Annotated in this window: 51 protein-coding genes and 3 tRNA genes (2 of these 54 running past the window's edge); 20 read left to right on the top strand and 34 right to left on the bottom strand. The window is 68.0% G+C overall.

Annotated elements, in window-relative coordinates; translation table 11 throughout:
* Nucleotides 1-186, bottom strand: the 5' end (the start) of a protein-coding gene (gene rnr, locus C8261_RS13415; protein ID WP_219905208.1) for a ribonuclease R. The gene continues 2,325 nt to the left of window position 1, outside the view; the window shows 186 of its 2,511 coding nt (coding positions 1-186); it begins with the start codon at nt 184-186; its stop codon lies off the left edge, out of view.
* Between the two features lie 44 nt (nt 187-230).
* Between rnr and C8261_RS13410 the strand changes: the two genes are divergently transcribed.
* Nucleotides 231-315, top strand: a tRNA-Leu gene (locus tag C8261_RS13410).
* A 132-nt stretch (nt 316-447) separates the two neighbouring features.
* A tRNA-Leu gene (locus C8261_RS13405) sits at nt 448-532 on the top strand.
* Between the two features lie 107 nt (nt 533-639).
* On the opposite strand, the gene C8261_RS13400 is transcribed toward C8261_RS13405, so the two are convergent.
* The 17 genes from C8261_RS13400 to C8261_RS13320 form a co-directional block, all read right to left on the bottom strand.
* On the bottom strand, nt 640-1,950 hold the full coding sequence (locus C8261_RS13400; RefSeq protein ID WP_107494225.1) for an adenylosuccinate synthase: 1,311 nt from the start codon (nt 1,948-1,950) through the stop codon (nt 640-642).
* Between the two features lie 6 nt (nt 1,951-1,956).
* Nucleotides 1,957-3,111, bottom strand: coding sequence for an ATP phosphoribosyltransferase regulatory subunit (locus C8261_RS13395; RefSeq protein ID WP_107494224.1), 1,155 nt, complete (start codon nt 3,109-3,111; stop codon nt 1,957-1,959).
* Nucleotides 3,112-3,119: 8 nt separating this feature from the next.
* Complete coding sequence (locus C8261_RS13390) at nt 3,120-3,305, bottom strand: DUF2065 domain-containing protein (protein ID WP_107494223.1); 186 nt, start codon at nt 3,303-3,305, stop codon at nt 3,120-3,122.
* A gap of 4 nt (nt 3,306-3,309) precedes the next feature.
* Nucleotides 3,310-4,191: a protease modulator HflC gene (hflC, locus tag C8261_RS13385; RefSeq protein ID WP_107494222.1), complete on the bottom strand. Its 882-nt coding sequence runs from the start codon at nt 4,189-4,191 to the stop codon at nt 3,310-3,312.
* Nucleotides 4,191-5,468 (bottom strand): FtsH protease activity modulator HflK, encoded by a 1,278-nt coding sequence (hflK, locus tag C8261_RS13380; protein WP_107494221.1) that lies wholly within the window; start codon nt 5,466-5,468, stop codon nt 4,191-4,193. Before hflK ends, hflC begins: the two co-directional genes overlap by 1 nt.
* A 31-nt stretch (nt 5,469-5,499) precedes the next feature.
* Nucleotides 5,500-6,636, bottom strand: coding sequence for a ribosome rescue GTPase HflX (gene hflX, locus C8261_RS13375; RefSeq protein WP_107494220.1), 1,137 nt, complete (start codon nt 6,634-6,636; stop codon nt 5,500-5,502).
* 47 nt (nt 6,637-6,683) lie between these two features.
* Nucleotides 6,684-6,929 carry an RNA chaperone Hfq gene (hfq, locus tag C8261_RS13370; protein ID WP_107494219.1) on the bottom strand — a complete coding sequence of 82 codons (246 nt, stop codon included), beginning with the start codon at nt 6,927-6,929 and terminating at the stop codon, nt 6,684-6,686.
* Nucleotides 6,930-7,024: 95 nt separating this feature from the next.
* Nucleotides 7,025-8,350, bottom strand: a complete 1,326-nt coding sequence (gene der / locus C8261_RS13365) for a ribosome biogenesis GTPase Der (RefSeq protein ID WP_107494218.1) — start codon at nt 8,348-8,350, stop codon at nt 7,025-7,027.
* Nucleotides 8,351-8,365: 15 nt separating this feature from the next.
* Nucleotides 8,366-9,508 carry an outer membrane protein assembly factor BamB gene (gene bamB / locus C8261_RS13360; protein WP_107494217.1) on the bottom strand — a complete coding sequence of 381 codons (1,143 nt, stop codon included), beginning with the start codon at nt 9,506-9,508 and terminating at the stop codon, nt 8,366-8,368.
* A 5-nt stretch (nt 9,509-9,513) separates the two neighbouring features.
* Nucleotides 9,514-10,158 carry a tetratricopeptide repeat protein gene (locus C8261_RS13355; protein WP_107494216.1) on the bottom strand — a complete coding sequence of 215 codons (645 nt, stop codon included), beginning with the start codon at nt 10,156-10,158 and terminating at the stop codon, nt 9,514-9,516.
* Entirely contained in the window at nt 10,145-11,443 is a 1,299-nt protein-coding gene (gene hisS / locus C8261_RS13350; RefSeq protein WP_107494215.1) for a histidine--tRNA ligase, read from the bottom strand. The genes C8261_RS13355 and hisS overlap by 14 nt, the downstream gene beginning before the upstream one ends.
* 19 nt (nt 11,444-11,462) lie before the next feature.
* Nucleotides 11,463-12,713: a flavodoxin-dependent (E)-4-hydroxy-3-methylbut-2-enyl-diphosphate synthase gene (gene ispG, locus C8261_RS13345; RefSeq protein ID WP_107494214.1), complete on the bottom strand. Its 1,251-nt coding sequence runs from the start codon at nt 12,711-12,713 to the stop codon at nt 11,463-11,465.
* An 11-nt stretch (nt 12,714-12,724) separates the two neighbouring features.
* Nucleotides 12,725-13,606: a RodZ domain-containing protein gene (locus C8261_RS13340; protein WP_235864923.1), complete on the bottom strand. Its 882-nt coding sequence runs from the start codon at nt 13,604-13,606 to the stop codon at nt 12,725-12,727.
* Nucleotides 13,603-14,421: a type IV pilus biogenesis/stability protein PilW gene (gene pilW / locus C8261_RS13335; protein ID WP_107494213.1), complete on the bottom strand. Its 819-nt coding sequence runs from the start codon at nt 14,419-14,421 to the stop codon at nt 13,603-13,605. The genes C8261_RS13340 and pilW overlap by 4 nt, the downstream gene beginning before the upstream one ends.
* Nucleotides 14,421-15,539 carry a 23S rRNA (adenine(2503)-C(2))-methyltransferase RlmN gene (gene rlmN / locus C8261_RS13330; RefSeq protein ID WP_107494263.1) on the bottom strand — a complete coding sequence of 373 codons (1,119 nt, stop codon included), beginning with the start codon at nt 15,537-15,539 and terminating at the stop codon, nt 14,421-14,423. Before rlmN ends, pilW begins: the two co-directional genes overlap by 1 nt.
* Nucleotides 15,540-15,605: 66 nt before the next feature.
* A complete protein-coding gene (ndk, locus tag C8261_RS13325) occupies nt 15,606-16,034 on the bottom strand; it encodes a nucleoside-diphosphate kinase (protein ID WP_107494212.1) in 429 nt (142 codons plus the stop codon).
* Nucleotides 16,035-16,087: 53 nt separating this feature from the next.
* Nucleotides 16,088-17,083, bottom strand: a complete 996-nt coding sequence (locus tag C8261_RS13320) for a TRAP transporter substrate-binding protein (protein WP_408003221.1) — start codon at nt 17,081-17,083, stop codon at nt 16,088-16,090.
* Nucleotides 17,084-17,199: 116 nt separating this feature from the next.
* Between C8261_RS13320 and C8261_RS13315 the strand changes: the two genes are divergently transcribed.
* Together C8261_RS13315 and C8261_RS13310 are read left to right on the top strand one after the other, a co-directional pair.
* Nucleotides 17,200-19,152, top strand: coding sequence for an ATP-binding protein (locus C8261_RS13315; RefSeq protein ID WP_107494210.1), 1,953 nt, complete (start codon nt 17,200-17,202; stop codon nt 19,150-19,152).
* Entirely contained in the window at nt 19,149-19,754 is a 606-nt protein-coding gene (locus C8261_RS13310) for a response regulator transcription factor (protein ID WP_107494209.1), read from the top strand. The genes C8261_RS13315 and C8261_RS13310 overlap by 4 nt, the downstream gene beginning before the upstream one ends.
* A 56-nt stretch (nt 19,755-19,810) precedes the next feature.
* On the opposite strand, the gene tilS is transcribed toward C8261_RS13310, so the two are convergent.
* From tilS to C8261_RS13290, 4 genes are all read right to left on the bottom strand, one after another.
* Nucleotides 19,811-21,142 (bottom strand): tRNA lysidine(34) synthetase TilS, encoded by a 1,332-nt coding sequence (gene tilS, locus C8261_RS13305; RefSeq protein ID WP_235864922.1) that lies wholly within the window; start codon nt 21,140-21,142, stop codon nt 19,811-19,813.
* 7 nt (nt 21,143-21,149) lie between these two features.
* A complete protein-coding gene (locus C8261_RS13300; protein ID WP_107494208.1) occupies nt 21,150-22,118 on the bottom strand; it encodes an acetyl-CoA carboxylase carboxyltransferase subunit alpha in 969 nt (322 codons plus the stop codon).
* A gap of 131 nt (nt 22,119-22,249) precedes the next feature.
* Nucleotides 22,250-22,915 carry a Bax inhibitor-1/YccA family protein gene (locus tag C8261_RS13295; RefSeq protein ID WP_107494207.1) on the bottom strand — a complete coding sequence of 222 codons (666 nt, stop codon included), beginning with the start codon at nt 22,913-22,915 and terminating at the stop codon, nt 22,250-22,252.
* Nucleotides 22,916-22,961: 46 nt separating this feature from the next.
* Nucleotides 22,962-23,294 carry an HPF/RaiA family ribosome-associated protein gene (locus C8261_RS13290; RefSeq protein ID WP_107494206.1) on the bottom strand — a complete coding sequence of 111 codons (333 nt, stop codon included), beginning with the start codon at nt 23,292-23,294 and terminating at the stop codon, nt 22,962-22,964.
* Between the two features lie 135 nt (nt 23,295-23,429).
* Here C8261_RS13290 and nhaR point away from each other — a divergent pair, with 135 nt between their 5' ends.
* Nucleotides 23,430-24,323, top strand: a complete 894-nt coding sequence (gene nhaR, locus C8261_RS13285) for a transcriptional activator NhaR (RefSeq protein ID WP_107494205.1) — start codon at nt 23,430-23,432, stop codon at nt 24,321-24,323.
* A 3-nt stretch (nt 24,324-24,326) separates the two neighbouring features.
* Here the strand turns inward: nhaR and C8261_RS13280 are convergent, their stop codons facing one another.
* From C8261_RS13280 to C8261_RS13270, 3 genes are all read right to left on the bottom strand, one after another.
* Nucleotides 24,327-24,959 (bottom strand): response regulator, encoded by a 633-nt coding sequence (locus tag C8261_RS13280; protein WP_107494204.1) that lies wholly within the window; start codon nt 24,957-24,959, stop codon nt 24,327-24,329.
* Nucleotides 24,956-27,562 (bottom strand): sensor histidine kinase, encoded by a 2,607-nt coding sequence (locus C8261_RS13275; RefSeq protein ID WP_107494203.1) that lies wholly within the window; start codon nt 27,560-27,562, stop codon nt 24,956-24,958. The genes C8261_RS13280 and C8261_RS13275 overlap by 4 nt, the downstream gene beginning before the upstream one ends.
* A gap of 240 nt (nt 27,563-27,802) precedes the next feature.
* A tRNA-Leu gene (locus C8261_RS13270) sits at nt 27,803-27,887 on the bottom strand.
* 48 nt (nt 27,888-27,935) lie between these two features.
* On the opposite strand from C8261_RS13270, the gene queA reads away from it, so the two are divergent.
* Both queA and tgt read left to right on the top strand, forming a co-directional pair.
* Nucleotides 27,936-28,985, top strand: coding sequence for a tRNA preQ1(34) S-adenosylmethionine ribosyltransferase-isomerase QueA (queA, locus tag C8261_RS13265; protein WP_107494261.1), 1,050 nt, complete (start codon nt 27,936-27,938; stop codon nt 28,983-28,985).
* On the top strand, nt 28,975-30,087 hold the full coding sequence (gene tgt, locus C8261_RS13260; protein WP_107494202.1) for a tRNA guanosine(34) transglycosylase Tgt: 1,113 nt from the start codon (nt 28,975-28,977) through the stop codon (nt 30,085-30,087). Before queA ends, tgt begins: the two co-directional genes overlap by 11 nt.
* Before the next feature lie 6 nt (nt 30,088-30,093).
* Here tgt and C8261_RS13255 read toward each other — a convergent pair whose 3' ends face one another.
* Together C8261_RS13255 and C8261_RS13250 are read right to left on the bottom strand one after the other, a co-directional pair.
* Nucleotides 30,094-33,006 carry a transporter substrate-binding domain-containing diguanylate cyclase gene (locus tag C8261_RS13255; protein ID WP_219905207.1) on the bottom strand — a complete coding sequence of 971 codons (2,913 nt, stop codon included), beginning with the start codon at nt 33,004-33,006 and terminating at the stop codon, nt 30,094-30,096.
* 109 nt (nt 33,007-33,115) lie between these two features.
* The gene (locus C8261_RS13250; RefSeq protein ID WP_107494201.1) at nt 33,116-33,589 is read right to left on the bottom strand and encodes an Lrp/AsnC ligand binding domain-containing protein; all 474 of its coding nucleotides are present in this window, start codon (nt 33,587-33,589) and stop codon (nt 33,116-33,118) included.
* 167 nt (nt 33,590-33,756) lie between these two features.
* On the opposite strand from C8261_RS13250, the gene putA reads away from it, so the two are divergent.
* The 10 genes from putA (at nt 33,757) to secF (ending at nt 46,863) form a co-directional block, all read left to right on the top strand.
* Nucleotides 33,757-37,419, top strand: a complete 3,663-nt coding sequence (gene putA / locus C8261_RS13245) for a trifunctional transcriptional regulator/proline dehydrogenase/L-glutamate gamma-semialdehyde dehydrogenase (protein ID WP_107494200.1) — start codon at nt 33,757-33,759, stop codon at nt 37,417-37,419.
* Between the two features lie 140 nt (nt 37,420-37,559).
* Complete coding sequence (locus C8261_RS13240; protein ID WP_107494259.1) at nt 37,560-38,654, top strand: branched-chain amino acid ABC transporter substrate-binding protein; 1,095 nt, start codon at nt 37,560-37,562, stop codon at nt 38,652-38,654.
* A 114-nt stretch (nt 38,655-38,768) separates the two neighbouring features.
* Nucleotides 38,769-39,683 (top strand): ABC transporter permease subunit, encoded by a 915-nt coding sequence (locus tag C8261_RS13235; protein ID WP_107494199.1) that lies wholly within the window; start codon nt 38,769-38,771, stop codon nt 39,681-39,683.
* The gene (gene livM, locus C8261_RS13230) at nt 39,683-40,996 is read left to right on the top strand and encodes a high-affinity branched-chain amino acid ABC transporter permease LivM (protein ID WP_107494198.1); all 1,314 of its coding nucleotides are present in this window, start codon (nt 39,683-39,685) and stop codon (nt 40,994-40,996) included. Before C8261_RS13235 ends, livM begins: the two co-directional genes overlap by 1 nt.
* A complete protein-coding gene (locus C8261_RS13225; protein ID WP_107494197.1) occupies nt 40,996-41,832 on the top strand; it encodes an ABC transporter ATP-binding protein in 837 nt (278 codons plus the stop codon). Before livM ends, C8261_RS13225 begins: the two co-directional genes overlap by 1 nt.
* Nucleotides 41,832-42,545 (top strand): ABC transporter ATP-binding protein, encoded by a 714-nt coding sequence (locus tag C8261_RS13220; protein WP_107494258.1) that lies wholly within the window; start codon nt 41,832-41,834, stop codon nt 42,543-42,545. The genes C8261_RS13225 and C8261_RS13220 overlap by 1 nt, the downstream gene beginning before the upstream one ends.
* A gap of 81 nt (nt 42,546-42,626) precedes the next feature.
* Nucleotides 42,627-43,529 (top strand): DMT family transporter, encoded by a 903-nt coding sequence (locus C8261_RS13215; RefSeq protein WP_107494196.1) that lies wholly within the window; start codon nt 42,627-42,629, stop codon nt 43,527-43,529.
* Nucleotides 43,530-43,632: 103 nt separating this feature from the next.
* The gene (gene yajC / locus C8261_RS13210) at nt 43,633-43,959 is read left to right on the top strand and encodes a preprotein translocase subunit YajC (RefSeq protein WP_107494195.1); all 327 of its coding nucleotides are present in this window, start codon (nt 43,633-43,635) and stop codon (nt 43,957-43,959) included.
* A 96-nt stretch (nt 43,960-44,055) separates the two neighbouring features.
* Nucleotides 44,056-45,909: a protein translocase subunit SecD gene (secD, locus tag C8261_RS13205; protein ID WP_107494194.1), complete on the top strand. Its 1,854-nt coding sequence runs from the start codon at nt 44,056-44,058 to the stop codon at nt 45,907-45,909.
* Nucleotides 45,910-45,930: 21 nt separating this feature from the next.
* Complete coding sequence (gene secF, locus C8261_RS13200; protein ID WP_107494193.1) at nt 45,931-46,863, top strand: protein translocase subunit SecF; 933 nt, start codon at nt 45,931-45,933, stop codon at nt 46,861-46,863.
* A gap of 72 nt (nt 46,864-46,935) precedes the next feature.
* Here the strand turns inward: secF and C8261_RS13195 are convergent, their stop codons facing one another.
* Both C8261_RS13195 and purB read right to left on the bottom strand, forming a co-directional pair.
* On the bottom strand, nt 46,936-47,253 hold the full coding sequence (locus C8261_RS13195) for a DUF2322 family protein (RefSeq protein ID WP_107494192.1): 318 nt from the start codon (nt 47,251-47,253) through the stop codon (nt 46,936-46,938).
* A gap of 66 nt (nt 47,254-47,319) precedes the next feature.
* Nucleotides 47,320-48,687, bottom strand: coding sequence for an adenylosuccinate lyase (gene purB / locus C8261_RS13190; protein ID WP_107494191.1), 1,368 nt, complete (start codon nt 48,685-48,687; stop codon nt 47,320-47,322).
* Between the two features lie 104 nt (nt 48,688-48,791).
* On the opposite strand from purB, the gene apaG reads away from it, so the two are divergent.
* The 3 genes from apaG to C8261_RS13175 all read left to right on the top strand — a co-directional run bounded on the left by apaG (nt 48,792) and on the right by C8261_RS13175 (nt 51,491).
* Entirely contained in the window at nt 48,792-49,178 is a 387-nt protein-coding gene (apaG, locus tag C8261_RS13185; protein ID WP_107494190.1) for a Co2+/Mg2+ efflux protein ApaG, read from the top strand.
* An 83-nt stretch (nt 49,179-49,261) separates the two neighbouring features.
* Complete coding sequence (locus C8261_RS13180) at nt 49,262-49,777, top strand: FHA domain-containing protein (RefSeq protein ID WP_107494189.1); 516 nt, start codon at nt 49,262-49,264, stop codon at nt 49,775-49,777.
* A gap of 10 nt (nt 49,778-49,787) precedes the next feature.
* Nucleotides 49,788-51,491, top strand: a complete 1,704-nt coding sequence (locus C8261_RS13175; RefSeq protein WP_219905206.1) for a protein kinase domain-containing protein — start codon at nt 49,788-49,790, stop codon at nt 51,489-51,491.
* A gap of 12 nt (nt 51,492-51,503) precedes the next feature.
* On the opposite strand, the gene C8261_RS13170 is transcribed toward C8261_RS13175, so the two are convergent.
* The 5 genes in view from C8261_RS13170 to secA are tightly spaced (at most 31 nt apart) and all read right to left on the bottom strand, a layout consistent with a single transcriptional unit that may run on beyond the window.
* Nucleotides 51,504-52,442, bottom strand: coding sequence for a LysM peptidoglycan-binding domain-containing protein (locus C8261_RS13170; RefSeq protein ID WP_107494188.1), 939 nt, complete (start codon nt 52,440-52,442; stop codon nt 51,504-51,506).
* A gap of 18 nt (nt 52,443-52,460) precedes the next feature.
* A complete protein-coding gene (locus tag C8261_RS13165) occupies nt 52,461-53,279 on the bottom strand; it encodes a PP2C family protein-serine/threonine phosphatase (protein WP_107494187.1) in 819 nt (272 codons plus the stop codon).
* Nucleotides 53,280-54,134, bottom strand: a complete 855-nt coding sequence (locus C8261_RS13160) for an HDOD domain-containing protein (RefSeq protein ID WP_107494186.1) — start codon at nt 54,132-54,134, stop codon at nt 53,280-53,282.
* A 13-nt stretch (nt 54,135-54,147) separates the two neighbouring features.
* Nucleotides 54,148-55,386, bottom strand: coding sequence for a bifunctional glutamate N-acetyltransferase/amino-acid acetyltransferase ArgJ (argJ, locus tag C8261_RS13155; protein WP_107494185.1), 1,239 nt, complete (start codon nt 55,384-55,386; stop codon nt 54,148-54,150).
* Between the two features lie 31 nt (nt 55,387-55,417).
* Nucleotides 55,418-56,824, bottom strand: the 3' portion of a protein-coding gene (secA, locus tag C8261_RS13150) for a preprotein translocase subunit SecA (protein WP_107494184.1). It continues 1,320 nt past the right edge of the window; 1,407 of the gene's 2,727 nt are visible here — the last part of the coding sequence; its start codon lies off the right edge, out of view; the stop codon is at nt 55,418-55,420.

Genomic DNA, 56,824 nt, shown 5'->3' with positions numbered 1-56,824 from the left:
GTCGAGCGCTGCAGCGAGCGCATCGAGCTCCAGCGGCACGCCCTGCTCGGCGAGGGTCTGCTCGACGTACTCGCGGCTGGGCAGCGGCTGCTCGTAGCTGGCCGATTCGCGTTCGAAAAAGGGATCTGCGCGGCGTACCGCGGAAATTCGGGGGCCTTTCCTGGCCGGTGTTTTTTTGGCTTTCATAGTCATTGACTTTCTTCTTTACGTCCTTATAATGCGCGACTCTTGCCCAGATGGCGGAATTGGTAGACGCACTAGTTTCAGGTACTAGCGCTGCGAGGCGTGGAGGTTCGAGTCCTCTTCTGGGCACCAGTTGCAGGGAAAGGCCGGTCGAAAGACCGGCCTTTTTCGTTCACGCCGCCCTTCCGGACGGCAACGCGCTCAGGCGCGGCGGCGCACGCGGGGTTTGACAAGCACTCCAACGCGGCTATAATTCCACTCCCTGCCCAGATGGCGGAATTGGTAGACGCACTAGTTTCAGGTACTAGCGCCGCGAGGCGTGGAGGTTCGAGTCCTCTTCTGGGCACCAGTTTCAAGCAAAGGCCGACCTTGTGTCGGCCTTTTGCTTTTCCACCGTCTGCTTCCTGCGCAGCGCGCGCGCCACCGGCCCGCAGGCCGGCAGCGGAATACCCGGATTCAGGCGCCAAACGGATGGCGCCGCAGGATGGTCTCGTCACGCTCGGGACCGGTGGAGATCACGTCGATGGGGATCTCGCAGATTTCCTCGATGCGGTGCAGGTAGGCACGCGCCTCCTGCGGCAGCGCATCCCAGCTCTGCGCACCATAGGTGGTGCCGCTCCAGCCCGCCATGGTTTCGTAGATCGGCTCGCAGCGCTCCACTTCCTCGGACCCCATGGGCAGCAGGTCGATGCGCTGGCCGTCGAGCATGTAGCCGGTACACAGCTTCAGCTCGGTCAGACCGTCGAGCACGTCGAGCTTGGTGATGCACAGCCCGGTAACGCCGTTGATGATGATCGAGCGCTTCAGCGCGGCCAGATCCAGCCAGCCGCAGCGCCGCTTGCGCCCGGTGACGGTGCCGAACTCGCGCCCCTTGGTGGACATCTGCTCGCCGGGCACGCCCTTGGTCTCGATGTCCAGTTCGGTGGGGAACGGCCCGCCGCCGACGCGCGTGCAGTAGGCCTTGGTGATGCCCAGCACATAGTGCAGGCGGCCGGGGCCGACGCCCGAGCCGGCCGCAGCCTGACCGGCCACGCAGTTGCTGGAGGTGACGAAGGGATAGGTGCCGTGGTCGATGTCGAGCAGGGTGCCCTGTGCGCCCTCGAAGAGCAGCGAACCACCGGACTTGTTGATCGCGTAGAGTTCGGCGGAGACGTCGGCCACCATCGGACGCAGCGCGTCGGCATCGGCCATGGCCTGGGCGAAGACCTTGTCGAAGTCGACCGGTGCGGCGCCCAGATGCTGGGTGAGGACGAAGTTGTGGTAGTCGAGGTTGGCTTTCAGCTTCTCGGCGAAACGTTCGCGGTCGAAGAGGTCGTACACCCGCAGCGCGCGGCGCGCCACCTTGTCCTCGTAGGTCGGGCCGATGCCCTTGCCGGTGGTGCCGATCTTGTTGCCGGCCGCGCGCGCGGCTTCGCGGGCGTGGTCGAGCGCGACGTGGTAACCGAGGATCAGCGGACAGCCCGGGCTGATGCGCAGGCGGTTGCGCACCTGGATGCCGCCGGCTTCGAGCTTGCTGATCTCTTCGAGCAGGTGCTGGGCGTCGAGCACCACACCGTTGCCGATGTAGCAGGCCACACCCTCGCGGACGATGCCCGAGGGCACCAGGTTGAGCTTGTATTCGTTTTGGCCGATCACCAGCGTATGGCCGGCATTGTGCCCGCCCTGGAAGCGCACCACGCCCTTGGCGTGATCGGTGAGCCAGTCGACGATCTTGCCCTTGCCCTCGTCACCCCACTGGGTACCCACGACAACTACGTTCTTAGCCATCTTTCCTCACTCTCCCTGCAGCGCCTCGACCGCCCAGCAGCCGTCGCGCCTGATCAGTTGCCGGTCGCAGCCGGCTTCTCTCCATGTTCCCTCATGCCCCGGCAGCGCGCTGACGACGATCTCGCCCGCTGCGCGCAGCCTGGCCACCTCGCCGGCCAACTCGCCGTCGCCCTGCAGCGGCGCCAGGATGGCACCGGCTGCGGGCGCATCGGGCAGGCGCAGGGCCAGTTCGCGCAGATCGAGGCTGAAACCGGTGGCCGGGCGGCCACGTCCGAAAGCCTGACCGACACGGTCGTAACGGCCACCAAGCGCCAGTGCCGCCGGCGAGGCGCTGCCGTAGGCGGCGAACACCACACCGCTATGGTAGTGGTAACCGCGCAGATCGCCGAGATCGAAGCTCACCGGCAGATCGCCGAGGGCGGCGGCCAGTGCGCGCAGATCGGCGAGCGCCGCGCCCACCTCGGGCAGCTGCGGCAGCCGCCGCGCGGCCTCGTCGAGTACCGTGGCGTCGCCGTACAACTCGGTCAGCGCGAGCAGCGCGGCGCGCACGTCCTCGGGCACATCGGCGACGAACTCGCGCAAGGATGGCACATCCTTGGCCTGCAGCAGATCGAACAGCGCTTCCTCGCGCTCCGGCACCATCCCCGCACGGGCGGCAAGGGCATGGAAGAGGCCGACGTGGCCGATGTCGATGCGGCTCGCCGGCACCTGAGCCAGACGCAGCACCTCGGCAAGCAGGCGGATGACCTCGATGTCGGCCTCCAGGCCGGCATGGCCGTAGAGTTCGGCACCAAGCTGGAGCGGCTCGCGGGTCGCGGTGAGGGTCGACGGCAGGGTGTGCAGCACGCTGCCGCAGTAGCACAGCCGCGCCACACCGCTGCGGTTGAGCAGGTGGGCGTCAATGCGGGCAACCTGCGGGGTGGTGTCGGCGCGCACCCCCATGCTGCGACCGCTGAGCTGGTCGACCAGGGTGAAGGTGCGCAGCTTGAGGTCCTGCCCCGCGCCGGTGGTCAGTGAGTCGAGAAACTCCAGCAGCGGCGGCGCGACGAGCTGATAGCCGTGCGCGCGGAAGGCGTCGAGCAGGGTGCGGCGCAGGCTTTCGAGCTTTTCGGCCTCGGCAGGCAGCGCATCCTGGATGTGATCGGGAAGTACCCAGCGCATGGGAAGTTTCAGATGAAGAGGATCAGCAGCACCAGGCCCAGCAGCATCGACGACAGTCCGATGAAGCGGAGCTGACCGTCGTTGAGGCGGGCGAGGCGCAAAAAAGTCTCGCGCCAGGTGGCCGGCGCGAGGAAGGGCAGGATGCCTTCGAGCACCAGCATCAGTGCGAAGGCCAGCAACAGGGAGGTCAGCATTCGCTCAGTTGCGACGGGCGCCGCCGGAACCCTTCATGTACCTGAAGAAATCCGAACTGGGATCGACCACCATCACGTCGCTCTTGTCGGCAAAGCTGGCACGATAGGCTTCGAGGCTGCGCCAGAAGGAATAGAACTCGGCGTTCTTGCCGAAGGCCTCGGCATAGATCGAGGTGGCGCGGGCATCGCCCTCACCCTTGAGGCGCTGGGCATCGCGGTAGGCTTCGGCGACGATGACCTCACGCTGGCGATCGGCATCGGCGCGGATGCGTTCGGCTTCCGCGGCACCGAGCGAACGCAGCTCGTTGGCAACCCGCGTACGCTCCGCTTCCATGCGGCGATAGACCGCCTCGGAAACCTCGCCGGGCAGATCGACGCGCTTCAGGCGCACGTCGAGGATCTGCACGCCGATGGTGCGTGCGTCGCGGTCGGCGCGGTCGCGCATCTGGTCCATGATGCGGTCGCGTTCGCCGGACACCACGTCATGCACGGTGCGGCGGCCGAACTCCTCGCGCAGGCCGGCGTTCACCGTCTGCAGCAGGCGGATGCGCGCGCGCGCCTCGTCGCCGGCCACCGAGACGTAGTAGAGCTGCGGATCGACGATGCGCCACTTGACGAAGTGGTCGACCAGCACGTTCTTCTTCTCGGCGGTGATGAAGCGCTCGGGCTCAGGCGTGTCGATGGTGAGGATGCGGCGATCGAAGAAGCGCACGTTCTGGATCAGCGGCCACTTGAACTTCAGGCCGGGTTCCTCGATGACCTGCTTCACCTCACCGAGCTGGAAGACGATGGCGTACTGGCGCTGATCGACGGTAAACAGCGTCATCGAGGCGATGACGATGGCGAGCAGCAGCCCGCCGGCAAAAATGGGCATCTTTTCACGCATCAGCGTTCTCCGGGGCGGGTGCGGGAAATGTCACGGCCACGCGCATCAGCCGGATTGTCGAAGCGGCTGACCGGGGCGCTGAAAGGCAGCGACGGCTGCTGCGAGGCCTGGGCGTCGGCGGTGCCGCCCGTCGCCGTACCCGGCACGCCACCGCTGCGCTCCATGAGCTTGTCGAGCGGCAGGAAGAGCAGGTTGCCGTTGCCCTTGGCGTCGATCATCACCTTGCTGGTATTGGACAGCACCTGCTGCATCGTCTCCAGGTAGAGACGCTCGCGGGTCACCGCCGGGGCACGGTTGTACTCGGTCAGCACCTGCTCGAAGCGGCTCGCCTCACCTTCTGCGGCGGCGACCACGCGGTCACGGTAGGCGGCGGCCTCTTCCAGCAGGCGGTCGGCGGTACCACGCGCCAGCGGGATGACGTTGTTGGCGTAGGCCTCGCCCTCGTTCTTCTGGCGCTCGCGGTCCTGACCGGCCTTCACGGCGTCGTCGAAGGCGGCCTGCACCTGCTCGGGCGGCTGGGCGTTCTGCATGGTGACGCGGCTGATCTGCACGCCGGTCTGGTAGCGGTCGAGGATCTCCTGCATCAGCGCCTGTGCCGACGCGGCGATGTCCTCGCGCCCTTCATAGAGCACGAAGTCCATCTTGCTGCGGCCGACGATCTGGCGCATCGCGGTTTCCGCAGTCTGCGCGACGGTCTCGTCGGGGAAGCGGTTGTTGAACAGATAGCTTTCCGGGCTGTTGAGGATGTACTGCACGGCAAACTGGATGTTCACGATGTTCTCGTCATCGGTGAGCATCAGCGCCTCGCGCAGCACGCGGTTGCGCTCGGCGCCGCGATAACCGACTTCGACGGTACGCACGCCGGTCAGATCGACCACTTCGTGCGATTCGAAGGGCGTCGGCAGGCGCCAGCGCAGACCGGGTTCGGTGGTTTCGACAAACTGGCCGAAGCGCAGCACCACACCGCGTTCGTTGGCATTGACGATGTAGAAGCCGCTCGCCAGCCAGACCACCAGTGCGAGCACCAGCAGGATGCCGATGCCGCCGCCGAACTGCTTGAAGGAGACGTTGGGCATCTGTGGCCCGCCGCCGTCGCCGCTGGGGCGACGGCCACCGCCGCCACCGCTGCGCTTGCCGCCAAGGAGGCCGTTGAGCTTCTGATTGAGGTCGCGCCAGACGTCCTCCAGATCGGGAGGCTCCTGCTTGCCGCCGCGATTGCCTTTTTCGCGGTCGTCGTCGTTCCCCTGGTTGCCCCAGCGCGGATCGTTGAGTGACATGAGTATGCCCGTAATCACTTGTACATGAACTCTATGTTGAAAGTGCTGCGGAAGATGCCACCTGGGCCGCGCCTTCCGCGCCATGTGCCTGCGCCGCCTCGGCCAGCGCTGCACGCAGCAGATCGAGACCGGCGCCCGTCCTGGCGCTCAAAAAAACGCGCCTGATTCTACCACAGTCGTCGCGCTCGACCGCCGGCGCAGCCTGGGTGAGGTCCACCTTGTTCCACACCAGGATCTGCGGCACCTCGCCGGCACCGATCTCGCCGAGCACTTCGTTCACTGCGGCAATCTGCGCATCGCGGTCCTCGCTCGCCGAATCGACGACGTGCAGCAGGAGGTCGGCACTGGCGGTTTCCTCCAGCGTCGCCTCGAAGGCGGCAACCAGCGCATGCGGCAGATCACGGATGAATCCGACCGTGTCCGACAGCACAACGTTCCCGCCACCGACATAAAGCTTGCGCGAAGTGGTGTCGAGGGTGGCGAAAAGCTGGTCGGCAGCGTAGGCACCGGCCTTGGTGAGCGCATTGAAGAGGGTCGACTTGCCGGCATTGGTGTAGCCCACCAGCGACACCGAGAGGACATCGCGGCGCGCGCGCTGGCGCCGCCGCGTCTGACGCTGGCGGCCGATGGTGGCGAGCCGGCTCTTGAGGGTCTTGACCCGCATGCCGAGGAGGCGGCGGTCGGTCTCGAGCTGGGTTTCACCCGGCCCGCGCAGACCGATGCCGCCCTTCTGGCGTTCCAGGTGGGTCCACCCGCGCACCAGGCGCGTGGACAGGTGTTCGAGCTGGGCCAGTTCGACCTGCAGCTTGCCTTCGTGGCTGCGCGCGCGCAGCGCAAAGATGTCGAGGATCAGCGCCGTGCGGTCGATGACCCGGCACTGCAGCGCACGCTCGAGGTTGCGCTGCTGCGCCGGCGACAGCGCATGGTTGAAGATCACCAGATCGCCATCGTGGACGCGCAGGGCTTCGGCGACCTCCTCGACCTTGCCGCGTCCGGCGAACAGCGCCGGATCAGGCGCCTGGCGGCGGCCGCGGACGACCGCCTCGACGCTGGCACCGGCGCTGCCGGCAAGCAGGGCGAGTTCGGAGATGCGCTCGTCGATGGCGCCCTGCCCGAGATCGAGCTGCACCAGCACGGCGCGCTCGCCGGCCGAAGGGCGCTCAAACATGCTGCTGATCTGTAAGGACCGGCGCCATGCCGCCGGCGGACGGACGCTCAGCTATTGCCTTCACCCGCATCCTGTTGCTGGATGGACACCGGGCGGGCCGGGACGACGGTGGAGATGGCGTGCTTGTACACCATCTGGGTGACGGTGTTCTTGAGCAGGACGACGTACTGGTCGAAGGATTCGATCTGGCCCTGCAGCTTGATGCCGTTGACCAGGTAGATCGACACCGGAACGTGTTCGCGGCGCAGGGTGTTCAGAAACGGGTCTTGTAGAAGTTGCCCTTTGTTGCTCATGAGTGGACCTCGGTACTTGTGATTATTGGAATGTAAAGGAAATTTTGCTGCACCGCCACATGACGGCGCCACATCCTTTCCGGTGTGGATGAAACTCAGCCCTTCTCGGCATACGGATTGTGCGAGGTACGGAACTGTATGCGCAACGGCGTACCCTGCAGTTTGAAGGCATCGACGAAGGTACGTTCCAGATAGCGCACATATGATGCCGGCACGTGTTCGAGGGCGCTACCGTGGATAACCACTACCGGCGGATTGCTGCCCCCCTGGTGGGCGTAGCGCAGCTTGGGGCGGAAGACCCCATGACGCGGCGGCGCCTGCTTGGCCAGCGCCGCCTGCAGCGTGCGGGTCAGGCGCGGCGTGGACAGGTTCACCATGGCCGCGGCGTAGGCCGCATCCACCGATTTAAGCAGCCCGCCGATACCCTCGGCCTTCAACGCCGAGACGTAATGGAAGCGCGCGAAGTCGAGGAAGTTCAGCTTGCGGGCGATGTCCTCGCGAGTGCGCTCGCGGCGGTAGTCGTCGACGTCGTCCCACTTGTTCACCGCCACCACCAGTGCCCGCCCGGCGTCAAGCACGAAGCCGGCGATGTGGGCGTCCTGCTCGGAGATGTCCTGCGCGGCATCGAGCACCAGCACGGCGACGTTGCACTGCTCGATGGCCTGCAGGGTCTTGATCACCGAGAATTTCTCCACCGCCTCGAAGACCTTGCCGCGGCGGCGCAGACCGGCCGTGTCGATCAGCGTGTAGTGCCGCCCCTGGCGCTCGAAGGGAATGGCGATGGCGTCGCGCGTGGTCCCTGGCATGTCGAAGGCGATCACGCGCTCTTCGCCGATAAGGGTGTTGACCAGCGTGGACTTGCCGACGTTGGGGCGCCCGACCACGGCCACCCGCGGGCCGGCGTCGGCATCGTCATCCTCGGGCGCATCGTCGAACGGTGCCAGGGCGATGTCGACCAACTGCCGCACGCCGTCGCCGTGGGCGGCGGAGACCACCAGCGGCTCACCAAGGCCGAGGGCATGGAAATCCGCCCCGACCATGGCACGGTCCATTCCTTCGGACTTGTTGACCACCAGCAGCACCGGGCGCCCGGCACGGCGCAGGCGGGCGGCGATCTGTTCGTCGTGCGGAGTCAGACCGGCACGTCCGTCCACGAGGAACAGCAGCACGTCGGCCTCGGCGATGGCCTGCTCGGCCTGGCGCGCCATCTCGTGCATGATGCCGTCCTTGGCGACCGGGTCGAAGCCGGCGGTATCCACCACCAGATACTTGCGCTCGCCGACCCGGCCGATGCCGTAATGGCGATCACGGGTAAGGCCGGGCTGATCGGCAACCAGCGCATCACGGGTCTTGGTGAGACGGTTGAAGAGGGTCGATTTGCCGACATTGGGCCGGCCGACCAGAACAATGGTGGGATTCACGCTCTGCCTTGTCGATCAGCGCACTTCATAGGCCTGCAGCGCGCCGCCGCGCGTCTGCACGACGAAGCCCTGCGGCAGGGCGCGCATCTCGGCGGCCACCGCGCCGCTGCCGGCGCGCGCACGCGCTGCGAAGCGCCCGTCCTCACGACGCAGCAGATGCACGTAGCCGTCCAAATCGCCCACCGCAACGTAGTCGCCGAGCGCCAGCGGACGCGACACCTGGCGCAGCACGAGGGCGTCCTGGCGCCACACTCCGGCACCGCTGAAGGCATCGAGTGCATGCACGGCATTGCGGTCGTCGGTGATGAAGACGTAGCGCTCATCGCGGTCCATGCCCACGCTGCTGGAGAACTCGCGCGTCCACAGCGGATTGCCGTTGCTGCCGTCGAAGCAGCCGGCGCGGCCCTGGTAGGCCACCGCGCAGATCTCGCGACGACCGAACACCGGCGTGCCGACGACGTCGGCAATGCGCTCAAGCTCGGTGGCGCCGCGCGGCACGGTGACGCTCAGTTCCCACAGCTCGCCGCCATTGGCGAGATTGACCGCGGCCAGCTTGCCGCCGGGGAAACCGGCGATGGCGACACTGTTCTCGACCACGACGACGCCGGCGAAGCTGCGCAGTGCCAGCGGCGGCGTGGCGCGCTGGTACACCCAGCGTCGTGCGCCGTCACGGGCATCGAGACCGATGAGGCGGTTGTCGGAGGCGCGCAGCACGACGATCTCGGAAGACATCGCCGGTGCTGCGAGCACCTCGGCGCCCACCGGCACCCTCCAGCGCTCGGCACCGCTGGCGGCATCGAGGGCGATGGCCTCGCCATCGACGCTCACCACCACTACCAGACTGCCATCGCTGCCGACCCCGGCGGAGAGACGCTTGCCAACGCGTACCGACCACTGTGCGCGGCCGCCCTGATGGCGCGCCACCGTGCCGCTGTGGGCAGCCGCATAGACGCTGTCGCCAACCACTTCGGGCTGGAACACGAAGGGACCGGCATCGCCGATGTTCGCCGACCACAGCGGACGCAGTTCGGCACTGGGCTGGAAGGCCACCAGCTCGGCGGGCTTGGGCGCGGAGCTGGCAAAGGGGTTGAGCGACGAGCACGCTGCCAGCACGCTGGCCGCGCTCCCCAGGATCACTGCATTGACGATACGACGCATGCTGCTCAGCCCTCCACCGCTTCGAGTTTGATGCGCACCACCTCGCGCATCGTCGCCGCCCCTTCGACCTCGCCGGCAAAGCCGTCGAGCGCCGCCTGATAGGCCGTCCGGGCCTCGCTGCCACGCCCGAGGGCGAGCAGCACGTCACCACGCAGGTCGGCGAAGCGCCCCTGCAGGGCCGGCGCGGGATCGCGCGCAAGCTGGGCAAGCGCTTCATCGGCCTTGCCCTCGTGCAGCATCAGGGTCGCCAGGCGCAGACGCGCGATGTCGCGCAGCACCTCATCCCGCCCCTGCTCTGCCGCCCATTCGAGCTGGCTGCGCGCATTGACCAGGTCGCCGCGCTCGAAGTGCGTCGCCGCGGAGAGCAGCGCCGCCAGTTGCGGATAGGTGGTACGCCCGTAGCGGCCGATGAGCTCGCCGGTGGCCTCGCGGGCACGCTGGGTCTCACCCTTCTCCACCGCCTGCTGCACGGCGTGGAACAGCGCCCCGGCTTCTGCGGCCTGCTTGTTCTCATACCACCGCCAGCCCTGCCAGCTCACCGAGGCCACCGCCGCGGCCACCGCCAGCGCGGTCACCAGCTTGCCGTACTGCTCCCACCAGGCCTTGATCTCGGAGATCTGTTCCTGTTCCTCAAGGTCATACACCGCCATCTTCTTCTTCCTCTGGATAAAGGATTGCTGCCATCGCCTCGGAGAGCGATTCCAGGCTCACCCGCTGCTGGCCACCGGGCCCGCGCAGCGGCTTGAGGCCGATCTCACCCGCGGCGGCCTCGTCTTCGCCGATCACCAGGGCGACTGCGGCGCCGCTGGCATCGGCCTTCTTCATCTGCGACTTGAAACTGCCCTCGCCACAGTGCAGCAGTACCGCAAAACCGTGGGTGCGCAACGCCTCCGCAGCGCGGAAGGCCAGCCTGCGGGCGCTCTCGCCGAGGTGTACGACATAGGCGTCGGGGGCCGCAGGCTCGCCGCCGCCGCCGCATTCCTGCCACAGCGCCAGCAGGCGCTCCACCCCCATCGCAAAGCCGGCCGCCGGCGTCGGCTTGCCGCCGAGTTGCTCGACCAGACCATCGTAACGCCCGCCTGCACACACTGTACCCTGTGCGCCCAGGCGGGTGGTGACCCACTCGAACACGGTACGGTTGTAGTAATCGAGCCCGCGCACCAAGCGATGGTTGATGCGGAAGGGGATGCCGGCATCCTTGAGCAGTACCTGCACCGCCTCGAAATGGGCGCGGGAGTCCTCGCCAAGGTAGTCGGCAAGCCGCGGCGCGCCATCGACGAGCTCCTGCAGCGCGGGGTTCTTGGTGTCGAGGATGCGCAGCGGATTGCTGTACAGTCGGCGCTGGCCGTCCTCGTCGAGCTGCGCCTTGTGCTCTTCGAGATAGGCAATCAGCGCCGCGCGGTGCTGCGCACGCTCCGCCGCCGAACCCAGCGAGTTGAGTTCGAGGGCGACGTCCTCGAGGCCGAGTTCTTCCCACAGCCGCGCGCACATGATGATGTGCTCGGCATCGACGTCGGGCCCGGAGAATCCGAGTGCCTCCACGCCGATCTGGTGGAACTGGCGGTAGCGCCCCTTCTGCGGGCGCTCGTGACGGAACATCGGGCCGTGGTAATAGAGGCGCTGCGGCCCGCCGCCGGCGACCAGGTTGTGCTGGATCGCTGCACGCACGCAGGACGCCGTGCCTTCCGGGCGCAGCGTCAGCTGCTCGCCGTTGAGGGCGTCCTCGAAGGAGTACATCTCCTTCTCGACGATGTCGGTCACTTCGCCGATGGCACGCTTGAACAGCGGCGTCGGCTCGACGATGGGCATGCGGATCGGGCGGTAGCCGTAGCTCTTCAGCCAGTCGCGGACGATGTCCTCGAAGTGTTCCCAGGTCTCGGCGTCGTCGGGCAGGATGTCGTTCATCCCGCGCACGGCCTGCAGGGTCTTGCTCATAGCGTTGCTTTCCGCGGGCTCAGCCCGCCTTCCTCGTGTAACGGGTGGCGACGTAGTCGTCCACGATGGCCTTGAATTCGGCGGCAATGTTGTCGCCGCGCAGGGTGACGGTCTTGACGCCGTCGACGAACACCGGCGCGGCGGGGGTCTCGCCGGTACCAGGCAAGGAGATGCCGATGTTGGCGTGTTTGCTCTCGCCCGGCCCGTTGACCACACAGCCCATCACCGCCAGCGTCATGTTCTCCACACCGTCGTACTGCTCGCGCCACACCGGCATCTGCTCGCGCACGTAGCGCTGGATGCCGTCGGCAAGTTCCTGGAAGAAGGTGCTGGTGGTGCGCCCGCAGCCCGGGCAGGCGGTGACCATGGGCGTGAACGCACGCAGCCCCATGGTCTGCAGGATTTCCTGGGCGACCACCACTTCCTGTGTGCGGCTGCCGCCGGGCTCCGGGGTGAGCGAGATGCGAATGGTGTCGCCGATGCCTTCCTGCAGCAGCACGGACAATGCTGCGGTGGAGGCGACGATGCCCTTGGAGCCCATGCCGGCTTCGGTGAGCCCGAGGTGCAAGGGGTAGTCGCTGCGCGCGGCCAGCTCGCGATACACCGCGATCAGGTCCTGCACGCTGGAGACCTTGGCCGAGAGGATGATGCGGTCGCCCCCCAGGCCGTACTCCTCGGCCTTGGCGGCGGATTCGAGCGCCGACACCACCAGCGCCTCACGCATCACCGCGCCGGCGTCACGCGGCTCGGCGAGCCTGGCGTTGGCATCCATGATGCGGGCGAGCACGGACTGGTCGAGGCTGCCCCAGTTCACCCCGATGCGCACCGGCTTGTCGTAGCGGCAGGCCAGTTCGACGATGGCGGCAAACTGCGGGTCGCGCTTGGCGCCGGCGCCGACGTTGCCCGGGTTGATACGGAACTTGGCGAGCGCCTCGGCGCAGGCCGGGAAGTCGGTGAGCAGCTTGTGGCCGTTGTAGTGGAAGTCGCCGACCAGCGGCACGTCGACATTGAGCGCCAGCAGGCGGTCACGGATGTGCGGTACGGCCTTCGCCGCCGCTTCGTTGTTGACCGTCAGGCGCACGATCTCCGAACCGGCGCGCGCCAGTTCGGCGACCTGCATCGCGGTGGCGAGCACATCGGCAGTGTCGGTATTGGTCATCGACTGCACGACCACCGCGGCACCGCCACCGACGGTGACACCGTCGATGAGGACACGGCGGGTTGCCCGGCGCGGCAGCGGACCGCAATGACTGGGAATGGACGCGTTCATGCCGGAACCTTTCACTCGACACTCAGGCGCGCCACGCTGACGCGCGTATGCGGCACCAGATCGATGCTGCGGCCGTTGCGTTCGAGCCGGACCTCGCGGGCATTGCCCACCACCACGGCGAAGGGCGGCTGGCCGTCGACGGTGCGCACCTGTCCGGCCTGACCGGTAGCCGATACCAGCAGGGCGCCGCCCGCATCGCGCACCTCGAACCACGACTCGCCGGCGAAGCGGAAGGTCAGCCGGGCCATGCCGGTGGCAGGCGTGGCGGGAGCAGCGGTGTCCGGTACGGCCGGCGGTGGCTGCACAGCGGTCTCGACCGGGGCCTGCGGCGGTGCCTCGACAGACTCCACCATCACGCCGGCGGCACCCTGCCCGGCAGCGGGCTCGTCATCGAGCGGTGGCGCAAAGAGCGGCTCGCCCTCGCCCGCCACCAGCGGTGCAACGACTTCGATCGGCTGCGGCGTGCGGAACCAGTCGAAGTACCAGCCAACGAGGACGACCAGCAGCAGACCGAAGGCGACAACGGCCACCGGCGTCGACGACATCCGGCTTTCACCACCGCTGGGCATCTCGCCGTCGGCGTTCGACACCGGCACCAGTTCGACATTGCCGGCGGGCGGTTCATTGCCCAGCGCAGCCTGCAGGGGCGCGGCGTCGATGCCGAGGATGCGCGCATAGTTGCGCACGAAACCACGCACGAAGGCCGGGCCGGGCAGCAGGTCGAAGCGCCCGGCTTCCATGGCTTCGATCTGGCGCACGCCGAGCTTGAGCATCTGGGCAACGTTGGCGACGGTCAGCCCACGCGCCTCACGGGCGGCGCGCAGCATCTCGCCAACGCCGGGCTGTTCGGCAACGGCGGACGCCTCCTGAGGAAACTGGCTGGCTTCGCTCACTCGAAACGCCCCTGCAGCATGGCCTGGTATTCCACCGAATCGGCAAAGCGGTTGCGCAATTGCGCGGCATAGCTGGCCTCGGCGTCGCGGTTGCCGAGATGGCGCTCGGTGCGCAGGCCCAGCCAGATCGATTGCGCACTGGGCTCGGACTGCTGGTGCAGACGGATCAGGTTGACCCGTGCAGTGGCGAAATCCCCGCGGCGGTAGGCGATCTCGGCAAGATTGAAGAAAGCCTGTGCGTTACTCGGATCGACGTCGGCGGCACGCTGGAAAAGCGGCTCGGCGGCAGCGTCGTTGCCCATGCGCAAGTGGCACAGGGCGGAGTTGGTAAACGGGCGTGTCGGCGTGCGGTAGAAAGGGTTGCGTGCCGCGACCGCAAGGTGTTCGAGGCCCTCGACCTCACGCCCCTGGGTGCACAGGAACCAGCCATAGCTGTTGTTGAAGTCGGGATCCCCGGGCGCCAGGCGGAGGGCGCGCTGGAAGTTCTCGTGGGCCTTGGCGTTGTCCTCGACGAACATGTACACCAGCCCCATCAGGTGGAAGGCCGGAGCATGATTGCCGTCTTCGCCGAGCGCCACCCGCGCCTCGTCGAGGGCGACATCGAAGCGGCCGATCTCCAGATACGCCATGCCGAGCTCGACGTGCGCCTTGGCACGGGCCTCGGCAGCCGTCGTCGGGGTGCGGTCGGCCAGCGGGCGGGCGGCCTGCGGGGCAAATTCACCGCTGCTGACACCGCCGCCGGGTGCCGTGGTCGCACAAGCCGCCACCAGAAGGGAAAGGGCTGCGGGCAGCAGCCGCATGGCAAAGCGGGTCATCAGCGAGCCTCCTTCGAATTGACCAGACGAACGGTGCGCCGGGTCTTGTCCAGTACCTGCCCGGCGAGTTGCCCGCAGGCCGCATCGACGTCCTCACCACGCGTCTTGCGGGTGGTGGTGACAATCCCGGCATCATTGAGCATACCGGCAAAACGCCGGATGCGCTCCACCGGCGAACGCTCGAAGCCGGCGTTCGGGAAAGGGTTGAAGGGAATCAGGTTGAACTTGCACGGCACCTCGCGGACCAGTGCGATGAGCTCGCGGGCGTGCTCGTCGCGGTCGTTCACGCCGTCGAGCATGACGTACTCGAAGGTGACGAAATCGCGCGGCGCACGCTCCAGGTAACGCCGGCAGGCCGCCATCAACTCGGCCAGCGGGTACTTCTGGTTGATCGGCACCAGGCGGTCGCGCAAGGCGTCGTTGGAGGCATGCAGCGACACCGCCAGCGCCACCGGGCATTCATCGCGCAGGCGGTCCATCGCCGGCACGATGCCCGAGGTCGACACCGTGACACGGCGGCGCGACAGGCCGTAGGCGTGATCGTCGAGCATCAGCCGCAGCGCGGTAACGACGTTGTCGAAATTGGCCAGCGGCTCGCCCATCCCCATCATCACCACATTGCTGATGATGCGGCCATTGTCGGCCTCGCCGGCCTCCAGATCGGCGGCCTGCTCGCGTGCGGCGCCGAGCAGGCGGTTGGCCAGCCACAGCTGGCCGATGATCTCGGCCGCAGAGAGATTGCGGTTGAAACCCTGCTTGCCGGTGGAACAGAAGGCGCAATCGAGCGCACACCCTGCCTGCGAGGACACGCACAGCGTGCCGCGGCTGGTCTCGGGGATGAACACCGTTTCCACCGCGTTGCCGTTGCCGACATCGAGCAGCCACTTGCGCGTGCCGTCGGCAGACACCGAGTCACGCAGCGGCTGCGGGGCGCGGATGCAGGCAGTATCCGCCAGCCTGGCGCGCAGGCTCTTGGCGACATCGGTCATGCGCTCGAAGTCGTCGCAACCTTCGCGGTGCATCCAGCGCATCACCTGACGGGCGCGAAAGGGCTTCTCACCCAGTTCGGCAAACCAGGCGACGAGGCCGTCGACGTCGTAATCGAGCAGATTGACCATTGCGGTATTGCATTGCGGGCACGGCACCGCCACCTGCGGCGCGGCACCGGCCCGCATCTGCGGCGCTCAGCGGCCGCTGTAGACGTTCATGCCGGGGAAGAAGAAAGCCACTTCCACGGCAGCGGTTTCGGGCGCATCGGAGCCGTGCACGGCATTGGCGTCGATGGACTCGGCGAAGTCGGCGCGGATGGTGCCGGCGTCGGCCTTCTTGGGATCGGTGGCACCCATCAGCTCACGGTTCTTGGCAATGGCGTTGTCGCCTTCCAGGCACTGGATCATCACCGGGCCGGAGGTCATGAAGGAGACCAGATCCTTGAAGAAGGGGCGCTCCTTGTGCACGGCGTAGAACTGGCCGGCTTCCTGCTCGGACAGATGCACCATCTTGGCAGCGATGACCTTCAGCCCGGCGTCTTCGAAACGCTGGTAGATCTTGCCGATGACGTTCTTGGCGACGGCGTCGGGCTTGATGATGGAAAGGGTGCGTTCGATGGCCATTGAGGACTCCACAGAGGGTTTGACAAAACGGGAAATTCTAGCAGGTTTCGTGTTTACATCCGTGACGGATCGAAACCGGTGGCACGGTAGATGGCGCGGATCAGATCGGCGCCAATGCGCTCCTCCATGCGCTGATGCACGGGCAGCAAGGCCTGCTTGAAGGCTGCCAGGGTGCGCGCATCGGGCTCGTAGACGACTGTGTGCCCGGCCGCCCGCACCGCCGCCAGGGCCTGCTCATTCTCTTCCTGGGCGATGCGGTTGGCAAAGGCAGTGGCCTCGTCCATGGCGCGCTCGAGCTGGCGGCGGATGTCGCGCGGCAGGGCATCCCAGAAACGCTTGTTGGTGATCACTGCATAGCCCAGATAGCCATGCCCGGTGAGGATGAGGTGACCCTGCACCTCGTGCATGCGCTGCGTGTACAGATTGGAATGAGGATTCTCCGTGCCGTCCACCACGCCATGGCGCAGGGCATCGTAGACATCGGAAAAGCCCATCACCTGGGGCAGCGCGCCGAGCGCCAGCATCTGCTCTTCGAGCACGCGCGAGGACTGGATGCGCATGCGCAGACCGTGCAGATCGTCGGGGCCGTGAATCGGCGTATTGGCGGAGAAGGACTTGAAGCCGTTGTCCCAGAACGCCAGCCCCCTGATCCCGCGCGCCTCCAGACGGCCGAGCAGTTCGCGCCCCACCGGCCCGGTGGTGACACGGCGCAAGGCCTCGTAGCCATCGAAGATGTAAGGCAGATCGAAGACCTCGAACTCGCGCAGGCCCAACGGCGCGAACTTGGCCAGCGACGGCGCCAGCATCTCCACCGCGCCGAGCTGAAGCGCCTCGAGCTCCTCGCGGTCCTTGTAGAGCGTGCTGTTGGGATACACCTCGACGCGCACGCGCCCTTCGGTGAGCGCCTCGGCACGCGCCCTGAAGTACTCCGCCGCCTTGCCTTTCGGCGTATCGGGAGCGACCACGTGACTGAAGCGGATGACGATGGGCTCGGCCTGCACACCCGGCGACAGCACCAGGCCGACGCAGATGGCGAACCGCAGCAGCATTTTTTTCATTACTCTCTACCCTCCAGGGCCGGCCGCCCCCGGCGACCGGCATCACAACCCGTAAAGTTTACCGCGCCGATGCCCTGCATGTCGGCCCAACGCGCCCTGCCCGGTCAATGGACAAGCCTGCCGCCCCTCCCACCCCCGCCTGGCTGCCCTATGGCGCGCTGCTGCTGATTCTCGCCATCATCGCCACCCTGGTGTGGCTGACCCGCAGCTACGACGAGGAAGTGCAGCGCACCACGCTGATCAGCGACGTGCTGTGGATGGAGCAGAACCTGCGCTTCCATCTCGACCGCAACGCCGCCCAACTCGGCCAGCTCGGCCCCGCACTGATCGCCGGCCGGCACGGCGACGTCGCCACCGAGGCCGGCCTGCGCCACCTGCTGCGCGCCGAGAGCGGCCTCGCGCGCATCATCTGGACCGACGCCGACGGCACCATGCGCGGCGCCCAGCCGCCAGCGAGCGACGACCACCTGGTCGGCGAGAGCGGCGGCACCGTACCCGCCCGGAGCATATTCCGCCTCGCCCGCGCGATCGGCCGCCCGGTGTATGGACCAGCCTATCCGATTACCGGCGGCGACCACCATTTCGAGGTCCATGTGCCGATCTACAGCGACGGCGCCTTCATCGGCACCGCCGTCGGCGTGTATTCCCTGCAGAGCCTGGTGGTACGCGAGTTGCCGTGGTGGTTCAGCGAGCGCTACCGGGTCAGCGTGCTCGACTCCGACGGACAGGAGCTGGCGGCCAAGTCCGGGGTCGGCGCACCGGCCAGCGGGCACGACTACAGTATCGCCTTCGACCCGCCGGGACACGGCCTGGTTCTGCACATCGCCGCGCACCGCGGCGAGATCCGCTGGATTCCCCTGCTGCTGGTCGCCTCGCTGGTAATGCTGGGAAGCATCATCGTGTGGAGCATCTGGCAGCTGCGCCGCCAGCTGCAGCGCCGCCAGGCCGCCGAACACGCCCTGCACAAGGAAAGCACCTTCCGCAAGGCAATGGAGGACTCGCTGCTCACCGGTCTGCGCGCCCGCGACCTCAGCGGCCGCGTCACCTACGTCAATCCGGCCTTCTGCCGGATGGTCGGCTATAGCGCCGGGGAGCTCGTCGGCCACCTGCCGCCGATGCCCTACTGGGATCCCGAACACCTCGAACGCACCCAGGAACTGCACGAACTCATCATGGCCGGCGGCACGCCACCGGAAGGCATGGAGGTACGGCTGCGACGCAAGGACGGCAGCCGCCTCGACGCCCAGATCTTCGAGGCCCCGCTGATCGACGGCGAAGGCCGCCACAGCGGCTGGATGGGCTCGGTGCTCGACATCACCGAGCAGAAACGCGCCGAGGAACTCGCCCGCCAGCAGGAAGAGCGCCTGCAGGCCACCTCGCGGCTGGTCACCATGGGCGAGATGGCCTCCACCCTGGCCCACGAGCTGAACCAGCCGCTGGCCGCCATCGCCAGCTACAACAGCGGCTGCATCAACCGCCTCGAAAGCGGCGACTGCAACCGCGCCGAGATGCTCGACATCCACCAGCGCATCGCCCGCCAGGCCCGCCGCGCCGGCGACATCGTCCGCCGCGTTCACGACTTCGTGCGGCGCTCGGAACCCAAGCGCATCGCCGTCGACCTCAATGCGATCATCCGCGAGGCCGTCGAACTGCTCGAAGCCGACACCCGCAAGCGCCAGGTGCGCGTGCACACCGGGCTCAGCGGGCTGCCGGCGCTCGACGCCGACCCGGTGATGCTGGAGCAGATCGTCGTCAACCTGGTGCGCAATGCCATGGACGCGATGCGCGACACCCCTGCCACCCGCCGCGAAGTCACCATCAGCACACGGCGCGAGGGCAGCAATGCGGTGCTGCAGGTCAGCGACCGCGGCAGCGGCATCCCGCCGGAGACCGCCGCCCGCCTGTTCGAACCCTTCTTCACCACCAAGGCCGAGGGCATGGGCATGGGGCTCAACATCTGCCGCTCGATCGCCGAACTGCATCATGGCCATCTGGGTTTCGAAGCCCGCCCCGATGGGGGTACCATCTTCACCCTCACGCTGCCGCTGGAACCCGCATGAACGAGCCCTGCGCCCACATCATCGACGACGACGACGCCATTCGCGACGCGCTGGAGTGGCAGTTCCGCACCCGCGGCGTGCCCTGCCGGCTATGGGCCGCGGCAGAGGACTTCCTCGCGGCCTGGGAACCGGCCTGGCAGGGCTGCATCGTCCTCGACATCCGCATGGCGGGAATGAGCGGACTGGCCTGCTTCGACGCCCTGCTGGCACGACGCTGCGAGTTGCCGGTGATCTTCATCACCGGCCATGGCGACGTGCCGATGGCGGTGGCCGCGCTCAAGAAAGGCGCCTTCGACTTCATCGAGAAGCCCTTCAACGACAAGGACCTCATCGACGTGGTGGAAAAGGCCCTCGCTGCCGATGCCGAGCGCCAGCGCGCCGCCGCCGGGCGCGAAACCGTCGCCGCACGCCTGGCCACGGTCACCGCGCGCGAGCGCGAGGTGATGGCGCTGATCCTCGAAGGCAAGTTCAACAAGGTCATCGCCGACGAGCTCAACATCTCGATGCGCACCGTCGAGGCCCACCGCGCGAAGATCTTCGACAAGATGGGCGTGCGCTCGGCGGTCGAACTGGCGCAGATGCTCACCGGGCTGGATTACTAGCCCGCATTCTGAACTCACCCCCGCTGCGGGTGCCGGCACGCTCGCCGTGGCGCGCCTTACTCCCTCACGCCGTCCCAGCTCAACCGCAGGCCGGGCTGCATGTCCTCGCACTGCCAGGCCGCAGCAACGCCGATGCCGGCAATCCACACCGCCTCGCCGTCGGCCATCAGCACCGGCAGGCGCTCGCGCAGCCATGGCGGCACGCCGGCGTCCTGACACAGCTTGCGGAAGCTGCGCTGCGGGCGGCCGGCAGCCAGGCGCATGCTCAGCCCGGGCCAGCGCCCGCGCACCATCACCAGCGCTGCCGCCTGCACGCGGTCGAGGCGCAGCCCCTCGCCGACGCTGGCCTCGCAGCGCAGCAGTGCACCACACCACGGCAACTCGGTCTCGCCGCGCCAGCGCAGCGGCCGTGGCGGTGGCGGCGTAGCGGCTTCCAGCCACAGTTGCCCGCGATAGCAGCAGCACACACAACCCCCGAGTTCGACACGCAGGGGCTGCAGCGGCGGCACGCTGGCGAGCTGGCGTTGCACCTCCAGCAGGCGCGCACGCGATGGCGCCTGGCCGCCGGCAGCGCGCACCAGCCAGCGCAGCAGGTTGCGCTGACGGGCCGCCGACAAGGCCAGCACGGCATCGCGCTGCAGCATCTGGCCGCCACAGAGCCGCGCATCGGCAGCGGCAAGCTCATCCATGAGCGTCGCCGCCTCGGCGAAGTTCTCTGCCGCGCGGGCCAGTGCCGGCACCGCCGCGGGGAAATGCGCCGCCATCGCCGGCAGCACCTCGTGACGCAGCGCATTGCGGCGATGCCGCGGGTTGGCATTGCTCGGATCCTCGACCCAGTGCAGTCCGCCTTCGCGCGCGGCCGCCTCGATCTGTGCGCGCCGCACGCCCAGCAAAGGGCGCAGGATGGCGGGCGCACCCGGCTGCCAAACCACCATCCCGGCAGCACCATGGGCGCCACTGCCGCGCAACAGCCGGAAGAGCACGGTCTCCGCCTGATCGTCCTGATGGTGAGCGAGCAGCAGGGCATCGCAGGCCACGCTGCGCAAGGCGGCGTGGCGGCTCGCACGGGCCGCCGCCTCCAGCCCGCAGGGCGCGTCACGGGCGACCTCGACCTGAAATACCTTCAGCACCACCCCCAGCTGCGCGCAGGACTGCGCGCAGTGCGCCTGCCAGGCCCAGGCCTGCGGGTGCAGGCCGTGATTGACGTGAGCGGCGAGCAACGTGAAGCCAAGCTCTTCGCGCAGGGCGGCCAGCACGTGCAGGAGCACGGTGGAGTCCACCCCGCCGCTGAGCGCGCAGCACAGCCGCGCACCGCTCCCCAGCCCGGCTGCGGCCAGCCGCGCCGCAACCGTGGCGCGCAGGCCCGCCTGTACCGGGAAGGCCGTCACCGCGGCCTCAGGCGACCTTCTGTTCCTTGAAGCGCCCGTAGGCCATCAGCTTCTCGTAACGCTGCTCGAGCAGTTGCGTCGGCGACAGGTCGGCGAGCTGGCGCAGCGAGTCGGTCAGCGCACGCTTGAGGCTTTGCGCCATGCCGCGGTGATCGCGGTGGGCACCACCCACCGGCTCGTTGACCACCTTGTCGATGAGTCCCAGGGACTTCAGCCGCGCCGCGGTGATGCCCATGGTCTCGGCGGCCTCGGAGGCCTTTTCCGCACTCTTCCACAGGATGGAGGCACAACCTTCGGGGGAAATCACCGAGTAGGTGGCGTATTGCAGCATCTGCACCTGGTCCGCCACCGCGATGGCCAGCGCGCCGCCGGAGCCGCCCTCGCCGATGATGGTGGTGACGATAGGCACCTTGAGTTCGGCCATCACGTAGAGATTGTGACCAATGGCCTCGGACTGGCCACGCTCCTCGGCACCGATGCCGGGGTAGGCGCCCGGGGTATCGACGAAGGTGAACACCGGCAGGCCGAACTTCTCCGCCATCTTCATCAGCCGCAGCGCCTTGCGGTAACCCTCGGGGCGCGGCATGCCGAAGTTGCGGGCGATCTTCTCCTTGGTGTCGCGCCCCTTCTGGTGGCCGATGACCATGCAGCTCTGACCATTGAAGCGCGCCAGCCCGCCGACGATGGCCTTGTCGTCGGCAAAGGCGCGGTCGCCGTGGAGCTCCTCGAAATCGGTGAAGATCAGCTCCGCGTAGTCCAGCGTGTAGGGGCGCTGCGGATGACGGGCGACCTGGGCGATCTGCCATGGGGTCAGCTTGGCGTAGAGGTCCTTGGTCAAGCTCTGGCTCTTGGCCTCCAGACGGGCGATCTCCTCGGAGATATCGACCGCGGAGTCATCCTGCACAAAACGCAGTTCCTCGATCTTGGCGGCAAGATCGGCCAGGGACTGTTCAAAATCCAGAAAGATGGTCTTCATCTGACCCGTCCAAACTTGAGAGGCGCGTATTGTACCCCCACCCCTGCCCACGGGAAGGGGCGGATACATCCGTACCGCCTGACGCAAAAAGGGCGGCCCGTGGCCGCCCCTGCATCGAACGCGCATGGCGCTCAGTCGTTGTTCATGAAACCCAGCAGGTGCAGCAGGCTGGTGAAGAGGTTGTAGATGGCGACGTACAGCGTGACCGTGGCCATGATGTAGTTGGTCTCGCCGCCATGGATGATGTTGCTGGTCTCGTAGAGGATGAGACCGGACATCAGCAGCACGAACATCGCCGAAACCGCCAGCGAGAGCGCCGGGATGGAGAAGAAGATCGCCCCCAGTCCGGCCAGGAAGGCCACCAGGATGCCGACCATCAGGAAGCCGCCCATGAAGGAGAAATCCTTGCGGGTGGTCAGCGCATAGGCCGACAGGCCGAGGAAGATCGCCGCGGTGCCGGCCATCGCCTGCATCACGATCATGTGACCGTTGGGCAGCGACAGATAGGCCGAGAGGATGGGGCCGAGGGTGTAGCCCATGAAGCCGGTGAGGGCAAACACCGCGAGGATGCCGGCAGAGCTGTTGCGCAGCTTGGTGGTCAGGAAAAGCAGGCCGAAGTAGCCGATCAGGGTCAGGATCAGGCCCGGATGCGGCAGCCCGAGCGCCATCGACACACCGGCCACGACCGCCGAGAAGGCCAGCGTCATCGACAGCAGAATGTAGGTATTGCGGATGACCTTGTTGGTCGAGAGGACGGAAGCCTCGGACCGGGTCATGGTGGCGATGCGGTTTTCCATGGAACGTCTACCTCCTGCTGGGAACTTGTTGTCAATCCAAAATTGGTCAGGCAAAAGCCGGGGCCAGGCGCGGAACCTGGCGGCGGCGCTGCACGCGCTGCGCCAGTACGCGCGACACGCGATCGGCTGCGCGATCCACCGCGGCGCGCACTTCCAGCTCGGTGATCGCGAAGATCACGTCGGGAAGGTTGCGCAGACGCAACTGCACCACGCAGCGCTTGTCGGCACCGCCTTTCGGCCCATTCACGTCGGCCACCTTCACCCGTGCCCACTGGATGTGGTCGCGGAAGCGCCCGATTGCGAAACGCATCCGCCGCGCCACGTAGTCGCGCAGCCCGGGGTTGGCCTCGACACCGTCACAATGCAAATCGATACGCATGGAAGCTCTCCTCTCCTGTTGTGGCAGACAGCGGCATGCACGACTTGCGACATGCCGAATGCTACGGCTAAGACTGTTCGGTAAAATCCGAGTTCAACTGAATCTTCATCCGGTTTTTACGAACATTGGGGTCATATGCTCAATTTCAAGCAGCTTCACCACTTCTGGAACGTCGCCCGCGCCGGTGGCATCGTCCGCGCCAGCGAACGCTCGGGGCTCGCCCCACAGACCCTGTCTGGACAGATCGCCGCACTGGAAGCCAGCCTCGGGGTGACCCTGTTCCGCCGTCAGGGCCGCGGGCTGGTGCTCACCGAGACCGGACAGATGGTACTCGATTATGCCGAAGAAATATTCCGCACCGGCAGTGAACTGGAGGAGGCGCTGCTCAGCCGCTCCGCCGGGCGGGTGGTTCCGTTCCGCGTCGGCATCGCCGACGTGGTACCGAAGAGCATCGCCTGGCTGCTGCTCGCACCGTCGATGGCACTGCCTGAACCGGTGCGCATCGTCTGCCGCGAGGACAAGCTCGAACGCCTGCTCGGCGACCTCGCCATCCACAAGCTCGACGTCGTCCTCGCCGACAGCCCCTTGCCGGCAAACATGGACGTACGCGGCTACAGCCACAAGCTGGCGGAGTCCTCGGTGAGCCTGTTCGCCTCCGCCGCGCTCGCCGACACGCTCGCCGGCGATTTCCCTGCCTGCCTGCAGCAGGCACCACTGCTGCTGCCCGGCAACGAGGCGGCGGTGCGGGCGCCGCTGCTGCGCTGGCTCGAAGAGCAACGCCTGACACCGCGCATCGTCGGCGAATTCGACGACAGCGCGCTGATGAAGGCCTTCGGCGAGGCTGGCGCAGGCATCTTTCCTGCACCGACGCTGATCTCCGCACAGTTGTGCCGCCATGGCGAGCTGCGCTGCATCGGCGAACTGCCCGGCGTTGGCGACTCTTACTACGCCATCGCCGTGGAGCGCCGCCTGAGCCACCCCGCCACCCAGGCCATCAGTCGCGCGGCAATGCCTCCCCGGGACGGCTGAGGTTCAGCCCCCGAGCCCGTGCTCGATGGCGTAGCGCACCAGCTCCGCAGTGCTGTGCACGTTGAGTTTCTGCATCAGCCGCGCCTTGTGGGTGCTGATGGTCTTCGGCGAGAGGTGGAGTTGCCCGGCGATGTCACTGAGGCTGATGCCGCGGGCGATCAGCACCAGCACCTCGTACTCGCGGTTGGAGAGGCTCTCGTGCGGCAACTGGTCGCCGGCGAGCGAAGTCTCGAAAACCAGCTTCTCGGCCAGTTGCGGATCGATGTAACGCCCGCCTGCGGCGACCTTGCGTACCGCGGCAATCAGCACTTCCGGCTCGCTGTCCTTGGTCAGATAGCCCGCAGCGCCGGCTTTCAGCGCCCGCGCGGTGATCTGCGCCTCGCCGTGCATGCTCAGCACCAGCACCGGCAGGCGCGGATGGGCATCGCGGATGCGCTTGAGCAGCTCGACGCCATGCGGCCCCGGCATGCTCATGTCGGTGAGCACCACGTCGGCAGCACACTCGGCAAGCAGGGTGAGCAGCTCCCAGCCGTCGCGCGCCTCGCCGACAATGTCGAAATCGCCGGCAAAGGCGAGCACCTGGCGCACACCATGGCGGATGATGGACTGGTCGTCCGCGATGACTACCCGGATCACGCCTCGCCCTCCGCCGGCGCCAGCGGGATGCGCACCCGCAGCACCATTCCTTCCCCCGGCATGCTGCTGAAACGCGCCTCACCACCAAACGCCAGGGCGCGCTCGCGGATGCCCATCAGCCCGAAGGTCTTGCGCTCACGCACGGTGGCGGGGTCGAACCCGCGGCCATTGTCGCGGACCTCCAGCACCACGCTGCTCTCCTCGTCGACGGCGATGTTCACCTCGACGCGGGTCGCCTCGGCATGGCGGGCAATATTGGTCAGTGACTCCTGCAGAATGCGGAACACCACCGTCGCACGCACGTCGTCGAGCGCCAGTTCCTGGGCTGGCAGGCGCAGCTCGACGTCGATGCAGTGGCGCTCCCGGAACTCCCCTACCAGCCATTCCGCTGCCGACTCCAGGCCCAGGTCGAGGGCGGCGGGACGCAGGGTGGTGGCAACGCTGCGCACCACCTTGATGGTGCGGTCGATGAGGCGCTTCATCGCGCTGACCTTCTGCGCCAGCTGCGGATTGCCCTCGCCGAAGTGCAGCTGCAGCATCGCCGCATCGGTGCGCAGCGCGGTCAGGCACTGGCCGAGCTCGTCGTGGATCTCGCGGGCAATGTGGGTGCGCTCTTCCTCGCGCAGCTTCTCGTGGTGGGCCGCCAGCTCGCGCAGCTTCTGGCGCGAGCCCAGCAGCTCGACGGCGCGCGCCTTGCGCTCGGTGACATCCTCCACCGTCCCCGTAGCGCCGCACACCGCGCCGCTGCCATCGAACTCCAGCTCCGCGCGTTCATGCACCCAGCGCTCGCGTCCATCGACGAGGATGCGGTGCTCGACATCGTAAGGCGCACCGTCCAGCGAGGCCCGCCACGCCGCGGCGACCTGTTCGCGGTCGTCCGGATGTACACAGGCCATGAAGCGCTCATGGCTCATCGGCTCGCCCTGCGGCAGACCGAAGATGCGGTAGGTCTCCGGCGACCAGATGATGCGGCCGCTCGCCGCCGCGCTGTGCCAGCTGCCGACGCGCGCCACCGCCTGCGCGCGGTTGAGGGCACGCTCGGTGTGGGCAAGTTGCTGAATCAGCGGGCGCACATGGCGATTCACCACCACGCCGCCGGCCAGGGCAAGCAGCAGCACCCCGGCCATTGCCACCCACAGGGCGTTGCGCAACGGCGCCTGCAACTCGACGAGGTCGACCTTCAGCACCGCCCCGGCACCGCTTCCGCCCAGCGGCGCAAACGCAGCCACCACCTCACGCTGACGATAGTCGCGCACTTCGGCAATACCGCTCTCGCCGCTCAACGCCCGCCCCATCGGCGTGCGCTGCGACTTGCGCTCCTGGGCGACCATGCGCGGAAAAGACTGTCCGATCTGGCGGGTCGGGAAACAGTACTCCGGCCCCTCGCCGCCTCCCCGCCCGCACACCACCAGCTCACCACTGCGCCCCAGCGCGGCAGCCCGTTCGGCGAGCAGGTCGAATGGCTGGAAAGGCAGTTCGACCACCACCGTGCGGCCGTCGCCCACCGCCCGGCGCGCCTCCAGCCGCCAGCCGCCCCGGCGCATCAGGGTGAGGCCGCGTGCGCCTTCCAGTTCCAGCGCCAGGACGCCCTCGGGCAAGGACAGGGCCTGCTCCGGCGACTCGAGGCGAACCGTCGGACGCACCGCCGCGGCGCCATATTCGTCGACCACGTACCAATCCAGCGCCCCGGCCCTGACGCGCCGCAGCGCCTCGTCGGCCACTCCCTGCAGGCGCCCGATCTCGGACTCGGCAAGGAGGATGTGGGTGCGCAGCGCATCGGCGAGCGCGGCACGATAGCCGCTCAGGCCCACCGGTGCCATCACCCCGCCAATGCTCACCCCGCCGACCACCAGCATCGCCAGCAGGCCGAACACGCTGACTGCGAAGACGCTGCGATCGGGGCGCCCGGCGAAATACTCGCCCACCGCGCGGTCGGCGACAGCGACACGGAAGAGCACAAAGACCAGCCCCAGCAGCGTGCCGGAACTCAGCACGCCCACTGCGTCGCCCTGCCCCCAGGGCTCCACCAGCACCGGCACGCCGACCAGTTCGCCGGCAAAACCGATCAGCACCAGCACGAACAGCGCCGCGTAGAGGAACATCCAGTGCCGCACCGCGCGCCGGCCGGTCAGGTGTGCGAGCACGTACATGCAGGCCGCAGCCAGAAGCAGCAGCAGCGAGGCGAAGGCCGACATGCGTCCCGGCCAGTAATCGTTCAACCCGGGCTGGTGCAGGGTATCGACGAACAGCCTCCACGGCCCGTCGCCCGGTACCGCGGCGACAAGATGCTGGAGCAGCGGCAGCACCGCCAGCAAAGCGGCGGCAGTAAGCAGGGAATCCGCCAGCAGCGCACGTCCACGCTGCCGCACGGCGAGCGCCGCGGCCAGCGCGGCAAGGGCAAGCAGGGTATTGGCGCCACTATCCTGGGTGAAAGGCAGCCAGCGCAGCAAGGGCTGCGGCTGCAAGGCGGCCAGCAGCGCAACGCCCAGGCACAACAGGGCCAGTGCGCTGCTCAGCCGGAACGGCAGTTCCGGCCAGCGTCGCGGATCGAATTCGATCAGCGGCCGGCTGTGGCCAAAGAGGACGGACGCACCTTCGGACATCAGGACGCGCCAGCGCGGGATGGACTTTGCATAACCGGGCAGTACGTATGGATACGAGTCCCGGAAACTATACACACAAGGCCCCAGATTGAGGAGCCATGCGCCTTCGCGCGGATGGTGACGGCGTCCGCAGGCAGCGGGGAAGAAGGCGGAGTTCTGCTAGAATCCGCCGGCTCGAAAGCTGCGGAAAAGGGTGGCGCGCGCAAAGTGGCGGGCAGGCCAGCGCAGCAGCAAGGCTGCTGGTGCCGGGAGTGGGACTCGAACCCACACACCTTGCGGCGGCGGATTTTGAGTCCGCTGCGTCTACCGATTCCGCCATCCCGGCACGGGAAGCCAAGCATTATCCATGAACAGCCCCGAGAGCGGCAAGCACATGCCATTGACCCTGGAAGACTTCGACTACCACCTCCCTGCGGAACTGATCGCCCAGGCCCCCCTGCCCGAGCGCAGCGCCAGCCGGCTCCTGGAAGTGGGCAGCGGCGCCGATGTCGACCGCAGCTTCACCGACCTGCCCGCACTGCTGCGCGCCGGCGACCTGCTGGTGTTCAACGACACCCGCGTGATCCACGCCCGCCTGCATGGCGTCAAGGACAGCGGCGGCCAGGTCGAGGTACTGATCGAACGCGCCGTCGGCCCGCACGAGGCGCTTGCCCAGGTGCGCGCCAGCAAGAGCCCGCGCGCCGGCAGCCACCTGCACCTGGCCGATGCCATCGACGTGGAGGTGCTCGGCCGCGTCGGCGAGTTCTTCCACCTGCGCTTTCCCGCTGCCGAGGATCTGTTCGCACTTCTCGAACGCCACGGCAAGCTGCCGCTGCCGCCCTACATCCGCCGCGATGCCGGTGACGCCGACGAAGCGCGCTACCAGACCGTGTATGCGCGTGAACCGGGTTCGGTTGCCGCCCCCACCGCCGGCCTGCATTTCGACGACACCCTCCTCGCCCACCTCAAGGACGAGGGCGTGCAGCTCGCCTGGCTGACCCTGCACGTCGGCGCCGGCACCTTTCAGCCGGTGCGCGTGGACGACCTCGGCGAGCACCAGATGCACGCCGAGCGCTACGTCATCCCGGCCGAAACCGTGGCCGCCATCGCCGCAACGCGCGCAGCCGGCGGCCGCGTCATCGCGGTCGGCACCACCAGCATGCGGGCGCTGGAGGCGGCGGCCCAGGACGGCCCGCTGGCCGCCGGCGCTGGCGAGACCGAGATCTTCATCCTGCCCGGCTTCCGCTTCCAGGTCGTCGACGCGCTGATCACCAATTTCCACCTGCCCAAATCGACCCTGCTGATGCTGGTTTCGGCCTTCTCCGGGATGGCCACCATCCGCCGCGCCTACGCCCACGCGGTGGCACAACGCTACCGCTTCTTCAGCTATGGCGACGCCATGTTCCTGACCCGCAACCCGGACGCCGAACACGATGCAGTTTGAGCTTCTCGCCACCTCGGACGGGGCGCGCCGCGGCCGCCTCACCCTGAACCACGGCATCGTCGAAACCCCGGTATTCATGCCGGTGGGCACCTACGGCACGGTGAAGGCGATGACCCCCGACATGCTCGCCGGCATCGGCGCGCAGATCTGCCTGGGCAACACCTTCCACCTCTGGCTGCGCCCGGGCCTGGAGGTGGTGGCCGCGCACGGCGGGCTGCACCGTTTCATGGCCTGGGAGAAGCCCATCCTCACCGACTCGGGCGGTTTCCAGGTGTTCAGCCTCGGCGCGCTGCGCAAGATCAGCGAGGAAGGGGTGAAGTTCGCCAGCCCGATCGACGGCGCGCGGCTCTTCCTCACCCCGGAAATCTCCATGCAGATCCAGACCGTGCTGGATTCCGACGTGGTGATGATCTTCGACGAATGCACGCCCTACCCCGCCACCCGCGACGAAGCCGCCAAGTCCATGCGCCTGTCGCAGCGCTGGGCGCGGCGCTCGCGCGACGAGTTCGACCGCCTGCACAACGGCAACGCGCTGTTCGGCATCGTGCAGGGCGGCATGTACGAGGACCTGCGCGACGAATCGCTGGCCGCGCTGGAAGAGATCGGCTTTCACGGCTTCGCCATCGGCGGCCTCTCGGTGGGCGAACCCAAGGAAGACATGCAGCGCATCCTCGCCCATACCGCGCCGCGCCTGCCGGCCGGCAAGCCGCGCTACCTGATGGGCGTGGGCACGCCGGAGGACATCGTCGAGGGCGTCGCCAACGGCATCGACATGTTCGACTGCGTGATGCCCACGCGCAACGCGCGCAACGGCTGGCTGTTCACCCGCTACGGCGATCTGAAAATCAAGAACGCCATCCACAAGGCCGACACCCGCCCGCTGGACCCCAGCTGCGACTGCTACACCTGCCGCAACTTCAGCCGCGCCTATCTGCACCACCTGCATCGCACCGGCGAGATCCTCGGCAGCATGCTCAACACCGTGCACAACCTGCGCTACTACCAGACCCTGACCGCCGAACTGCGCGAGGCCATCGCCGCCGGGCGCTTCGCCGACTACGTGGCGCGTTTCCGCGCCGAGCGTGCCACCGGCACCGCCTGAACGCCCTCAGGCGGAGGCGCGCACGCAGCGATTGCGCCCGTTGCGCTTGGCCTCGTAAAGCGCTTGGTCGGCACGGGCGAGGTAGTCTTCGGCACGCGCAGCAGGCCCGGGAACACCGTCCGCAAAACCGATGCTGACGGTAAAGCGCAGTTCCCCCGCCGGCGAGGCCACCCGCAAGGCCTCGACCTTCACCCGCAGTGCTTCCAGCCAGGCCTGAGCATCCTCGCCGGCGGCAAGGGCGCAGAAGACCACGAACTCCTCCCCGCCGAATCGCGCCACATGGTCGCTCTCGCGGCGCAGGTGCGCCTGCAGGCAGGCGCCCAGCGCCACCAGACAGTCGTCGCCGATCTGGTGTCCGTGGTTGTCGTTGATGGCCTTGAAGTGATCGACATCGATCATCGCCACCATGAACACCAGCTCATGGCGCTGGCACCAGCGCATCGTGGCGCCGAAATGGCGGTCGAAGAACTTGCGGTTGCCTACCCCGGTGAGACTGTCGGTGAGGGCGACCCGCTCAAGCGCCGCATTGGCATCCTCAAGGCGCCGGTTGAGCGCACCGAGCTTGCGGTTCCACACGAACAGCAAGCCCAGTCCGAGCAGCGCACCGCCCCCCAACTGCCACAGCAGGGCGTAATCAACGCGCTGCTCGAGGCGGACCGCACGCCAGCGCGCCTCGATCTGCCGGCGCTCGTCGTCGCCGACGGCATCGACGAGTTTCTGCGCAATCGAGGCCAGCGCCGGCTCGTCGTTGCGCGTGGCGACGGAGAGCAAGACGTCTCCCGGAACGCGGGCAAGCACCTTGATGTCGGCCAGACCATGCTCCTGCAGCAGGTGGCTGACCGACATCAGGCTGCCGACATAGCCGTGAAGCTCGCCGCGCTGGACACGGCGCAAGCCCTCCAGCTCGTCATCGACCTCGACAATGCGCAGGCCGGGGTAGCGTGCGCGCAGCAGTTCGCCCGCGGCATGGCCACGCAGCACGCCGACCGGGCGGCCGTCGAGCTCATCGAGCCCGTCGACGAAAGGTGCCTCGACGCGCCCCAGCAGCACCATCGGCACACTGAAGTAAGGCCTGCTGAAGTTCAGGTAGGCAAGACGGTCGAGCGTCTCCATCGCCATCGGCAAGATGTCGCAACGCCTTGCCTGGGCGGCCTCCAGGGACTCCGTCCAGGTCGCCGTGCGCACGATCTCGAAGGCGATGCCGCTGCGCGCCTCGAACAGCGCGAGGAAATCGGCGCCGATGCCGGCATGGCGGCCATGGCGATCCAGCCCCTCGATGGGCATCCACGCCGGCGACACACACGCCCGCAAGCGCCCTCCGCGCTGCGCCAGATAGGCTTCTTCGGCAGCGCTGAAGGACAGCCTGCGCTGCATGACCTCCCCCCGCACGGCGCTCGCGCCGAGCCAGCGGTTCTCGATGGTGCGCTGCTCGGTCGGGCTGATCGCCGCCAGCGCATCGTCCATGATGCGGGCCAGCGGCTCCAGCGCGGGCCGCACGCCGAAGCGCAGATCCTCTCCCTCGACCCCCGGCATGCTGAACTCGCCCGCCACCCGCACGTCGGTCAGCCCCAGTTCGCGCACCCAGTGCATGCCGTTCGGCAGGGCGGCGAGGACGACGTCCACACTGCCCTCGGCAAGGGCGCCGAACATCGCCTGCTGCGAGGAGAAGCCCACCACCGAATCGCCGAACTGGCGCCGCACCGCGCCTTCGTAGAACACCTCGGAGCCCAGCGCGATGCGCAGCCCGCGCAGGTCCTCGGGCTGCTCGTAGAGCAACGTGGGGTCGCGGCTGAAGACGACGTTGGGGATGACGTGGTAGGGCCTGGTGTAACGGGTGAACTCGCGGCGCGCGGGGTGATCGGAGATGTTGGCGATGACATCGATCTCGCCACGCTGGAAGAGATCGAGCAGCACCGTCCAGCGATCGGCCACGGTCACCACCTGCATCCCGCTCAGATCGGCCACACGCTCCAGCACATCCACCGCCAGGCCCTGCACCTTGCCGCCATCGACGAAGCTGAAGGGAGCGTAATCACGCATCAGGCCGACGCGCACCGGACCGAGGCGGCGGATGTAGGCCGTCTGCTGCTCGCTGAGGCGGTAGGCCTGCGGTGCGCTGATCGCCTGCCCGCCGAACTCCTGCCAGCGCTCCAGCATCTCCGCCATGCGCTGCGGCGGAATGGCCGCCAGGCCGGCGGAGAGCGCTTCGAGCAAGGAGGCGTTGGCGGGCAGGACGGCGAGGCGGAAGTCCTCCACCTCGAGTCCGCCCATCGGAACGCTGCCGGCCACGCGCAGGTGACCGAAGCCGCCGCGACGGGCGTGGTAGCTGAGCGTCACCTCGGGACCGACGATGGCGTCCACCCAGCCGAAGGCCAGCGCCCGCACCAGGCTGGGCAGGCCGTCGTACTCGACGACGGCAATGCCGCGCGCACTCAGCTCGCTCTTGTAGTAGATGTCGCGCACCACCCCGACGCGATAGGGGCGCAGATCCTCCACCGCCCCCAGTGCCGGCAGGGGACGGTTGACGTCGTGCATGACCACCGTCTGGCGGTAGTGGTAGGGCTCGGTAAACCGCATCAGCGCGGCGCGCTCCTCGCGGAAGGAGATCTCGTCGATGACATCGATCTCGCCACGCAGGAAGGCCGGATAGATCTCCGGCCAGCTGCCGGCGCGGTAGCTGAAACGCAGTCCGGCGTGCGCCGCGACCTCTTCGAGCACGTCGATGGAGAAACCGCTCGGCGTCCCCCCATCGACCGAGGAGTACGGTTCGTTGTCGGCAATCACGCCAACAGTGAGCACCTTGCGCCCCTGCGCCGCGGACGCCCCCTCAGCCATCGCGAAGGCCTGGGCCGGCAGGACGGCCAGCAACCAGGCACACAGACAGGTCAATACTCGGCAGAAGACGGAGAAGCGGCGCATTGGCGAACCCGGTCGATGGGCAACGGCGCAAGCATAGCGCCATCCCGGCGCCGCCGTCGGCCTCTGCGCCAGGCCAGGGACACGGCGCGGAGCAGCCCTGTGACTTGCGTCACGGTCCAGGGCCGCGGACAGGCACCGGCACCCCGGACTCGTCCTTGACGTTCTCCATCACCACATAGGTGTGGGTCTGCTTGACGCAGGGCAGTTCGGAGATCTTCTCCCCCATCACCCGGCGGTATTCGTGGATGTCGCGGGTGCGCACCTTGAGCAGGTAGTCGAAGTCGCCGGCGATCATGTGGCAGGACTGGATCTCCGCGATGCGCATCACCGCCTCGTTGAAGCGCCGCAGGTCATGCGCGGTGGTACTGGTCAGCAGAACCTGGACGATGACGATGTGACCGGCGTCCATCGCCTCCGGATCGAGATCGGCGTGATAGCCACGGATCACCCCGGCCTTCTCCAGCCGGCGGATGCGCTCCGCGCACGGCGTCTTGGTAAGCCCGACCCGGCGCGACAGTTCGACCAGCGACAGCCGGGCGTTTGCCTGCAGTTCGGCGAGAATCCTCAGATCGATACGGTCCATTGCGGCGCAGCAGGCTTTCCGCCTGCGTTATGTATTCAGTACAGGAATTATGGCTGAATAAAATGAATTTTTGGCGCCATAAACTGTTGTTGTTCGCTCATATTTCAGCCACTTGAACTTCCGGTGACAGCCGACCTGCCGCCGCCCTCAGTGATGGAGCCCGAGTCGTGAACACGCCTGTGTCCTTCCCCGCCGCCGCCGCGCTGCCCGCCGCGCCACGCGCGCCTGCCCGCCTGCAGATCGACGCTGCGTGGCGCACCCCGGAACCCGAGTGCGTGCCACCGCTGGTCAGCGCGGCACGCGTCGACGCCGCCCTCCAGGCCCGCATCGGCAGCCTTGCCCACATGCTGGTCAGCGGGCTGCGCGCCAGGCGGGTGCGCTCCTCCGGCGTGGATGCGTTGATGAAGGAATTCTCGCTGTCCAGCCAGGAAGGCGTGGCGCTGATGTGCCTGGCCGAAGCGCTGCTGCGCGTGCCTGACCGTGCCACCGCCGACCGCCTGATCCGCGACAAGCTGGCCGGCGGCGACTGGCGCTCGCACATTGGCAACAGCCCCTCGCTGTTCGTCAATGCCGCCACCTGGGGCCTGCTGATCACCGGCCGTCTGGTGGCCACCCCCAGCGCAGAAGGTCTGGCCAGCGCGCTCACCCGCCTGCTCGCGCGCGGCGGCGAGCCGCTGATCCGCAAGGGCATGGACCTGGCGATGCGCATGCTGGGCGAGCAGTTCGTCACCGGGCGCACCATCGATGAGGCGCTCGACCGCGGCCGCAGCGCCGAGAAGCGCGGCTACCGCTACTCCTTCGACATGCTGGGCGAGGCGGCGATGACCGCGGCCGACGCCGAGCGCTACTACCGCTCCTACGTGGAGGCGATCCACGCCATCGGCAAGGGCTCGGCCGGGCGCGGCACGATCGACGGCAACGGCATCTCGGTCAAGCTCTCCGCCCTGCACCCGCGCTACGTGTGGGCGCAGCGCGAGCGCGTGATGGGCGAACTGCTGGCGCGCATGAAGGACCTTTGCCTGCTCGCCCGCCAGTACGACATCGGCCTCAACATCGACGCCGAGGAGGCCGACCGCCTGGACCTCTCGCTGGATCTGCTCGAAGCGCTTGCGCACGACCCGGCACTGGCCGGCTGGAACGGTCTGGGCTTCGTGGTGCAGGCCTACCAGAAGCGCGCGCCCTTCGTGCTCGACTGGATCATCGACCTCGCCCGCGCCAGTGGCCGCCGCATCATGGTGCGGCTGGTCAAGGGCGCCTACTGGGATGCCGAGATCAAGCGCGCGCAGATGGACGGCATGGCCGGCTACCCGGTGTTCACCCGCAAGGTGTACACCGACGTGTCGTATCTGGCCTGCGCCCGCAAGCTGCTCGGCGCACGCGACGCCATCTACCCGCAGTTCGCCACCCACAACGCCCACACCCTGGCGGCGGTATTCCACCTCGCGGGCGACGGCTATGCCCAGGGCGACTACGAGTTCCAGTGCCTGCACGGCATGGGCGAGCCGCTCTACGACCAGCTGGTCGGCAACCCCGAGCTGCGCCGCCTGGTGCGCATCTACGCCCCGGTCGGCAGCCACGAGACCCTGCTCGCCTACCTGGTCCGCCGCCTGCTGGAAAACGGCGCCAACTCGAGCTTCGTGAACCGCATCGTGGACGAGAACATCCCGGTCGAGGCGCTGATCGCCGACCCGGTGGCCGAGGCCGCGCCGCTCAACGGCGCCCCGCACCCGCGCATCCCGCTGCCGGCCGAGCTCTACGGCGCTGCGCGGGCCAACTCCGCGGGCGTCGACCTGGCCTCCGAAACCGTGCGCGCACGCATCGCCGCCGCGCTGGCCGCCAGCCGCAGCGTTCCCGCGCAAGCCGGGCCGATGCTGGCCGAGGCGGTGGCCGGCAGCGCCACCGCGCGCGCCGTACCCAACCCCGCCGACCATGACGACATCGTCGGCGAGGTCATCGAAGCCGGCACCGCCGAAGTCGAAGCCGCCCTTGCCGCAGCCAGCGCCGCCGCCCCCGCCTGGGCCGCCCGTCCGCCGGCCGAGCGCGCCGACTGCCTGGCGCGCGCCGCCGACCTGCTGGAGCGTGACGGCGACCAGCTGATGGCGCTGGCGGTGCGCGAGGCGGGCAAGACCTGGGCCAACGCGGTCGCCGAGCTGCGCGAGGCGGTGGACTTCTGCCGCTACTACGCCGCCCAGGCACGCGAATTCGACAACGGCACCCACCAGTCGCTGGGCCCGGTGGTGTGCATCAGCCCGTGGAACTTCCCACTCGCCATCTTCACCGGCCAGCTCGCCGCGGCACTGGCCGCCGGCAACCCGGTGATCGCCAAACCGGCCGAGCAGACCCCGCTGATCGCCGCCGCCGCGGTGCGCCTGTTCCATGAAGCCGGCGTGCCGGCCGGCGCGCTGCAGCTGCTGCCCGGGCGCGGTGAGACCGTCGGCGCCGCGCTGGTGGCCGACCCGCGCGTACGCGGGGTGATGTTCACCGGCTCCACCGAAGTGGCCGCGCTGATCAACCGCCAGCTCGCCGCACGCGGTGGCAACGTGCCGCTGATCGCCGAGACCGGCGGGCAGAACGCCATGATCGTGGATTCCACCGCGCTGCCCGAGCAGGTGGTGGCCGACGTGCTCGCGTCCAGCTTCGACTCCGCCGGCCAGCGCTGCTCGGCGCTGCGCGTGCTGTGCCTGCAGGAAGACGTGGCCGACGGCATGCTGGAGATGCTGCAGGGCGCCGCGCAGGAACTGAGCATCGGCAACCCGGCCGACGTGCGCCGCGACGTCGGCCCGGTGATCGACATGGACGCCCGCGACGGGCTGGAAGCCCACGTCGCCGCGATGCAGGTCGCCGGCTGCCGGGTCACCCGCCCGGCCCTGCCTGCCGACTGCGCCCGCGGCACCTATGTGGCGCCGACCATCATCGAGATCGACGACCTCGCCCGCCTCGGGCGCGAGCAGTTCGGTCCCATCCTGCATGTGCTGCGCTTCCGCGAGCGCGACCTGGAGCGCCTGGTGGACAGCATCAACGCCAGTGGCTACGGCCTGACCATGGGGGTGCATACCCGCATCGACGAGACCATCGCCCGCGTGGTGACGCGCGCACATGTCGGCAACCTGTACGTGAACCGCAACATGATCGGCGCAGTGGTCGGTGTGCAGCCCTTTGGCGGCGAAGGCCTGTCCGGCACCGGCCCCAAGGCCGGCGGCCCGCTCTACCTGCACCGCCTGCTGGCGCGCACGCCCGGCCCGGTGTTCGAGCGCCCCGCCGCAGAGTTGCCGGCGCTCGACGCCTTCGCCGAATGGCTGGAGCGCGACGGCCGCGCGCTGCTCGAGGGTGACGACATCGCCGTGCTGCGCGACCGCCTGGACGCCTACCGCACGCGCCGCATCGACGGCCTGCCGCTCACCCTGCCGGGGCCGACCGGCGAAGACAACAGCCTGCGCTTCGTCCCCCGCGGCCTGATCGCGGCCGTCGCCAACAGCGATGCCGGCCGGGTGCACCAGCTCCTTGCCGCGCTGGCCACCGGCAACCGCCTGCTGGTCGACGACAACGCCGCCACCCGCCGCCTCGCCGGCGCCCTGCCGGACGCCCTCGGCAGACACCTGGAAGTGCGCGCCGACTGGCAGACGCAGGATTTCGGTGCCCTCCTCTGCGACACCACCGATGACGAGGCCACGCACTGGCGCACGCAGATGGCCGCACGCCCCGGCCCCATCGTCGGCGTGCTGCATCCGCAGCCCGAGTACGACCCCGCGCGGCTGGTCCACGAGCGCACGCTGAGCATCAATACCGCGGCCGCCGGCGGCAACGCCAGCCTGATGGCGATGAGCGGCTGAGACCCCCGGGGATAGGGGCAACACGGATTGCATTATTGTTAATTTCGCTTACCTTTGCCGGGCGCGAATCTCGACCCGGAGGCGGCGCCGCCGACCTGAATCGGGATTCGTACCGTTACCACCAAGGAGACGCATCGATGATGAAGAAGACCCTGCTCGCCACCGCCTGCCTGGCACTTGGCGCCCTTTCCCAGCCTGCCCTGGCCGATCTGGCGGTGGCCATCGCCGGGCCGATGACCGGCCAGTACGCCTCGGCTGGCGACCAGATCCGCCGCGGCGCCGAGATGGCCATTGCCGACATCAATGCGCGTGGCGGCGTGCTCGGCGAGCGCCTCAGGCTCGAAGTCGGCGACGATGCCTGCGACCCCAAGCAGGCCGTGTCGGTCGCCAACACCATGGTCAATCGCAAGATCGTCTTCATGCACGGGCACTGGTGCTCCAGCTCCACCATCCCGGCCTCCGAGGTCTATAACGAGGTCGACATCCTGATGGCCACGGTGTCGACCAACCCGCAGGTCACCGAGCGCGGGCTCGACAACATCTTCCGCATCATGGGCCGCGACGACCAGCAGGGCATGGTCGCCGGGCAGTACATCGCCGAAACCTTCAAGGGCAGGAAGGTCGCCGTGGTCGATGACAAGAGCGCCTACGGCAAGGGCCTGGCCGACGAGATCGCCAAGGCGATGACTGCCGCCGGGATGAGCCCGACCCTGCGCGAGGCCATCACCGCCGGCGAGAAGGACTACTCCGGCCTGGTCACCAAGCTCAAGGCCGCCGGCGTGGAAGTGATCGCCTATGGCGGCTATCACACCGAGGTCGCGCTCATCCTGCGCCAGGCCCAGGCTGCCGGCCTGCAGCTCACCGTCATGGGCGGCGACACCCTGACCAACTCGGAACTGGTCACCGCCGCCGGCCCGGCCGCCGACAACGTGCTGTTCACCTTCTCCCCGGATCCGCGCAAGAATCCCGAAGCCGCCCCGGTGGTGGAGAAGTTCCGCGCCGCGAAGATCGAGCCGGAAGGTTACGTGCTCTACGCCTACGCCGCCTTCCAGCTCTTCGAGCAGGCCGCCAAGGCCGCCGGCAGCACCGACTATGACGCCCTCGAGCGCGCAATGCGCAACGGCAGCTTCAACACCGTCATCGGCACCCTGTCCTTTGACGCCAAGGGCGACCAGAAGGCGCCGGGCTTCGTCGTCTATCGCTGGCAGGGTGGCCAGTACGACTACGCAAGGTAACAACCCGCCGTCAGCGCGCCGTCCGCCGCGGCGGCGCTTCACCAAACTACAACTGCGCACGGCCTCCCGACACGATCGGGCGGCCGTCGTGCGCCGCCACAGCAGGAGACAAGCGTGGCCTACGCACTGCAACAACTCATCAACGGCCTTACCCTGGGAGCCATGTACGGCCTCATCGCCATCGGCTACACGATGGTGTACGGCATCATCGGCATGATCAACTTCGCCCACGGCGACATCTTCATGGTGAGTGCGTTCATCGCCATCACCGCCTTCACCCTGCTCGCCGCCGCCGACGTCACCTCCATCCCGCTGGCGCTGACCTTCGTGCTCATCGTGGCGATCTTCTTCACCTCGGCCTATGGCTGGGCAGTGGAACGCACCGCCTACCGCCCGCTGCGCGGTTCTACCCGGCTGGCCCCGCTGATCTCCGCAATCGGCATGTCGATCTTCCTGCAGAACGCCGTGCAGCTCACCCAGGGCGCACGGGTAAAGCCCATTCCGCCGGTCATCGAGGGCGGCGTGGAGCTGTGGAGCACGCCGGCGTTCACCGTACAGATCGGCTGGACCCAGTTGCTGATCATCGTCACCACCGTGGCACTGATGATCGCCTTCACCTGGATGATCACCCAGACCGCCTTCGGCCGCCAGCAACGCGCCTGCGAGCAGGACCGCGGCATGGCCGCGCTGCTCGGCGTGAATGTGGACCGCACCATCTCCTTCACCTTCATGCTCGGCGCGGCACTGGCCGCGGTGGCCGGGGTGATGGTCACCGTGTACTACGGCGTGGTGGACTTCTTCATCGGTTTCCTCGCCGGCATCAAGGCCTTCACCGCGGCGGTGCTGGGCGGCATCGGCTCGCTGCCCGGCGCCATGCTCGGCGGCCTGCTGATCGGCCTCATCGAAGCCTTCTGGGCCGCCTACCTGTGGGCGGAATACAAGGATGTGGCCACCTTCGGCATCCTCTGCCTGGTGCTGATGCTGCGCCCCTCGGGACTGCTCGGCCGGCCTGAAGTGGAGAAGGTCTGATGAGCGCCGTCGTCTTCGCCCACCACCAGCTGACCCCCACCGAGCGCCTGCGCGACGCCGGCTGGATCGCCTTCGTCGCGCTCATCCTCGGCATTCCGCTGATCGGCCTGACCACTGTCGACGTCGGCGGCCGCCTCGCCGTCGATACCCGCTTCGGCCTCCTCGCCATGGCGGTGGTCGCCGCCTTTGGCGGCCGTCTGGTCCTGCGCTGGGCGGTGGACCACCTCAAGGGCCGCAAACTGGCCCGCCAGCGCGCCGCTGCCGGCAACGCCGGCGGTCGCGCCCAGCAGGTGGTCAACGTGCTCGGCTGGCTGGCGCTGGGCGCCTCGGTAGCGCTGCCCATCGTGTTCTCCGACAACCGCTACGTCGTCGACACCGCCACCACGGTGCTGATCTACGTGATGCTGGGCTGGGGCCTCAACGTCGTCGTCGGGCTGGCCGGCCTGCTCGACCTCGGGTATGTCGCCTTCTATGCCGTCGGCGCGTACTCCTACGCCCTGCTGTCCACCCAGTACGGCTGGAGCTTCTGGGAGGCGCTGCCGGTATCGGGCGCGCTCGCGGCCGGTTTCGGCATTCTCCTCGGCTACCCCATCCTGCGCCTGCGCGGCGACTACCTGGCCATCGTCACACTGGGTTTCGGCGAGATCATCCGCGTCATTCTGGTCAACTGGACCGAGTTTTCCGGCGGCCCCAACGGCATCAGCTCGATTCCGCGGCCGAGCTTCTTCGGCCTCGAATTCACCCGCAGGCCCGCCGAAGGCAGCGACAGCTTCGCCAGCTTCTTCGGTCTCGAATTCTCCGCCATGCACCGGCTGATCTTCCTCTACTACCTGATCCTGGTGCTCGCCCTGCTCACCCACGTCTTCGTCTCGCGTCTGCGCAAGCTGCCGGTGGGACGTGCCTGGGAGGCGCTGCGCGAGGACGAGATCGCCTGCAAGGCGATGGGCATGAACACCACCAACATCAAGCTCTCGGCCTTCGCCATCGGCGCCATGCTGGGCGGCTTCGCCGGGGTGTTCTTCGCCGCACGCCAGGGCTTCATCTCGCCGGAGAGCTTCACCTTCACCGAGTCGGCGATCATCCTTGCCATCGTCGTGCTGGGCGGCATGGGCTCGCAGATGGGCGTGGTGCTGGCAGCGACGCTGCTGGTACTGATCCCCGAGTTCGGGCGCAACTTCGCCGAGTACCGCATGCTGCTCTTCGGCATGGCGATGGTGCTGATCATGGTGTGGCGCCCGGGCGGTCTGCTCGCCCACCGCGAACCGACACTGCGCCTGTCCGCCGACGGCAAGGCCGCCAGGGGAGGTGCCTGATGAGCACGCTGCTTTCGGTGCGCAACCTGAGCATGCGCTTCGGCGGCCTCACCGCCATCGACGACCTCTCGCTGGAAGTACCGGCCGGCAAGATAACCGGCATCATCGGTCCCAACGGCGCGGGCAAGACCACGCTGTTCAACTGCCTCACCGGGTTCTACAAACCCACCACCGGCACATTGCGCCTGGCCCATCCGCAGCGCGGCGAGATGCACCTGGAGAAGCTGCCCAGCCACCGCGTGGCACGCGACGCCCAGGTCGTGCGGACCTTCCAGAACATCCGCCTGTTCCCCAAGATGACGGTGCTGGAGAACCTCATCGTCGCCCAGCACAACGTGCTGCAGCGCGCCTCGCGCTTCTCGCTCGCCGGCCTCTTCAGCCTGCCCGGCTACCGCCGCGCCGAGCGCGCGGCGGTAACGCGCGCAGCGACCTGGCTGGAGCGCCTGCAGCTCACCCGCTTTGCCGACCACGCCGCCGGCGACCTGCCCTACGGCACCCAGCGGCGCATCGAAATCGCCCGCGCGCTGTGCGTGGATCCGGTGCTGCTGTGTCTGGATGAGCCGGCCGCCGGCCTCAACCCGCGCGAATCGGCCGAGCTCAACGAGTTGCTGCTCTACCTGTGCCGCGAACAGGGGGTGGCGATCCTGCTCATCGAGCACGACATGAGCGTGGTGATGAACGTCTCCGACCACATCTGCGTGATCAACTACGGCCGCAAGATCGCCGAAGGCACGCCGGAGGCGGTGAAGAACGACCCGCACGTGATCAAGGCCTATCTGGGCGAGGACGAGGAAGAAGAAGCCATGGAGGCATTTACGGAGGCGCGCGCATCATGATGCTGAGCATGGAAGGGGTGCATGCCCACTACGGCCACATCCACGCGCTGCGCGGCATCGACGTGGCGGTGCAGGTCGGCGAGATCGTCACCCTGATCGGCGCCAACGGCGCCGGCAAGTCCACGCTGATGATGAGCCTGTTCGGCAGCCCCAAGGCCAGCGCCGGGCGCATCGTCTTCGACGGCGAGGACATCACCCGCCTCGGCACCCACGAGATCGCCCGCCGCGGCATCGCCCTGGTGCCGGAGGGGCGGCGCATCTTCGCGCGCATGACGGTGCTGGAGAACCTGCAGATGGGTGCGGTGCACGCCGACCCGGCCAACTACGACGCCGACATCGCGCGGGTGTATGCGATGTTCCCGATCCTGCAGGAGCGCGAAGCGCAGCGCGCCGGCACGCTGTCGGGCGGCGAGCAGCAGATGCTCGCCATCGGCCGCGCGCTGATGAGCCGGCCGAAGCTGCTGCTGCTCGACGAACCCTCGCTGGGGCTGGCGCCGATCTACATCCGCAGGATCTTCCAGATCGTCCGCGAACTCAACCGCGACCACGGCATGACCATCCTGCTCGTCGAGCAGAACGCCAACCAGGCGCTGCGCGTCGCCCACCGCGGCTACGTGCTGCAGCACGGCGAGATCACCCTCGCCGGCAGCGGCGCCGAACTGCTCGCCAGCCCCGAGGTACGTGCCGCCTACCTCGAAGGCGGCCACGGCTAAGCCCCTGCGCCCGCAGTGGCACGGAGCCCGCGGCAGCGCCGACGGGCTTCGTGTCATACACCCCACCCCCACCCCCACTGCATGAACCCTTCCACACCTCCCGCCCGCTGGCTGCCCTTCGTCGTCCTCGGCCTTGGTCTCACCGCCATTTCCTTCGGTGCCATCTTCGCCCGCATCGCCCAGGCCGAGGGGGTCGATTCGCTGGTCGTGGCTACCTGGCGGCTGGGCCTCGCCGCGCTCATCGTCACCCCCATCGCGCTGCTCCAGTCGCGCCGCGACCTCGCCGCACTGAGCGCCCGCCAGATGCTGATGGCGCTGGCCGCCGGGCTCTTCCTCGCCGCCCATTTCGCCACCTGGATCAGTTCGCTCGAATACACCTCGGTGGCCTCCAGCACCGCGCTGGTGACCACCAATCCGCTGTGGATCGGCCTGGCTTCCTTCCTGCTGTTCCGCGAGGCCCCCACCCGCATGATGCTGGGCGGCATCGCGCTGTCCTTCGGCGGCAGCCTGCTGATCTTCTGGAGCGACAGCCAGAACGCCGGCGCAGGCAGCGACCCGATGTTCGGCAACCTGCTCGCACTGATCGGCTCGTGGTGTTTTTCCGCCTACCTGCTGATCGGCCGCCGCCTGCGTGCCGGGCTCGGGCTGGCAGCCTACATCTGGCTGGCCTACGGCGTCGCCGCGCTGTTCCTGCTCGCCGCCAGTGGGCTCGCCGGCAGCGCGCTCAGCGGGCACAACCTGGCGGCCTGGGCGGTACTCGCCGGCATGGCGCTGGGCCCGCAACTGCTCGGCCACACCGCCTACAACTGGTCACTGCGCCATGTTTCGGCCACCTTCGTGGCGGTGGTGACGCTGGGCGAACCGGTGGGCAGCGCGGCGATGGCCTGGGTGTTCTTCGGCGAAGGCTTCGCACCGCTGCAACTTGCCGGCTTCACACTGCTGCTTGCCGGCATCTATCTCGCCGCGCGCGGGGAACGCCGCTGAACCGGCGGCGGTCGAAGCGGCGCCTGCCTCCGGTGTACCCCACCCGGGCTGGTCGGGGGTACTGCTATAATCCCCCGTTTCACGTCAACTTCTGGAGTACAAGGTGCTGATTTCCAACGCATACGCCCAGGCTGCCGAAGGCGCCGCACAGGGTGGCGGCTTCCTCGGCCTGCTGCCGCTGATCCTGATGTTCGTGGTGCTGTGGTTCCTGATGATCCGCCCGCAGATGAAGCGTGCCAAGGAACACAAGGCCATGGTAGAAGCGCTCGCCAAGGGCGATGAAGTGGTCACCGGCGGCGGCATTGCCGGCCGCGTCACCGAAGTGGGCGACGCCTTCGTGCAGATCGAGATCGCCCCCGACACCACCGTGGCGGTGCAGAAGCAGGCCGTTGCCACCGTGCTGCCGAAAGGCACCCTGAAGGCGCTCTGAACCCCGGACGCATGCCGGCACGGCGGCCCCCCGCGGCCTGCCGGCACCCGCGCCGCCATACCGGCGGCAACCGTTTTGCCTCCTAGAATCCCGGCCATGAATCGCTATCCGCTCTGGAAAAACCTCGTAATCGGCCTCATCCTGCTGTGGGGGGTGATCTACACCCTGCCCAACTTCTACGGTGAGGTGCCCGCCGTACAGGTCTCCAGCGGCAAGGCCACGCTGCGCCTCGACCCCGCTGCAGTCAGCGGCCCCATCGAAGAGGCCCTGCGCAGCGCCGGCATCAGCCATACCGGCCTGTTCGCCGACGCCAACAGCGTGCGCTTCCGCTTCGATGGCGCCGAAGCGCAGATCCGCGCCCGCGACATCATCGAGCGCACCCTCAACCCGGATCCCAGCGACCCCTCCTACGTGGTCGCCCTGAACCTGCTCTCGGCCTCGCCCAACTGGCTCACCCGCATCCACGCCCTGCCCATGTACCTGGGCCTGGACCTGCGCGGCGGCGTGCACTTCCTGCTCCAGGTGGACATGCCCGGCGCGCTCACCAAGCGCCTGGACTCCACCGCCGGCGATCTGCGCACCCTGATGCGCGACCGCAGCGTGCGCCACGCCGGCATCAGCCGCGAAGGCAACGCCATCCACCTGCGCTTCCGCGACAGCGCGCAGCGCGACGCCGCGCGCAGCGCCATCCTCAATTCGACCTCCGACCTGCAACTGGTTGACCGCGACGACGCTGCCGACGACCTCAAACTGATCGCCACCCTCACCCCGCAGGCGCAGCAGACCATGCGCGACTTTGCGGTGAAGCAGAACATCACCACGCTCAACAACCGCATCAACGAACTCGGTGTCGCCGAGCCGGTGATCCAGCAGCAGGGCCTCGACCGCATCGTCGTGCAACTGCCCGGCGTGCAGGATGTGGCCAAGGCGAAGGACATCCTCGGCCGCACCGCGACGCTGGAAGTGCGCATGGTGGACGACACCCCGGGGGCGCTGGAGGCCGCACTGGCCGGCAGCGTGCCCTTCGGTACCGAGCTGTACACCGAGCGCGGCGGCCTGCCGCTGCTGGTGCGCCGCCAGGTGGTGCTCACCGGCGACCGCCTCACCGACGCCCAGCCCGGCTTCGACGGCCAGACCAACGAGCCGGCCGTGCATCTGACCCTGGACGCCGCCGGCGCGCGCATCTTCCGCGACATCACGCGCGAGAACGTCGGCAAGCGCATGGCCATCCTGCTGATCGAGAAGGGCCGCGGCGAAGTCGTCACCGCCCCGGTGATCCGCACCGAGATCGGCGGCGGCCGCGTGCAGATCTCCGGCCGCATGACCACCGTCGAGGCCAACGACGTCGCCCTGCTGCTGCGTGCCGGCTCGCTGGCGGCACCGATGGAGATCATCGAGGAACGCACCGTCGGCCCCAGCCTGGGGGCGGAGAACATCGCCAAGGGTTCCAACTCGGTGATCTGGGGCTTCATCGCGATCGCCATCTTCATGATCATCTACTACACCCTCTTCGGCCTGGTGTCGGTGATCGCGCTGTCCTTCAACCTGATGCTGCTGATCGCCCTGCTGTCGCTGCTGCAGGCCACCCTGACCCTGCCCGGCATCGCCGCCATGGCGCTCACCCTGGGCATGGCAATCGACGCCAACGTGCTGATCAACGAGCGCATCCGCGAGGAACTGCGCAACGGCGCCACCCCGCAGGCGGCCATCCACGCCGGCTACGACCGCGCCTTCGACACCATCCTCGACGCCAACATCACCACCCTGATCGCCGGCATCGCCCTGCTGGTGTTCGGTTCTGGGCCGGTGCGCGGTTTCGCGGTAGTGCATTGCCTGGGCATCCTGACCTCGATGTTCAGCGCGGTGCTGGTGTCGCGCATGATCATCAACCTGATCTACGGCCGCCAGCGCAAGGTGGCGAAGCTCCACCTCGGCCAGTCGGCAAACTAAGGAACAGGACGGCACACGACCATGGAATTCTTCCGTCAGCGAACCGACATCCCCTTCATGCGCCACGCGCTGAAGTTCAACATCGTCTCCACCCTGGCCTTCGTCATCGCGGTGTTCTTCATTGTCCTGAAGGGGCTCAACCTGTCGGTGGAGTTCACCGGCGGCACCCTGATCGAGATCGGCTACCCCGAGCCCCCACGTATCGAGGATGTCCGTCAGGCGCTGGCGCGCGACGGCTACCCCGACGCACAGGTGCAGAACTTCGGCAGTGCGCGCGAAATCCTCATCCGCATGCCCAACCGCGACGACCTCGACACCAGCCGCATCTCCGAGCGCGTGATGAGCAGCCTCGCCGCCGCCCCCGGCCCGGCGCCGGAGCTGCGCCGGGTCGAGTTCGTCGGCCCGCAGGTCGGCAAGGAACTCGCCACCGACGGCGCCATGGCACTGCTGCTGGTCATCTTCGGGATCATGGCCTATCTGGCGATGCGCTTCGAATGGCGCTTCTCGGTGTCGGCGATCATCGCCAACCTCCACGACGTGATCATCATCGTCGGCTTCTTCGCCTTCTTCCAGTGGGAGTTCTCGCTGGCGGTGCTGGCGGCGGTGCTGGCGGTGCTGGGCTACTCGGTGAACGAGTCGGTGGTGGTCTTCGATCGCGTCCGCGAAACCTTCAAGAAGAAGCGCGGCATGACCACCCCGCAGGTGCTCGATCATGCCATCACGGCGATGATCTCGCGCACCGTGATCACCCACGGCTCGACCTTGATGATGGTGCTGGCAATGCTCATCTTCGGTGGCGAAACCCTGCATTACTTCGCCCTCGCGCTGACCATCGGCATCCTGTTCGGCATCTACTCGTCGATCTTCGTCGCCAGCCCGCTGGTGATGTGGCTGGGCGTGTCGCGCGAGCAGTTCGTCAAGCCGAAGAAGGAGAAGGAAGAGGCAGTGGTCTGAGCACCCTCGCTTTCCGGATACGACAAGGGCGCCCGCGGGCGCCCTTGTTCTTTTGTGCACCCGGCGCAGCGCTCAGAGCGCGAAGACCTGCTTCACCCTCAGCGTCTCGCCGCGCTCGATGAGCCCGAGCAGGCGGTCGATGTTGGGATGCTTGCCGGGGTTGGCGCGCGCATCCTCGCTGTGCTCGGCGTAGATCTCCAGCCCGCGCGCCGCGGCATCCGCACCGATGGCACCGTAGAGCTGCGCGAGGTGGTTGTACACCGCCAGCGAACCGGCCTGACCGGGCCTGTTCTCGATGGTGGCGACCACCGCGCCGTGTTCATCGACCAGGTTGATCGCTGCCAGGTGAGAAATCCCGGGGAGTTGCTTGAGATTGTCCGAAAAAGCCATGGTCCGTCCTTGTCTGGATGAAAAACGCCACCCGCAGGTGGCGCCCTGTATGAATGAGGCGCGCGCTCAGATACGGCGCGCCAGCTCCTCGGCCTTGCCGATGTAGCTCGCCGGCGTCATCGCCAGCAGGCGCTCGCGCTCGCTCTGGGGAATCGCCAGCGTGGCGATGAACTCGTGCAGGGCATCGCGGGTGATGCCCTTGCCGCGGGTCATCGCCTTGAGCTGCTCGTAGGGGTTCTCCAGGCCGTAGCGGCGCATCACCGTCTGCACCGGCTCGGCCAGCACTTCCCAGCACTCGGCGAGGTCGGCGGCCAGGCGCGCCGGGTCGGCTTCCAGCTTGTTCAGCCCGCGCAGGCAGCTGTCGAGCGCCAGCACGGTGTGGCCGAAGCCCACACCCATGTTGCGCAGCACGGTGGAGTCGGTGAGGTCGCGCTGCATGCGCGAGACCGGCAGCTTCTCGGAGAAGTGCTTGAGCACCGCGTTGGCAACGCCAAGGTTGCCTTCGGCGTTCTCGAAGTCGATCGGATTGACCTTGTGCGGCATGGTGGAGGAGCCCACTTCGCCTTCCTTGAGCTTCTGCTTGAAGTAGCCCAGCGAGATGTACATCCAGATGTCGCGGCAGGCGTCGATGAGGATGGTATTGGTGCGCGCCATGGCGTCGAACAGCTCGGCCATCGCGTCGTGCGGCTCGATCTGGATGGTGTAGGGGTTGAACTCCAGACCCAGCGACTCGATGAAGCGGCGGTTGAAGCCTTCCCAGTCGAACTCCGGCCAGGCCGACAGGTGGGCGTTGTAATTGCCCACCGCGCCGTTGAACTTGGCGCACAGCGAAACCGCGGCGATCTGCGCGCGCGCGCGCAGCAGGCGGGCAGCGATGTTGGCCATCTCCTTGCCCAGCGTGGTCGGGCTGGCGGGCTGGCCGTGGGTGCGGGAGAGCATCGGCAACGCGGCCAGATCATGGGCCAGCGCACGGAAGCGCGCGATCACCGCATCGAGCGCGGGCAGCAGCACCGCATCGCGGCCTTCCTTGAGCATCAGCGCGTGCGAGGTGTTGTTGATGTCCTCGGAGGTGCACGCGAAATGGATGAATTCGGACACCTTCATCACTTCGGCGTTGTGACCGAGACGCTTCTTCAGCCAGTACTCCATGGCCTTCACGTCATGGTTGGTGGTGGCTTCGATGGCCTTCACGGCTTCGCCGTCGGCAGGGGCGAAGCCGCCCATCACCGCATCCAGCTCAGCCACCGTGGCCGCCGAGAAGGGGGCGATCTCGGCGAGCGCGGAGTCGGCGGCGAGCGCTTTCAGCCATTCGACCTCGACGCGCACGCGGTTGCGGATCAGGCCATGCTCGGAGAAGTGGTCGCGCAGGCCGGCCACCTTGGCGTGGTAGCGGCCGTCGAGCGGGGAAAGCGCGGTAAGGGCGAAAGCGGACATGGCATGAATTCCGGACAAAGAGTGCTATTTTAACGTTCACCCGCAGCGCCGCGGCAGTCGCGTTGCGTGCGCGGGCATCCCCCCGACGACAGACAGGTTCCTGCGTGAGCACTCCGGACAACAACTACCGTATCGAGGTGAAGGCCGTCGCCGAGTACGTCGCCGAGCAGTCCAGCCCTGACGACGATCGTTACGTCTTCACTTACCACATCACCATCACCAACACCGGCACCGTCGCCGCGCAACTGATCAGCCGTCACTGGCTGATCACCGATGCGCGCGGCAAGGTGGAAGAAGTGCGCGGCGTAGGCGTGATCGGCGAACAGCCGGTGCTTGCCCCCGGGCAGCAGTTCAGCTACCGCAGCGCTGCCGCCATCGCCACTCCGGTCGGCACCATGCAGGGCAGCTACCAGATGGCGGCGGAAGACGGGCAGCGCTTCGACGCCGAGATTCCCCCCTTCATGCTGGCGATGCCGCGCGTGCTGCACTGAGCCGGGTCGACGACGGGTACGATTGTTCCGCAACTGCCTAAAGGGCATACTGCTGCCTGAATCGGGTAACTGCGGGCACGAGCGTGAGCAAGGACAGCAAGCACAGCAAGGACGAATGGACCGGGCCACAGGGCACCATCCTGTTCCGGGCGGACGAACTCGCCGAGGTCATCGCCTCGCCCTCCGCGGACAGCAGCGGCGACGTCGACCGTGCCGCCCTGCTCGGCAGCACGCCGCCCTTCCTCGACCAGCGCTTCGTCCTGCGCGGCAGCAAGACCACCATCGGCCGCCGCGAGGACAACGACATCGTGCTGCCCGACGACAGCGTCTCCGCGCAGCACGCCTGGGTGATCAACGATGGCGGACGCTTCCGGGTGATGAACATCCTGTCCACCAACGGCATCTACATCAACGACGCCAAGGTTCATGAGGGGCCGCTGAAGAACGGCGACCGCGTGCGCTTCGGACGCGCCGAGTTCGTCTTCCATGGCGGCGCCGGTGGCCGCCGGCACCGGCGCAACGGCGCCATCCCGCTGTGGGTATGGGCGTTGTCGGCAGCGCTGCTGGGCGCCGCAGCGCTGATGCTGGTCGCCCTGTGAGGGCCGCAAGGTGAAGGAAAGCCTCGGACGCTACATCCTGCGCGGCGAGCTCGGCCGCGGCGCGATGTCGGTGATCTACCGCGGCTACGACCCGCGCATCCGCCGCATCCTGGCGATCAAGACGCTGCGTCCGGAGTACGCCGAACACGAGGCCCACCGCTACCGCTTCCTCTCCGAGGCGCGCGCCGCCGGCACCCTCACCCACCCCGGGATCATCACCATTTTCGACGTCGGCATCACCAATGGCGTGCCTTTCATCGCCATGGAGCTTCTCGAAGGCCCGACCCTCGAAACCTATGTCGAACGTCACGGCCCCCTGCCCTTGCGCATGGTGCTGAAGATCGCCATGCAGATCGCCGACGCGCTCGACTACGCCCACCGCCAGGGTGTCGTGCACCAGGACATCAAGCCGGAGAACATCGCCGTCATCGGCGACGGCGGCAACATCAAGGTGATGGACTTCGGCATTGCCCGCCTGCGCCACGAGCCCGCCGAAGACGGCATCGACACCCCTGCAGCCGCCGGCACCCCGCACTACATGGCGCCCGAGCAGATCCGCGGCGGCCAGATCGACGGACGCTGCGACCTCTACGCCCTCGGCGTGCTGCTGTACTGGCTGCTCGCCGGCCATCCGCCGTTCCAGACCAGCAACGTCAACGAGTTGCTGCGCCGCATCCTCAACGACCCCCTGCCGCCGCTGAAGCCCAAGCAGGCCGACGTCCCCGAATCCCTCCTCGAACTGGTCAGCGTCCTCCTCGCCCGCGACCCCGAACAGCGCTACCAGAGCGGCAGCGAGCTGATCGACGACCTGCGCCGCATCGACGAGCTCCTCGCCGAGCGTGAAAGCGCCTGGGGCGGCCGCCGCATCGTCCCGCTGCGCATGCGCTGGACCGCGGTGATGAGCGCGCTGGTCGCGGTCACCGTGACCGCCGGGCTGGGTGTGGTGTATCACAAGCAGAACGAGGCGATGAAGAACGTCGCCTTCGACTATGGCCTCAGCCTCACCCAGGTGCTGGCGGTGGAGAGCGCGGAGAACCTGCTGCTCGACGACCACATCGCCATCCAGGCCCTGGTCGATCAGATGGCCACCAACCGCGAGATCGTTCACCTGACCGTCAGCGACCGCGGCGGCCGCGTCGTGGCGAGCAGCGCCACCGCCCTGCCCGCAGAGGCCGCCCACAACCCCGCGGACGGTGCACGCAGCGTGCTGCAGCGCGGCGCCCAGCAGGTGTATGCGGCCACCGACGCCGGCGGCCAGCCCTTCTACCTCTTCGACACCCCGGTGCTCTACCAGCAGCATGAGCTCGGGCGCCTGCGCGTAGGCCTGTCTACCCAGGCCCTGCAGGCCGCCAACCGCACCACGCTGGCAGCGATGATCGCGGTGCTGCTGGTCACCCTGGTGACCGTATTCATCGGCGCCTACATGCTCTCCAGGCGCCTGGCGATCCCCATCAACATCCTCCGCCGCGCCCTCGGGCGCATCACCCAGGGCCGCTTCGACAGTCGCATCCGCATGCACCGCAACGACGAGTTCGAGCGCCTCTTCGCCGCCTACAACGCCATGGCGGACTCCCTCGAAGCGCGCATGTTCACGACCCATTCGGCGAAGCGCAATGTCCCTGGCGAGAGCCCGCCGGCGGCCGAAGCCACCCGCCTGGTCACCCTCCCCGGGGCGCGCAAGAATCGCCGCCAGCCTGCCGCGCGCGAGCAGTAGGGCGGGCGCTCCTCAACCTCCGCTGGAATCCAGCTCCTGCAGGCGGCGCTTCAGTTCCAGCGCGCGCACGCGATAGCCGAGGGCCGGCTGAAAGCCGGGATCGATGGCCAGCGCACGGTCCCACAAGGCGATGGCCTCGTCGAGCTGCTGGTTGCGGAAGTGCACCACCGCGGCCTCGTGATAGGCCGCCACCTGGCTGCGGCCAAGTTCGCTGCGGCGGCGCTCGGCATCCCGCAGCCACGCCTCCCAGGCGCCGCCGGCCGGGGCCTCGCGGCGCGCGCGGGCGATGCTGTCGCCCGCGGCGGCGTACTGGCCGGCGGCCAGTTCGGCATCGACGCGCTGCTGCCAGCGCTGCGCGGCACCATCGGCGGCGGCCGGCGGCGGCACTGCTGGGCGCGCCTCGCCGTTTCCTGCTGCAGGCAGCGTCGGCGTGGCAGATGGCGGGGCAAGGGCGCCGCGGCGGGGAATCTTCAAGGTCTGGCCAACGGCGAGCAGGCGCGGCCGGCTGATATTGTTGTAACGCGCCAGCGCCACGAACAGGCTGCTGTCGCCCAGATGGCGGGCAGCCAGCCCCCCCAGCGTGTCTCCCGCGCGCACGGTGTAGGGCTGATGCTCGGCACCGAGCAGGGCCACCGGATCACTGTCGAGCTGGCGCACCAGGCTGCGCGCCAGCGCATGCCCGGGCTCACGGGCAAGGAGGACCCGCAGGGCTTCGCGTCCCTCACTCATGCGGCCATCTTCAAGCATCGCGACGATGGTCGCAATGTCCTGCGCAGGCGCACCTGCGGCGGGTCGCGCCGCGCTCTCCGCGGGCAGGCTGGCCGGTGGCCGCGCCTGCGCAGGCGCCTCGGCTTCGCGTGCGCTTTGCGCCGCACAGCCGGCGAGCACGACTGCCAGCAGCACCGCCAGGGCAGCACGCCCGGCGAGCGCCGTGTTGATTCTAGTGCCCATCCATCATTCTCCCCGAAACTACCTCAGCGCCAGCCACAGCAACACCGCCGTCGTCAGCGTCGCGGCCGCGTAGAGCGGCCACAGGCGGCGGTGCACTTCCCTGCCCTCAGCGGCGGCGGGCAGACGCAGCGCGGCAAGACTGGCATTGTCGCCGCCGGCGCCGTTACGCGCCACTGCGCTATCCACCCATGTCTCACAGGCCTGCTGGAGGTCGCCGGCGGCAAGCAGGGCGGCCATCTCCGCCTCCCTGACCGCGGCCCAGAAGCCGTCGGTACACAACACGAAGGCCGCACCCGGTCCAGTCGCCATCTGTCCATGAGTGGGTTGCGCCGGCAACTCGCCACCCAGGCAGCGCAGCAGCTTGTGCTGCTCCGGATGGGTGGCCGCCTGCTCGGGCTCGATGGCGCCACTGCGCACGAGTTGCTGGACCACGGTGTGGTCCTCGCTGCGGCACACCGCAAGGCCATCGCGGAAGCCGTACACGCGACTGTCGCCGATATGGATCCACCAGGCGCGCTGGCGTCCGGCCAGCAGCGCGGCCAGGGTGGCGCCTGCGCCCGGCGCAGCGGCGCGCACCGCCTCATGGGCAGCGGCTGCAAGCGTGGCGAGGAATGCCTGCGGATCGGCCGGCAGTTCATGCTGCGTCGCCCACAGACGCCCGGCAGCATCGATCACCGCACGGGCGGCCACTTCACCGTCCTCCAGCCCGCCCATGCCGTCTGCCACCACCAGCAGGCAGGCACGGCCGTCAGCGCTGCGCAGGCAGCACAGCGCGTCCTGCTGTGATGGGCGGTCGCCACGTCTGCTCGCCGTGGCGGTGTGGAAAGAGGCAGCCACTCAGCCGGCGTACTCGGCCTGCAGGGCCTGGAAGCGCGCCTCGATATCGGGCGCCAGGGCAAGATACTGCTCGCCCAACGCGGCCTCGGGGAGGCCGCCGTCGGCCCATTCGAAATCTGCACGCGCAAGGAGATTGGCGGCATACACCACCTCGCCGAGGTTGCGCGGGTTGTCCTGCAGCAGCGCACGGGGCTGGTCGTGATGGCGCACGGCCTCGACGATGCCCTCGGGCAGCTTGAGGGCGAACAGCACCGATTCACCGATGCTCTCGTGCCACTGGGTAATCAGATGACGCACGGTGTCGGGACGGATGCGCAGCTCTTCGTACTGGGCGGCGCGGTAGAGCATGTAGAAGGCGCCGATATCATGCACCAGGCCGGCGAACATGGCTTCGTCGGGTTTGATGCGCGACAGCGCCGCAGCAATCACCTCGGCAGCGGCAGCGGCACGCAGGGTGTGCAGCCACAGCGTGCGCGACATGTCGGCAAAGGGCACCAGCTCCTTGGAGCGCACCAGCTGGCTCATCGCCACGGCGAGCGCGGCATTGCGCACCGCGTTGATGCCGAGGCGCACCACCGCGCCGTTGAGTTCGCGGATCTCGCCACCGCCCTGCGCCGCGGCATTGGCCAGTTGCAGCAGGCGGGCGCAGATCAGCGGTTCGGTGCGTACCAGCGCAACAATGCGCTCAACACTGGCCTCTGGGTCGCGCAGGGCGTTGCGGATGCGCAGCACGGCGTCGAAATAGCTCGGGAAGACGATCTCCCCGGAGAGCTCGCTGGCAATGTCCTCCAGCATGCGGAAGCGCTGCTGGCGCAGCGCATCGCCCGTCTTGTCCTCGTCGGCGGCCCCTGTCATCGCATCTCCCGGATCAGCTGCGGTAATCGGCGTTGATCTTCACGTAGTCGTAGGAGAAATCGCAGGTCCACACGGTTGCCGCGGCCTCGCCGCGGGCAAGGTCGATGCGCACGGTGAGTTCGCTGTGCGCCATGATGCGCGCACCGGCCTCCTCCGCATAGGCCGCGGCGCGGCCACCATGCTCGGCGACCAGCACGCTTTCATCGGGGTTGCCGAGCCACACCCGCAGGCGGGCGACGTCGAGATCGTCGACACCGGCATAGCCGATGGCGGCAAGAATGCGCCCGAGGTTGGGATCGGAGGCGAAGAAGGCGGTCTTCACCAGCGGCGAGTGGGCCACGGCATAGGCAACCTTGCGGCATTCGTCGCGATCGCGCCCCCCCTCGACGGCGATGCTCATGAACTTGGTCGCCCCTTCGCCGTCGCGCACGATGGCCTGCGCCAGACGCACCGCGACATCGATCACCGCTGCGCGCAGCGCCGCCCAGTCCGCCCCCGCGGCGGCGCTGATCTCGGCATTGCCGGCCTGGCCGGTGGCGATGAGAATGAAGGAGTCGTTGGTCGAAGTGTCGCCATCGACGGTGATGCTGTTGAACGACAGGTCGGCAGCCTCGCGCACCAGCTCGTCGAGCAGGGCCTGCGAGACGGCCGCATCGCAGGCGAGGAAACCCAGCATGGTGGCCATGTTGGGCTTGATCATGCCGGCCCCCTTGCTGATGCCGGTAATGGTCACCGTCCTGCCGCCAACCTCGACCGTACGCGACACCGCCTTGGCGAGGGTGTCGGTGGTCATGATCGCGTGCGCGGCATCGAACCAGCCGTCGGCGCGCAGATCCGCACGCGCGGCCGGCAGGCCGGCGACCAGACGGTCGACGGGCAAGGGTTCGAGGATCACCCCGGTGGAAAAGGGCAGCACCGCAGCGGCGTCGATGCCGAGCACCTCGCCCACCGCCGCACAGGTACGCAGCGCCGCGGCCATGCCGGGCTCACCGGTGCCGGCATTGGCCACACCGGTATTGATCACCAGCGCCCGCACCGGGCCGGCGGCGAGATGGCTGCGACACACCTGCACCGGCGCAGCACAGAAACGGTTGCGGGTGAATACCCCGGCAACACGGCTGCCGGCGGCCAGTTCGATCAGCGTCAGATCGCGGCGGTTGGCCTTGCGGATGCCGGCTTCGGCAACCCCCAGGCGCACGCCCGCCACCGGGCGCAGTTCGGCGGGTTGGGGAACGGAGAGATTGACGGCCATGGAAGGCTCCGGAGAGTCGTGGATGGATCGCTCAGCTCAGCTTGCCGTGGCAATGCTTGTACTTCTTCCCCGAGCCGCAGGGGCAAGGGTCGTTGCGCCCCACCTTGGGCCCGGCAAGTGCAGGCTGGCGGCTGTCGTCGCGATTGGCGTTGGCCGCACCGAGCGCCTCGTCGTAATCGGCATGGTGGTACTGCACGTTGTCCACCGCCGGCGGCGTCTCGGCCTGCTCAAGCTGACTTTCGGTGCGCACCTGGACGGTCATCAGCAGCTTGCTGACTTCGACGCGCACGGTATCGAGGAGGGCCTCGAAGAGTTCGAAGGCCTCGCGCTTGTATTCCTGCTTGGGGTTCTTCTGCGCGTAGCCGCGCAGGTGGATGCCCTGGCGCAGGTGGTCGAGCGCGGCAAGATGCTCGCGCCAGTGGTTGTCGAGGCTCTGCAGCATGACATTGCGCTCGAACTGGTGCCAGGCGGCGGCATCGACCAGCGCGGTCTTGGCGCCATAGGCCTCCTCGGCGGCATCGATGATGCGCTTGAGCATGGCGTCGGCGTCGAGATTGGGCTCCGCCTTCAGCCATTCGCCGACCGGCAGCTTGAGCTGGAAATCGGCAGCGAGGGCCTGCTCCAGGCTGGCGACCTCCCACTGGTCCTCGACGCTGTCCTCCGGCACATGGACACGGAAGCTGTCGTGCAGCACGCCCTGGCGCATCGCGCGGATGGTCTCGGAGATGTCCTCGCTTTCGAGCAGTTCATTGCGCTGCTGGTAGATGACCTTGCGCTGGTCGTTGGCGACGTCGTCGAACTCGAGCAGCTGCTTGCGGATGTCGAAGTTGCGCTGCTCGACCTTGCGTTGCGCCGATTCCAGCGAGCGGGTCACCATGCCGTGCTCGATGGCCTCGCCCTCGGGCATCTTCAGCCGCACCATGATGGCGTTGAGACGGTCGCCGGCAAAGATCTTCAGCAGCGGATCCTCCAGCGACAGGTAGAAGCGGCTGGAGCCGGGGTCGCCCTGACGGCCGGAGCGCCCGCGCAACTGGTTGTCGATGCGGCGCGACTCGTGGCGTTCGGTGCCGATGATGTGGAGGCCGCCGGCGGCGAGCACCTGGTCATGGACCTTCTGCCACTCCGCGCGCATTTCGGCGACCTTGGCCTTGCGGGCGTCGTCGTCGAGCGCGGCGTCGCCCTCGACCTCGGCAATGCGCCGCTCGATGTTGCCGCCGAGCACGATGTCGGTACCGCGGCCGGCCATGTTGGTGGCCAGCGTCACCACCCCGGGACGGCCTGCGTCGGCAACGATCTGGGCCTCGCGCTCGTGCTGCTTGGCGTTCAGCAGCTGGTGGGCGATGCCGGCCTTCTTCAGGAGGCCGGAAAGGAACTCGTTGGTCTCGATCGAGGTGGTACCCACCAGCACCGGCTGGCCGCGCTTGACGCAGTCGGTGAT

The organism is Pseudothauera lacus, assembly GCF_003034845.1.
Taxonomy (GTDB): Bacteria; Pseudomonadota; Gammaproteobacteria; order Burkholderiales; family Rhodocyclaceae; genus Pseudothauera; species Pseudothauera lacus.
This window is presented reverse-complemented; position numbering and strand designations above follow the sequence as displayed.

What these genes read in the sequence shown, in the direction of transcription:
- C8261_RS13400 (WP_107494225.1), bottom strand. Translation starts at nt 1,950, where the DNA reads ATGGCTAAGAACGTAGTTGTCGTGGGTACCCAGTGGGGTGACGAGGGC.
- C8261_RS13395 (WP_107494224.1), bottom strand. Translation starts at nt 3,111, where the DNA reads ATGCGCTGGGTACTTCCCGATCACATCCAGGATGCGCTGCCTGCCGAG.
- C8261_RS13390 (WP_107494223.1), bottom strand. Translation starts at nt 3,305, where the DNA reads ATGCTGACCTCCCTGTTGCTGGCCTTCGCACTGATGCTGGTGCTCGAA.
- hflC (WP_107494222.1), bottom strand. Translation starts at nt 4,191, where the DNA reads ATGCGTGAAAAGATGCCCATTTTTGCCGGCGGGCTGCTGCTCGCCATC.
- hflK (WP_107494221.1), bottom strand. Translation starts at nt 5,468, where the DNA reads ATGTCACTCAACGATCCGCGCTGGGGCAACCAGGGGAACGACGACGAC.
- hflX (WP_107494220.1), bottom strand. Translation starts at nt 6,636, where the DNA reads ATGTTTGAGCGCCCTTCGGCCGGCGAGCGCGCCGTGCTGGTGCAGCTC.
- hfq (WP_107494219.1), bottom strand. Translation starts at nt 6,929, where the DNA reads ATGAGCAACAAAGGGCAACTTCTACAAGACCCGTTTCTGAACACCCTG.
- bamB (WP_107494217.1), bottom strand. Translation starts at nt 9,508, where the DNA reads ATGCGTCGTATCGTCAATGCAGTGATCCTGGGGAGCGCGGCCAGCGTG.
- C8261_RS13355 (WP_107494216.1), bottom strand. Translation starts at nt 10,158, where the DNA reads ATGGCGGTGTATGACCTTGAGGAACAGGAACAGATCTCCGAGATCAAG.
- hisS (WP_107494215.1), bottom strand. Translation starts at nt 11,443, where the DNA reads ATGAGCAAGACCCTGCAGGCCGTGCGCGGGATGAACGACATCCTGCCC.
- ispG (WP_107494214.1), bottom strand. Translation starts at nt 12,713, where the DNA reads ATGAACGCGTCCATTCCCAGTCATTGCGGTCCGCTGCCGCGCCGGGCA.
- pilW (WP_107494213.1), bottom strand. Translation starts at nt 14,421, where the DNA reads ATGACCCGCTTTGCCATGCGGCTGCTGCCCGCAGCCCTTTCCCTTCTG.
- rlmN (WP_107494263.1), bottom strand. Translation starts at nt 15,539, where the DNA reads ATGGTCAATCTGCTCGATTACGACGTCGACGGCCTCGTCGCCTGGTTT.
- ndk (WP_107494212.1), bottom strand. Translation starts at nt 16,034, where the DNA reads ATGGCCATCGAACGCACCCTTTCCATCATCAAGCCCGACGCCGTCGCC.
- C8261_RS13320 (WP_408003221.1), bottom strand. Translation starts at nt 17,083, where the DNA reads ATGCTGCTGCGGTTCGCCATCTGCGTCGGCCTGGTGCTGTCGCCGGGT.
- C8261_RS13315 (WP_107494210.1), top strand. Translation starts at nt 17,200, where the DNA reads ATGGACAAGCCTGCCGCCCCTCCCACCCCCGCCTGGCTGCCCTATGGC.
- C8261_RS13310 (WP_107494209.1), top strand. Translation starts at nt 19,149, where the DNA reads ATGAACGAGCCCTGCGCCCACATCATCGACGACGACGACGCCATTCGC.
- C8261_RS13300 (WP_107494208.1), bottom strand. Translation starts at nt 22,118, where the DNA reads ATGAAGACCATCTTTCTGGATTTTGAACAGTCCCTGGCCGATCTTGCC.
- C8261_RS13295 (WP_107494207.1), bottom strand. Translation starts at nt 22,915, where the DNA reads ATGGAAAACCGCATCGCCACCATGACCCGGTCCGAGGCTTCCGTCCTC.
- C8261_RS13290 (WP_107494206.1), bottom strand. Translation starts at nt 23,294, where the DNA reads ATGCGTATCGATTTGCATTGTGACGGTGTCGAGGCCAACCCCGGGCTG.
- nhaR (WP_107494205.1), top strand. Translation starts at nt 23,430, where the DNA reads ATGCTCAATTTCAAGCAGCTTCACCACTTCTGGAACGTCGCCCGCGCC.
- C8261_RS13275 (WP_107494203.1), bottom strand. Translation starts at nt 27,562, where the DNA reads ATGTCCGAAGGTGCGTCCGTCCTCTTTGGCCACAGCCGGCCGCTGATC.
- queA (WP_107494261.1), top strand. Translation starts at nt 27,936, where the DNA reads ATGCCATTGACCCTGGAAGACTTCGACTACCACCTCCCTGCGGAACTG.
- tgt (WP_107494202.1), top strand. Translation starts at nt 28,975, where the DNA reads ATGCAGTTTGAGCTTCTCGCCACCTCGGACGGGGCGCGCCGCGGCCGC.
- C8261_RS13255 (WP_219905207.1), bottom strand. Translation starts at nt 33,006, where the DNA reads ATGCGCCGCTTCTCCGTCTTCTGCCGAGTATTGACCTGTCTGTGTGCC.
- C8261_RS13250 (WP_107494201.1), bottom strand. Translation starts at nt 33,589, where the DNA reads ATGGACCGTATCGATCTGAGGATTCTCGCCGAACTGCAGGCAAACGCC.
- C8261_RS13240 (WP_107494259.1), top strand. Translation starts at nt 37,560, where the DNA reads ATGAAGAAGACCCTGCTCGCCACCGCCTGCCTGGCACTTGGCGCCCTT.
- livM (WP_107494198.1), top strand. Translation starts at nt 39,683, where the DNA reads ATGAGCGCCGTCGTCTTCGCCCACCACCAGCTGACCCCCACCGAGCGC.
- C8261_RS13225 (WP_107494197.1), top strand. Translation starts at nt 40,996, where the DNA reads ATGAGCACGCTGCTTTCGGTGCGCAACCTGAGCATGCGCTTCGGCGGC.
- C8261_RS13220 (WP_107494258.1), top strand. Translation starts at nt 41,832, where the DNA reads ATGCTGAGCATGGAAGGGGTGCATGCCCACTACGGCCACATCCACGCG.
- C8261_RS13215 (WP_107494196.1), top strand. Translation starts at nt 42,627, where the DNA reads ATGAACCCTTCCACACCTCCCGCCCGCTGGCTGCCCTTCGTCGTCCTC.
- secD (WP_107494194.1), top strand. Translation starts at nt 44,056, where the DNA reads ATGAATCGCTATCCGCTCTGGAAAAACCTCGTAATCGGCCTCATCCTG.
- secF (WP_107494193.1), top strand. Translation starts at nt 45,931, where the DNA reads ATGGAATTCTTCCGTCAGCGAACCGACATCCCCTTCATGCGCCACGCG.
- C8261_RS13195 (WP_107494192.1), bottom strand. Translation starts at nt 47,253, where the DNA reads ATGGCTTTTTCGGACAATCTCAAGCAACTCCCCGGGATTTCTCACCTG.
- purB (WP_107494191.1), bottom strand. Translation starts at nt 48,687, where the DNA reads ATGTCCGCTTTCGCCCTTACCGCGCTTTCCCCGCTCGACGGCCGCTAC.
- C8261_RS13170 (WP_107494188.1), bottom strand. Translation starts at nt 52,442, where the DNA reads ATGGGCACTAGAATCAACACGGCGCTCGCCGGGCGTGCTGCCCTGGCG.
- C8261_RS13160 (WP_107494186.1), bottom strand. Translation starts at nt 54,134, where the DNA reads ATGACAGGGGCCGCCGACGAGGACAAGACGGGCGATGCGCTGCGCCAG.
- argJ (WP_107494185.1), bottom strand. Translation starts at nt 55,386, where the DNA reads ATGGCCGTCAATCTCTCCGTTCCCCAACCCGCCGAACTGCGCCCGGTG.